This window comes from Vreelandella sp. L-25 (genome assembly GCF_056857535.1).
This window is the reverse complement of the sequence record NZ_JBSXNH010000079.1, coordinates 1-57,671: the sequence shown is the minus strand read 5'-3', so window position 1 is coordinate 57,671 and position 57,671 is coordinate 1. Positions and strand designations below refer to the sequence as shown.

The 57,671-nt window shown below is 58.0% G+C and carries 50 protein-coding genes (1 of these 50 running past the window's edge); 20 read left to right on the top strand and 30 right to left on the bottom strand.

The features are described 5' to 3' along the window. On the bottom strand, window positions 1-1,862 hold the 5' portion of the coding sequence (locus AC13CN_RS13295) for an exoribonuclease II (RefSeq protein ID WP_137093241.1). 79 nt of this gene lie to the left of the window's left edge; the window shows 1,862 of its 1,941 coding nt (coding positions 1-1,862); its start codon is at window positions 1,860-1,862; its stop codon lies beyond the left edge, outside the window. 180 nt (window positions 1,863-2,042) lie between these two features. Between AC13CN_RS13295 and AC13CN_RS13290 the strand changes: the two genes are divergently transcribed. Beyond that, a complete protein-coding gene (locus tag AC13CN_RS13290) occupies window positions 2,043-2,840 on the top strand; it encodes a Cof-type HAD-IIB family hydrolase (RefSeq protein ID WP_474188438.1) in 798 nt (265 codons plus the stop codon). 240 nt (window positions 2,841-3,080) lie between these two features. Here AC13CN_RS13290 and AC13CN_RS13285 read toward each other — a convergent pair whose 3' ends face one another. From AC13CN_RS13285 to AC13CN_RS13270, 4 genes are read right to left on the bottom strand one after another with little or no spacing between them, the layout of a single operon-like run. Continuing rightward, on the bottom strand, window positions 3,081-4,118 hold the full coding sequence (locus AC13CN_RS13285; RefSeq protein ID WP_273682238.1) for a YcjF family protein: 1,038 nt from the start codon (window positions 4,116-4,118) through the stop codon (window positions 3,081-3,083). After that, the gene (locus tag AC13CN_RS13280; protein WP_044627822.1) at window positions 4,115-5,503 is read right to left on the bottom strand and encodes a YcjX family GTP-binding protein; all 1,389 of its coding nucleotides are present in this window, start codon (window positions 5,501-5,503) and stop codon (window positions 4,115-4,117) included. Before AC13CN_RS13280 ends, AC13CN_RS13285 begins: the two co-directional genes overlap by 4 nt. 49 nt (window positions 5,504-5,552) lie before the next feature. Continuing rightward, window positions 5,553-5,744, bottom strand: coding sequence for a hypothetical protein (locus AC13CN_RS13275; protein WP_044627821.1), 192 nt, complete (start codon window positions 5,742-5,744; stop codon window positions 5,553-5,555). Window positions 5,745-5,804: 60 nt separating this feature from the next. Next, window positions 5,805-6,674 (bottom strand): D-hexose-6-phosphate mutarotase, encoded by an 870-nt coding sequence (locus AC13CN_RS13270; protein ID WP_058576923.1) that lies wholly within the window; start codon window positions 6,672-6,674, stop codon window positions 5,805-5,807. Between the two features lie 117 nt (window positions 6,675-6,791). On the opposite strand from AC13CN_RS13270, the gene AC13CN_RS13265 reads away from it, so the two are divergent. The 4 genes from AC13CN_RS13265 to AC13CN_RS13250 all read left to right on the top strand — a co-directional run bounded on the left by AC13CN_RS13265 (window position 6,792) and on the right by AC13CN_RS13250 (window position 11,654). Continuing rightward, on the top strand, window positions 6,792-7,034 hold the full coding sequence (locus AC13CN_RS13265) for a GlsB/YeaQ/YmgE family stress response membrane protein (protein WP_044627819.1): 243 nt from the start codon (window positions 6,792-6,794) through the stop codon (window positions 7,032-7,034). Between the two features lie 181 nt (window positions 7,035-7,215). Next, on the top strand, window positions 7,216-9,681 hold the full coding sequence (locus AC13CN_RS13260; protein WP_253561289.1) for a DUF1266 domain-containing protein: 2,466 nt from the start codon (window positions 7,216-7,218) through the stop codon (window positions 9,679-9,681). Window positions 9,682-9,891: 210 nt separating this feature from the next. Further along, window positions 9,892-10,422 (top strand): C40 family peptidase, encoded by a 531-nt coding sequence (locus AC13CN_RS13255; RefSeq protein ID WP_058576953.1) that lies wholly within the window; start codon window positions 9,892-9,894, stop codon window positions 10,420-10,422. A 41-nt stretch (window positions 10,423-10,463) separates the two neighbouring features. Beyond that, window positions 10,464-11,654, top strand: a complete 1,191-nt coding sequence (locus AC13CN_RS13250) for an MFS transporter (protein WP_074210887.1) — start codon at window positions 10,464-10,466, stop codon at window positions 11,652-11,654. On the opposite strand, the gene AC13CN_RS13245 is transcribed toward AC13CN_RS13250, so the two are convergent. The 5 genes from AC13CN_RS13245 to AC13CN_RS13225 are packed head-to-tail and all read right to left on the bottom strand — an operon-like array spanning window position 11,619 to window position 16,448. After that, entirely contained in the window at window positions 11,619-12,254 is a 636-nt protein-coding gene (locus tag AC13CN_RS13245; RefSeq protein WP_044627816.1) for an ABC transporter ATP-binding protein, read from the bottom strand. The two genes, AC13CN_RS13250 and AC13CN_RS13245, sit on opposite strands and share 36 nt — an antisense overlap. Then, the gene (locus AC13CN_RS13240) at window positions 12,247-13,068 is read right to left on the bottom strand and encodes an ATP-binding cassette domain-containing protein (protein ID WP_089675192.1); all 822 of its coding nucleotides are present in this window, start codon (window positions 13,066-13,068) and stop codon (window positions 12,247-12,249) included. Before AC13CN_RS13240 ends, AC13CN_RS13245 begins: the two co-directional genes overlap by 8 nt. Before the next feature lie 29 nt (window positions 13,069-13,097). Then, window positions 13,098-13,895, bottom strand: coding sequence for an ABC transporter permease (locus AC13CN_RS13235; RefSeq protein ID WP_058576920.1), 798 nt, complete (start codon window positions 13,893-13,895; stop codon window positions 13,098-13,100). Beyond that, a complete protein-coding gene (locus AC13CN_RS13230) occupies window positions 13,888-14,874 on the bottom strand; it encodes an ABC transporter permease (protein ID WP_058576919.1) in 987 nt (328 codons plus the stop codon). The genes AC13CN_RS13235 and AC13CN_RS13230 overlap by 8 nt, the downstream gene beginning before the upstream one ends. Beyond that, window positions 14,865-16,448 carry an ABC transporter substrate-binding protein gene (locus tag AC13CN_RS13225; RefSeq protein ID WP_058576918.1) on the bottom strand — a complete coding sequence of 528 codons (1,584 nt, stop codon included), beginning with the start codon at window positions 16,446-16,448 and terminating at the stop codon, window positions 14,865-14,867. Before AC13CN_RS13225 ends, AC13CN_RS13230 begins: the two co-directional genes overlap by 10 nt. A gap of 106 nt (window positions 16,449-16,554) precedes the next feature. Here AC13CN_RS13225 and nikR point away from each other — a divergent pair, with 106 nt between their 5' ends. After that, window positions 16,555-16,977: a nickel-responsive transcriptional regulator NikR gene (gene nikR / locus AC13CN_RS13220; protein WP_044627811.1), complete on the top strand. Its 423-nt coding sequence runs from the start codon at window positions 16,555-16,557 to the stop codon at window positions 16,975-16,977. A 46-nt stretch (window positions 16,978-17,023) separates the two neighbouring features. Here nikR and AC13CN_RS13215 read toward each other — a convergent pair whose 3' ends face one another. Further along, complete coding sequence (locus tag AC13CN_RS13215) at window positions 17,024-17,506, bottom strand: FKBP-type peptidyl-prolyl cis-trans isomerase (protein ID WP_044627810.1); 483 nt, start codon at window positions 17,504-17,506, stop codon at window positions 17,024-17,026. 177 nt (window positions 17,507-17,683) lie between these two features. Between AC13CN_RS13215 and AC13CN_RS13210 the strand changes: the two genes are divergently transcribed. Beyond that, window positions 17,684-17,962, top strand: a complete 279-nt coding sequence (locus tag AC13CN_RS13210) for a hypothetical protein (RefSeq protein WP_172515599.1) — start codon at window positions 17,684-17,686, stop codon at window positions 17,960-17,962. A gap of 164 nt (window positions 17,963-18,126) precedes the next feature. Here the strand turns inward: AC13CN_RS13210 and AC13CN_RS13205 are convergent, their stop codons facing one another. From AC13CN_RS13205 to AC13CN_RS13165, 9 genes are all read right to left on the bottom strand, one after another. Then, window positions 18,127-18,594 (bottom strand): outer membrane lipoprotein, encoded by a 468-nt coding sequence (locus AC13CN_RS13205; protein ID WP_062373622.1) that lies wholly within the window; start codon window positions 18,592-18,594, stop codon window positions 18,127-18,129. A gap of 273 nt (window positions 18,595-18,867) precedes the next feature. Next, entirely contained in the window at window positions 18,868-20,466 is a 1,599-nt protein-coding gene (locus tag AC13CN_RS13200; RefSeq protein WP_044627807.1) for an isocitrate lyase, read from the bottom strand. Window positions 20,467-20,847: 381 nt separating this feature from the next. Further along, on the bottom strand, window positions 20,848-21,270 hold the full coding sequence (locus AC13CN_RS13195; RefSeq protein ID WP_172515600.1) for a GNAT family N-acetyltransferase: 423 nt from the start codon (window positions 21,268-21,270) through the stop codon (window positions 20,848-20,850). 3 nt (window positions 21,271-21,273) lie between these two features. Continuing rightward, complete coding sequence (locus AC13CN_RS13190) at window positions 21,274-22,455, bottom strand: cupin domain-containing protein (protein WP_172515601.1); 1,182 nt, start codon at window positions 22,453-22,455, stop codon at window positions 21,274-21,276. 50 nt (window positions 22,456-22,505) lie between these two features. Continuing rightward, window positions 22,506-23,891 carry an adenylosuccinate lyase gene (gene purB, locus AC13CN_RS13185; protein ID WP_172515602.1) on the bottom strand — a complete coding sequence of 462 codons (1,386 nt, stop codon included), beginning with the start codon at window positions 23,889-23,891 and terminating at the stop codon, window positions 22,506-22,508. Between the two features lie 55 nt (window positions 23,892-23,946). Beyond that, window positions 23,947-24,585: a high frequency lysogenization protein HflD gene (hflD, locus tag AC13CN_RS13180; RefSeq protein ID WP_074210880.1), complete on the bottom strand. Its 639-nt coding sequence runs from the start codon at window positions 24,583-24,585 to the stop codon at window positions 23,947-23,949. Beyond that, complete coding sequence (gene mnmA / locus AC13CN_RS13175; RefSeq protein ID WP_074210879.1) at window positions 24,582-25,739, bottom strand: tRNA 2-thiouridine(34) synthase MnmA; 1,158 nt, start codon at window positions 25,737-25,739, stop codon at window positions 24,582-24,584. The genes hflD and mnmA overlap by 4 nt, the downstream gene beginning before the upstream one ends. Before the next feature lie 73 nt (window positions 25,740-25,812). Continuing rightward, window positions 25,813-26,277, bottom strand: coding sequence for an NUDIX hydrolase (locus tag AC13CN_RS13170; RefSeq protein ID WP_062373636.1), 465 nt, complete (start codon window positions 26,275-26,277; stop codon window positions 25,813-25,815). Beyond that, window positions 26,274-26,981 (bottom strand): pseudouridine synthase, encoded by a 708-nt coding sequence (locus tag AC13CN_RS13165; RefSeq protein ID WP_253556975.1) that lies wholly within the window; start codon window positions 26,979-26,981, stop codon window positions 26,274-26,276. Before AC13CN_RS13165 ends, AC13CN_RS13170 begins: the two co-directional genes overlap by 4 nt. 314 nt (window positions 26,982-27,295) lie before the next feature. Here AC13CN_RS13165 and AC13CN_RS13160 point away from each other — a divergent pair, with 314 nt between their 5' ends. From AC13CN_RS13160 to clpA, 3 genes are all read left to right on the top strand, one after another. Next, window positions 27,296-29,530: an NADP-dependent isocitrate dehydrogenase gene (locus tag AC13CN_RS13160; RefSeq protein WP_253556974.1), complete on the top strand. Its 2,235-nt coding sequence runs from the start codon at window positions 27,296-27,298 to the stop codon at window positions 29,528-29,530. Between the two features lie 323 nt (window positions 29,531-29,853). After that, a complete protein-coding gene (clpS, locus tag AC13CN_RS13155) occupies window positions 29,854-30,162 on the top strand; it encodes an ATP-dependent Clp protease adapter ClpS (protein WP_062359348.1) in 309 nt (102 codons plus the stop codon). A 154-nt stretch (window positions 30,163-30,316) separates the two neighbouring features. Continuing rightward, entirely contained in the window at window positions 30,317-32,593 is a 2,277-nt protein-coding gene (gene clpA / locus AC13CN_RS13150; RefSeq protein ID WP_253556972.1) for an ATP-dependent Clp protease ATP-binding subunit ClpA, read from the top strand. A gap of 198 nt (window positions 32,594-32,791) precedes the next feature. Here the strand turns inward: clpA and infA are convergent, their stop codons facing one another. The 3 genes from infA to aat all read right to left on the bottom strand — a co-directional run bounded on the left by infA (window position 32,792) and on the right by aat (window position 34,660). Next, window positions 32,792-33,010 carry a translation initiation factor IF-1 gene (gene infA / locus AC13CN_RS13145; RefSeq protein ID WP_007111068.1) on the bottom strand — a complete coding sequence of 73 codons (219 nt, stop codon included), beginning with the start codon at window positions 33,008-33,010 and terminating at the stop codon, window positions 32,792-32,794. Window positions 33,011-33,148: 138 nt separating this feature from the next. Further along, window positions 33,149-33,883: an arginyltransferase gene (locus AC13CN_RS13140; protein ID WP_062359288.1), complete on the bottom strand. Its 735-nt coding sequence runs from the start codon at window positions 33,881-33,883 to the stop codon at window positions 33,149-33,151. 30 nt (window positions 33,884-33,913) lie between these two features. After that, window positions 33,914-34,660, bottom strand: a complete 747-nt coding sequence (gene aat / locus AC13CN_RS13135) for a leucyl/phenylalanyl-tRNA--protein transferase (protein WP_044627797.1) — start codon at window positions 34,658-34,660, stop codon at window positions 33,914-33,916. 117 nt (window positions 34,661-34,777) lie between these two features. Between aat and AC13CN_RS13130 the strand changes: the two genes are divergently transcribed. Then, entirely contained in the window at window positions 34,778-38,005 is a 3,228-nt protein-coding gene (locus AC13CN_RS13130) for a DNA translocase FtsK (RefSeq protein WP_253556971.1), read from the top strand. A 148-nt stretch (window positions 38,006-38,153) separates the two neighbouring features. Beyond that, the gene (gene lolA / locus AC13CN_RS13125) at window positions 38,154-38,810 is read left to right on the top strand and encodes an outer membrane lipoprotein periplasmic chaperone LolA (RefSeq protein ID WP_044627795.1); all 657 of its coding nucleotides are present in this window, start codon (window positions 38,154-38,156) and stop codon (window positions 38,808-38,810) included. A 47-nt stretch (window positions 38,811-38,857) separates the two neighbouring features. Here lolA and AC13CN_RS13120 read toward each other — a convergent pair whose 3' ends face one another. Further along, a complete protein-coding gene (locus AC13CN_RS13120; RefSeq protein WP_062359285.1) occupies window positions 38,858-40,183 on the bottom strand; it encodes a replication-associated recombination protein A in 1,326 nt (441 codons plus the stop codon). 238 nt (window positions 40,184-40,421) lie between these two features. On the opposite strand from AC13CN_RS13120, the gene AC13CN_RS13115 reads away from it, so the two are divergent. The 5 genes from AC13CN_RS13115 (at window position 40,422) to AC13CN_RS13095 (ending at window position 49,287) form a co-directional block, all read left to right on the top strand. Continuing rightward, window positions 40,422-40,967 carry a hemerythrin domain-containing protein gene (locus tag AC13CN_RS13115; protein ID WP_172515608.1) on the top strand — a complete coding sequence of 182 codons (546 nt, stop codon included), beginning with the start codon at window positions 40,422-40,424 and terminating at the stop codon, window positions 40,965-40,967. A gap of 165 nt (window positions 40,968-41,132) precedes the next feature. Next, window positions 41,133-41,930: a glutamate racemase gene (gene murI / locus AC13CN_RS13110; protein ID WP_172515609.1), complete on the top strand. Its 798-nt coding sequence runs from the start codon at window positions 41,133-41,135 to the stop codon at window positions 41,928-41,930. Between the two features lie 57 nt (window positions 41,931-41,987). After that, window positions 41,988-43,115, top strand: a complete 1,128-nt coding sequence (gene trmA, locus AC13CN_RS13105; RefSeq protein WP_172515610.1) for a tRNA (uridine(54)-C5)-methyltransferase TrmA — start codon at window positions 41,988-41,990, stop codon at window positions 43,113-43,115. A gap of 177 nt (window positions 43,116-43,292) precedes the next feature. Continuing rightward, window positions 43,293-48,116 (top strand): NAD-glutamate dehydrogenase, encoded by a 4,824-nt coding sequence (locus tag AC13CN_RS13100; protein ID WP_172515611.1) that lies wholly within the window; start codon window positions 43,293-43,295, stop codon window positions 48,114-48,116. 154 nt (window positions 48,117-48,270) lie between these two features. Then, window positions 48,271-49,287: a quinone-dependent dihydroorotate dehydrogenase gene (locus AC13CN_RS13095; protein WP_074210870.1), complete on the top strand. Its 1,017-nt coding sequence runs from the start codon at window positions 48,271-48,273 to the stop codon at window positions 49,285-49,287. Between the two features lie 80 nt (window positions 49,288-49,367). Here AC13CN_RS13095 and rmf read toward each other — a convergent pair whose 3' ends face one another. Beyond that, window positions 49,368-49,577, bottom strand: coding sequence for a ribosome modulation factor (rmf, locus tag AC13CN_RS13090; RefSeq protein ID WP_009722578.1), 210 nt, complete (start codon window positions 49,575-49,577; stop codon window positions 49,368-49,370). Between the two features lie 388 nt (window positions 49,578-49,965). On the opposite strand from rmf, the gene rlmKL reads away from it, so the two are divergent. Both rlmKL and AC13CN_RS13080 read left to right on the top strand, forming a co-directional pair. After that, window positions 49,966-52,176 (top strand): bifunctional 23S rRNA (guanine(2069)-N(7))-methyltransferase RlmK/23S rRNA (guanine(2445)-N(2))-methyltransferase RlmL, encoded by a 2,211-nt coding sequence (gene rlmKL / locus AC13CN_RS13085; RefSeq protein ID WP_172515612.1) that lies wholly within the window; start codon window positions 49,966-49,968, stop codon window positions 52,174-52,176. 34 nt (window positions 52,177-52,210) lie between these two features. Beyond that, window positions 52,211-52,546: a glutaredoxin family protein gene (locus AC13CN_RS13080; RefSeq protein WP_044627787.1), complete on the top strand. Its 336-nt coding sequence runs from the start codon at window positions 52,211-52,213 to the stop codon at window positions 52,544-52,546. Window positions 52,547-52,579: 33 nt separating this feature from the next. On the opposite strand, the gene AC13CN_RS13075 is transcribed toward AC13CN_RS13080, so the two are convergent. Beyond that, window positions 52,580-52,861, bottom strand: a complete 282-nt coding sequence (locus tag AC13CN_RS13075) for a WGR domain-containing protein (protein ID WP_058576952.1) — start codon at window positions 52,859-52,861, stop codon at window positions 52,580-52,582. 84 nt (window positions 52,862-52,945) lie between these two features. Between AC13CN_RS13075 and pdxB the strand changes: the two genes are divergently transcribed. Beyond that, window positions 52,946-54,091, top strand: a complete 1,146-nt coding sequence (gene pdxB / locus AC13CN_RS13070) for a 4-phosphoerythronate dehydrogenase PdxB (protein ID WP_074210868.1) — start codon at window positions 52,946-52,948, stop codon at window positions 54,089-54,091. 76 nt (window positions 54,092-54,167) lie between these two features. On the opposite strand, the gene htpX is transcribed toward pdxB, so the two are convergent. The 4 genes from htpX to AC13CN_RS13050 form a co-directional block, all read right to left on the bottom strand. Further along, a complete protein-coding gene (gene htpX / locus AC13CN_RS13065) occupies window positions 54,168-55,073 on the bottom strand; it encodes a protease HtpX (protein WP_172515613.1) in 906 nt (301 codons plus the stop codon). A 114-nt stretch (window positions 55,074-55,187) separates the two neighbouring features. After that, a complete protein-coding gene (locus AC13CN_RS13060) occupies window positions 55,188-56,435 on the bottom strand; it encodes a pyridoxal phosphate-dependent aminotransferase (protein WP_074210866.1) in 1,248 nt (415 codons plus the stop codon). 55 nt (window positions 56,436-56,490) lie between these two features. Then, window positions 56,491-57,444 (bottom strand): ribosome biogenesis GTPase YlqF, encoded by a 954-nt coding sequence (gene ylqF / locus AC13CN_RS13055; RefSeq protein WP_054641419.1) that lies wholly within the window; start codon window positions 57,442-57,444, stop codon window positions 56,491-56,493. Window positions 57,445-57,453: 9 nt separating this feature from the next. Next, window positions 57,454-57,671: hypothetical protein (locus tag AC13CN_RS13050; RefSeq protein ID WP_483053202.1), on the bottom strand; the 218-nt coding region annotated here is incomplete at its 5' end.

Genomic DNA, 57,671 nt, shown 5'->3' with positions numbered 1-57,671 from the left:
TTGAAGCGCTCTTCGCCTTCGATCTGAATGCGGCCCTCTTTGTCATCGATGACCACTTTATCGCGGTCACTGTGCATCAAGGGGGCAGGCACGAACGCCGTCGCGCCGTTTTCTATCAGGCGAACCCGCATACCGCCACGGTTGATCGCCATGATTTCGGCGTCGAAGGTGTCCTGATTCTGCGCCGCCGGGGTCAGGTAGCGCACGTAAAGCCAATCTTTCACGTCGCGCTCGGCCATACGGTTCAGACGGCGGCGCTCGGTGAGCTGCTCGGTGAGCTGCTGGCTGGCTTCTGCCGGAGCCTGCTCACCCTTCAGCACGCGCTTGATCAAGCGGTGGTTGACCATATCGCCATACTTACGAATCGGCGAGGTCCAGGTGGCGTAGGCGGGCAGCCCCAGGCCGAAGTGCGGGCCAGGCTGAGCCGACATGCTGGTGAAGCCCTGGAAACGGCGCAGGCGCGCATCCAGCCAAGCGTCGTCGCGGCTTTCAAGCGCACGCTTCAGCTCCTTATAGTGGGCAAGCTCGGTAAGTGCTTCCTGGGCCACTTCGATGTCTTGAGTCGCCAGGAACTCTTGTGCCGCTTCAGCTTTTTCCGGCTCGAAAGCGCGGTGTACGTTGAAGATTCCGTGGCCGATATGGCTAGCCAGGAAATCCGCGCAGCAGGCGTTGGCAGCAATCATCGACTCTTCGATCATACGGTTGGCAATGCGGCGGTCTTCGGTGTGAATCCCCAGCACGTTGCCCGCTTCATCCAGATCAAACACGTAATCAGGACGATCTTTAAATACCAGCGCGTGCTCGTTGCGCCACGCGGTACGCGCTTCGGTCAGCTCACGCAGGGCGTGTAGCTGCTCGGCAATATTATCTGCCGGTGCCCAGTCGCCTTGACCTTCAATCCAATCAGAGACGCGCTCGTACACTAGCTTAGCGTGGGACTTCACGTTGGCCGCGAAGAAGCGGTAGTCGCCCAGGCTGCCGTCGGCGTTAATGTTCAGCGTGCAGGCCAGGGCAGGGCGCTCTTGGCCTTCCCGCAGCGAGCAAAGATCATCCGCCAACTGCTCGGGCAACATGGTCACGTTCTGGCCCGGCAGGTACACGGTAAATGCACGGACGCGGGCTTCCAGGTCAGCAGCGTGGCCCTCTTCCACATAAGCGGTGGGGTCGGCAATCGCCACGCTCAGCTGCCAGCCGCCTTCGGGACGGGCCACCACATGTAGGGCATCGTCCATGTCTCGCGTCTTTTCGCCGTCGATGGTAAAGAAGGGCTGTGCGGTGAGGTCTTCCCGCGTCAGTCCCTCGTCGCGTAGCGGCCAATCGCTGCCGGCATCCGGGCACTCTTGCTCCAGCGCGTGGCGAGCAAGCGTCACGCGCCACGGCACGGCGGGGTCGTCGGCTTTGGCCACCAACTCATCGATCTGGGAGAAGAAGCCGCGGTCGTTCTCTTTTAGCGGGTGACGCACCAAACGCGCCACGACCCAATCGCCGTCGGCAATGGAGTCTTCATCCAGGCTATTTTTGATGCGTGCTTTTAGAACGTTGCGAATCGAGGGGTGATCCGGCACCACCGCGAGGCGGCCTTCGCGCTTTTGCACGCGAGCAACGAAGCGGTCTAAACCGGCTTCAATAAGCTTTTCAGGCTCAACCGATTTTTTATCGCCGTTCTCGTGAATCACGGCTTCCACACGGTCGCCGTGCAGCACCTGTTTCATGGCGGGGGGCGGCACGAAATAGGATTCGCCGCTATCAGTTTCAAGAAAACCAAAGCCTTTTTCTGTGGCTTTGATCACCCCTTCAGCGCGCGGGGTGGTTTCACGGATCTGTTGCTTGAGCTGGGCAAGCAGGGAGTTGTTTTGAAGCATGTGTTCAATCAGTTGGCGAGAGTAGGTTGCCACTATACGGATTCCCACTGGCTGCGCCAATCGTTGCCCCTGGGGAAGTGGCGACGGCGACGGCAAGTCAATGACTTACTTACGGTTGGCTGAATCGGTTAAGCTGAGCGAACTGCAACGTTACTCTGCTAACGCACAAGGAGCGCTTTGATGACCCCTCGCCTGATCGTTTCCGACCTTGACGGTACCCTGTTAGGCAGCGACCACCGGTTACATGACAGCACCATTGAGGTGCTCCAAGAGTTGGTTCGGCAGGGGCACCACCTGGCGCTGGCCTCGGGCCGCCACTACCACGATATGCGCGTCTTCCGCGATGAGCTGGGCGTGCCTGCTCACCTGATTAGCACCAACGGGGCTTACACCCACGACCCAGACGATGGCTTGGTTAGCGCGTCGCACCTTAACCCGGATCACGCTCACGCGCTGATTCATTTACCCCGGCCGCCACAGGTGCGCCTCAACCTTTACCGCGAAGCGGGCTGGCATGTGGACGCCGAAGCGCCACACCTGCTTTCACTGCACGCCTCGACGGGCTTTCGCTATGAGGTCGTGCCACCGGAGCAGATGGACGCCAACGGCGTAGGTAAAGTGCTCTATTTGGGCAACCCGGATGCGCTGGCAGAGCTGGAGGCTCAGGCCCAAGCGGCGCATGGCGATGGGCTGCACATTACCTACTCCACGGTGGACTCGCTAGAGATCATGGCGGGCGGAGTGAATAAAGGCGTGGCGCTCGCGGCGTTGCTGGAGTCGCTTGGGCTCACTGCCGCCGATTGCCTAGCCTTTGGCGATAACCTCAACGACACCGAAATGCTCACCCTGGCAGGCGAGGCCCAGGTGATGGCCAACGCTCATCCGGCGCTGTTCGATCGCGTGCCAGAAGCCCGGCGGATCGGCCACCACGGCGAAGCAGCGGTGGCGTTATTCCTGAAGCAGCGCTTTGGGCTTTAGCATTTGTCGCTGTCATTTTCGCTCTGCCACCTTAGTCGAGAGCCGCTTGTGGTAGGCGATACGCTCCACCATCATCTAGCCCCTAAAACGATAATAACCTTCAGGAGTGGGGCGAGCTTGGCCTGCTAGGTGACTTAAATGAAGTGGCGGATGCCGAAGGCTGGAACGACCTGTTACAGCCGGTGGTTCTGGGTCTACGGCCCGAGCACTTCAGCGAAGAGGATGTGCGGCTGAACGGTATTAATCGCTGTTGCGTGCGGCGGGGGCGGGCTCTTTATCAAGCCGCTTGATCTGCCTCCAGAGGTCTTGGCGAAGGTCGGCTAATTTGGGCTGCTCTTCTGGGGTAAACGCCACCGGGCGGCACAGTCGCTGAGCGCGCATACCCAGGCGGGCGCTCAGCAACCCGGTCGCCAAGCCCTGGCCTGCTCGCGCCGAAAGGCGGCCTGCCAAGTCCAGCGAGAGCATGTCCATGCTGGCATCGGTGGCTAGTTCGCTGGCGCCTGCAAACGCCATGTTGTGCAACACATGGCGAAATAGCCGCAGGCGGCTGGCGTAGCCAAGCTCCAGCCCGTACAGACGGCTCAGCCGATCCACCATGGCTAGGCTGCGCCACGCCACCAGCGCCATATCCACCAGGGTTAGCGGGGAAACCGCTACCATGATGGCGGTTTCCCCCGACATCCGGGTAATCAACCGCTGGGCTTCCCGGTCACGGGGGGCGAGCAGGTGGTAGCGCAGCAGGGTTTGAATCTCTTCCCCGCTATGGTGCGGCTGGCACGCCCGCTGAAAGGCCAGCCAGTGCGGGTCGTCGTTGCTCAGTGCCAGCTGCTGTTTTAACTGAACGGCCATCGCCTGGGCCTGCTGGCTGGAGCGCTGGGGAAGCTCGGCTAGGTTGGCCCGTAGCTGATCGTGCCGCTTTAAGCGCCGCAAACGGCCCAGCTCCTTGAGGAGCGATACGCCGCCCAAGCCAATCAGGCTAATCCCAAATAGCTGCCACGCCATCGCCATCCACTGGGACTGGAACAGCGCGTCAGGAATGCCGGTTGCAAGCTCTACCGTGCCGAGTGTGGCACCGCCTGCCAAGGCGAACATCAGCCCCCAGCGGCGCTTGCGAGGCGCGCCAAGGGTCTCTTCCGGCAGCGCTTTGAGTTCGGCTTGGGTCGCCAGCGGCTGGTGCGACTCAGTCGCTGCAAAGCGTTCGTGCTGGCGCAGGGTTTCCTGGGTAGGTTCGGGCGGCGCTTCGGTTTGGAAGTCGCGGCGGGGCTGAGGGTTGCTCATGTCAGTTTGTCTCCAATCAGCCAGTCAATCGCGGCGTCCATACGGATGTGGGGCAGTGCCTCGCTATCGGCGGGCAGCGGGCGGAAGCTGGGGAAATCAAATCCTTGCTGCTGCCAAAAATCGGCTTTGGGCAGGCGGCTGGGCACATCGCCGGGGTACACCAGCACGTCTTCACCTTCTAACGTGGTGCCTTTCAGCGCTGGCGTTCGCTTGCCATCATGCAGCACTTCGCGGGCCTCGGTGGCGCGAATGGCCGCCAGCGACAGCGCTTTCACCGGGATATCGGCAAAGCGTAAGTCTTTCAATGGCTCCGCCAGCAGCGCTTCTAACAGTTGCACCACGTGGGTGTGTTGGTCGGGTGTCACGTGGTCCGCCTTGGTGGCGGCAATGGCGAGGCGGTCAATTTTAGGAGCGAACAGGCGGGTCAGCAGGCTGCGCTTGCCGTAATCAAAGCTCTTCATCAGCTGTTGCAGCGCGCGGGAAAGATCCTCGAAACGCTCCGGCCCGGCGTTAAGCGCGCCCAGCACGTCCACCAATACAATCTGGCGGTCAAAGCGGCGAAAGTGGTCGCGGTAGAAGGGGCGCACCACCTGCTGCTGGTAGTAGCGAAAACGCGCCGCCAGGGTGGCGTAGAGGCTCGACTCGGGCAGCGCGTCGAGGGTTTCTTTGGGAGTATCTAATCCGGGCAGCGGGAAGAACTGCAGCACCGGTGCGCCATCCAGCTCGCCGGGCAGCAAAAAACGCCCTGGCTGCAGGTCAGAGAAGCCCGCCTGCTTGGCACGACGCAGGCCGAGTGCATAGGCATCGGCCAGCGTGGCGAGCTGTGCTTCATCGGCTTCTGCCGTAGGGTCTAGCTGCTCTGACTCGGCCAGCCATTCGCTAAACAGTGCCCGGCGATGAGGGCCTTCGTGCTGGGCTTGGCTCTGGCTCCAGCTGTAGAAGTCGTGCTGCAGCAGCGGCAAATCCAGCAGCCATTCGCCGGGGTAGTCGAACAGATCCAGCGTCAGGTGAGCGATATCCGGCGTAAACCAACCCTGTTGGGCAGGGCGGTAGCGCAGCTGCAAGCGAAGCTCGCTAATGCCACGAGTGGGCTCGGGCCAGCGCGGCGGTGTATCTCTCAGCGATGCCATGCCGGGGTCATAAGGGAAGCGTGGCACGCCTAAGTCCGGCTGATTTAAACGCTGCGCGCCTAGCAGTCGACCTTCACGGGCAACCGGTAGCAGGTCTAACTGTGCTTCTACGCCTGCATGGCGTAGTTGGTTCACCAGCGAGGTTAAAAACGCCGTTTTACCCGCTTGCGAAAGGCCTGTCACCGCCAGCCGCAGCTGCCGGTCTCGGCTTCGCTCTAACAAATTGCTCAATTCGCGGCTTAACGGCTGGCGCATCCTGTCGCTTCCTTCATCGGGTGGGGCATCTTGGCGAGGTGGTGGAACGTTAGCGCTGCCACATAAAGACAAGTTGAGAGAGCATGGGCAGGGTCGCAATGATAAAACCGACGACCGCGAGGCTATAGCCGGGCCAGCGGCGCTGCATTTTTTGTGCAAGCGTTAAGCCAACCAAGCACACCACCATACCGATCAGGTTAAAGGCAAGCGTGGCTGCTTCCAGCCATTGTTGTGGATCCATCGTCGCTCCTTGGGGGTGTATCAATGGCTTGATCATAGCAAAGCCTTGATGAACCGATCATTAACCGCGGCTTATTGTCGTCCCTAGCAGGTGCTGTGCCCCTGGTACTAACCAAACGGGGTCAAGGCGAGTATTGGCGGCTTCAACGCATAAAAAGTGTTTGGCGGCGTCGGCGGGTGTGTCGCTGGGCAGGTCGCTATCCGGGTGCCAGACCACCGTGGAGTCGCTGGACTGCTTACCGATGCGCAGCGTGCGCTGGCCGTCGTTGAGCAGCACCGCTTCATTGGTGTGATAAATACGGTCGACCGGGCCACGAATCGCCAGCGTGCCCTGTTGCTCAGATTCCGCAAAGTCACGCAGCTTATCCAAATAGCGCGCGCCTGCTAGGCCTTCTAAGCGGCATTGATGCACCTCATTAACGGCCAGGTAGGTATGCAGTGCGCCGCTGGTTTTGATCGGAGCATCGCCAATGTTTTCGCTGATGATCTCAACGTTTAGCCGCTGGGCGTTGGCTTGAATGACCACGCGGGCGGTGAGCTGGCTATGCAGACACTCTTCCGGCGAGAGATGGACCTCGATGCCTTCGGCGTGGTCGTCAACGGCGTCCAGACGCCACATGGCGTGGCGGGCAAGCCCATGGAAGGGGCCGTTACGCTCGGGGCTTTCGTCAGCGTAGCGCTCGTCGGCAAACCAGGGCCAGCAAAGCGGAATGCCGCCACGAATCGCGCCCGGCAGCGCCTGCGGCGTTGGCGTTACCCATAGCCAGCCAGTGTCGTTTGTTGGCTGAAAGTGCAGCACCTGTGCGCCTTGCAGGCTAATGACCATTTCCCCCCAGGCCATGTTGAAGAGTGCGACGTCACGGCCCTCCCAGGTGGCGCGTTGATGACCATCAACATGGCTAAGTAGCTGTTTAAGGGAGTCGGGAATCATAAGAGGATCCTTGTGGGAAAAGGCAACAAATGGGCAGAACAGTAGCGCCGTGTGCTATGGTAGGACAAGCATAGATGGAAGGTAAAACCCCAAGCTGAGTGAAACCAAGGAGGTAGTATGGGCTTTATTGCGTGGTTAATCATTGGTGGTTTAGCTGGCTGGATTGCTGGCAACATCATGCGTGGCGGTGGTTTTGGTATTTTAGGCAACATCGGCGTGGGTGTGGTTGGCGCGCTCGTCGGGGGCTTCTTATTTAGTTTGCTGGGTTTACAGGCGGGTGGCTTTATCGGCTCGCTGGTCACGGCAACCGTGGGGGCGGTGGTCTTGCTATGGGTCATTAGTAAAGTCAAAAGCGCTTAGCGCACGCTGCTCTTTGCGGTAATCGCTGCCCGGCCTTTGTGCCGGGCAGCGCTGTTTTGTGCGGCTGCTATCGGTCTTGGCAGCAGATTCCGTTACACTATGCCGCTTTTGGCGGCCTCGTTGGTCTGCTCTGGTTGGTTATGGCTTTTATTGATCGCTTTCTGTTTCTTCGAGGTGTCTTTTGTTCGACGCACTAAATGCCTGGTGGGCTCAACAGCTGGTGCTGTGTGATTGGGCTTTTACACCGCACCCACTGGCGGTGGATGCGGTCGCGGCGGAGCAACGCCTGCTAGAACTGGGTATTACAGATCGTGGCGCGTTGGCAGACCAGCTGTTTTTTGCACTCGGCGCACCGTCAGGCAGCGCCGATCAGCTGTTGGGCGCGCTGGAGTGGGCAGCACTCGCCGGGGCGGCGGGTTGGCTAAGCCAGGCTCAGGCGACGAACTGGGCACACCACTTAACACGGCGCATCACTTCTGACTACAGCGATCAGCGAGCGTGGCTGTCGGATCTACGTCGTGCGCTGGGGGGCAAAGGTTGGGAAACTGGCGCAGATGACCGTTTTATCGACGCCTGCCAAGCATTGGCAGATCTAGAGAGTGAAGGTGAAGGTATCACATGGCAAACCCTGGATACTGAGCTAGCGCAACGCCCTGCACCGGCTTCGTTATGGCCGCAAGCCCCAGAAGCTCAGCCTTGGCGGTTGGGCGCGCTGTTTCGCCCAGTGGTGAGCTACCCGGCTAGCGCCGCCGACTGGCCCGATGCCAGCGAGTGGTTAGGGCACATCTGGCAAGTGTATGACCGCGAGCAACTATTAGAAGTGATGCTATGGCTAAGCGCCCAGGGTGAGCGCCAGCGCTGGGATATTGAAGCCCGCGAGCTGCTGACCATGGATCGCGCCCAGCGCCAAGAGTGGCAGCGGGGTGCGGTGAAGGATGCTCCCTACGCGCCCGTGCTCACTGCGTTCGTCAATCAGGGCGAGCCGTTGGAGTGGGCCGCCTGGGATTGGCTGCGGTTAGTAGAGCTCGCCTGGGCTGGTGCTTGCTGCGGCTGGCTAAGCCAGGCGGAAGCGGACGACCTAGCGGCCCATGCGGCTGACCTCGTCGGGCGCCGTTACCACGACTGGCACGCAGTACTGAAAGCCTACATGCGCGGGCAAAGCCTGTTCGAGGGCGTTGATCGCCGGGGGATGACACCCAGCGCCCGCCATAAGCTGTTAATGCACGCTGCCCATAGCCCCTGGAAGCACTCGCTGGGTGCGTTACTGGACGAGCCGACTCGCCAAGCCTCGCGTACGCGTATCAAAGCGTGGCGCAACACGCCGCACCATTGGCTGCTTGCCCTGGCTGGCGTACGCGAGCCGGATGTCATGCTGCGCCAGCTCAATCCCTCGGCCCCGATTGCCGAGCAGCGCCGCGCTGATGCCGCCGTCTACCTACAGGATTCACTTGGCCTGCATGCGGATGAAGGCCATCAAGTGCTGGCGCGCTATTGGCTACCCGCCCAGGCGCACCATCTCAACCAGCTAGCGGCGGATGCCGCCCATGGCGTATTGCCACCGTCGCAGACGCGCTTTGGTCAGCCGACCCCCGATGAGCTCAAACAGCGCAACGCGGTAAAAGGCGTGAGCCGCCACGCCGCGACAATTCACATGGCCGAGAAGTTTGCCTTCTACCTGCACATGGCCCTCGATAGCGGCCTATTCGAGCGTGAACCACTGATGCAGCACGCCAGCGCCCTACGGAGCTGCCTATGCCGTTTTTATGCCACGCCCAAGCGCCTGCTAGAAGCCTGGTTTGCCTGGGAGAGCTGCCTGCCGGAGCCAGAGCACGACTCGCTCATTAATGAAATTGCTTGGCACCTGGAAGACCACGGCAGCCTGTTCCACTGGCTAGATTGGCGGCCAGGTGCGTGGTGCGAGCCTGGTGAGAGACCTACATTGACCCACTTCACGGCGATGTCGCTGGTGGGGCCGCTGAACAGTGCGGTGTGGAGCGAGCCACAGTTGGAAAGTCCTCGTGAGTGCGCCGACATTCGCGAATGGGTAGAGAGCCACTATCACCTCTCTAGCGCCGACGACATGCAGGAGTTTTTGACCTTCATGTTGGAGGCGGGAGATCGGCAGGAGTACCAGATCAACTACGCGCCCTACACGCTGAACCCGGAGCGGTTGGCGGCTGAGATCGCCATATTGGAGTCCGGCGACTGCGGTGAAGAGGAGCGTCACCACTTGTTGCGCCTGCGCCGTGTGAGTACCAATGAAGATGGTTGTAATGACGTGGACATGGCCGCTTGGGACATTGCCCAGCTCGTGGATCTTGCCATTGCGGCACGTCAGCTGGGTTGGCTCGACAAGTCAGCATTCGCGAACGTGCTCGACCGCGCCTATCAGTTGGCGGCGGATCATTACTCGGGTTGGCAGGAGTATGCGGCGGGCATGTACGCAGGGTTTTCGTTTTTCATGGGCGACACCCCGGAACGAGAGAGCTTCTTGGCCGGTTTTCGTCAAGCGCTGGTGGCTTGGTTATGCGGCGCGCCAGTGCTGGCCGGCCCCTGGGCAAGTCTGGATTTTCCGGGTAATAAACCACGTCATTTCGCGCCGCTGCATATCGACACGTTGCCGGGTGATCAACGAATCTTACATTAGACTCGCCAAGCATAGGATAACTAGCTTATAGTCCAGGGGTTGTAAAAAATGAGTTTTCTCATGCTTGGGTTTTTTCAATTTCCATTTTGTTACGAGGTTAATCGCATGGTTGCGTCGCCACACCCCGCTGTGACCGCTGTCCGTGTTGTAAGTGTTTGTGTCGTCGTTGCTTTGTTAGCTGGCTGTGCAGGCTCTGCCTCACGCCAGGACATGGAAGCCCCCGAGGATTATTTCTCGATGTCGCTTCCCGGCATGGAGGGAGTCACTCCCCAAATGTCGCCCGTTGATCCTATCAGTGCTCACCTGCGTAACCTGCAGACGCCCCCGCCAACGGTCGTTCGCCAAGCGCTGTTAGAGCAGCATCAGCGGTGGGCAGGAACGCCTTATCGGATTGGGGGGACGACGGATCGAGGGATCGACTGCTCTGCCTTGGTAAGAAACGTTTTCCGCGATACCTTTGACGTTGAGTTACCCCGTTCTACCCAAGATCAAGTGCATGAGGGACGCCCGATCGACCGCCAAGAGCTGCAGGCGGGCGATCTGGTCTTCTTCCGCCCACCCGGACGCTACAACCACGTGGGCATTTACGTCGGCAATGGCTATTTTCTCCATGCGTCCACGTCGAAAGGCGTGATTATTTCCAGCCTGGATAATAGCTACTGGCAGCGCTACTACTGGCAGTCGCGTCGTGCCCTAGAGCCGACCAATCTGGCCCAGCTCAGCAGTCGTTATACGCCGTAAGTGTCGGCCGTGCGCGTCGGTCAACATTGGAAAGGCCATCAATGATTGAAGCAAAAACGCGCGCCTGGTGGCGCGCGACGGCGGCCCTATGTTTAGGGTCGTTTTTGGTGTTTATTAACCTGTATGTGCCGCAACCGCTGCTGCCGGGCCTGAAAGAGGCTTACGGGGTTTCCACCTTAGGCGTCAGCCTGCTGATGTCGGTATCTACGCTCTCTTTGGCCTTGGCGCTTTTGGTGTTTGGGCCGCTCTCCGATGCCATTGGCCGCGAAGGGATTATGCGTATCACGCTGCTCCTGGCGGGTGGTTTGTCGCTCGCTTTAGCTTTTGCGCCTACCTTCGAGAGTTTATTGTTTCTGCGCTTGCTGCAAGGCTTCGTGCTCGGCGGCTTGCCCGCCGTGGCGATTGCCTGGATGGGCGACGAGTTCGATAAAACCGCCTTGCTGAGTGCCGTGGGGCTTTATATTGGGGCCAATTCGTTAGGCGGTATTAGCGGGCGTATTGTTGGGGGCGGGGCGGCAGCCATCGGTGGGCCTAGCGCTGCGTTTCTCGCGGTGGGTGCCATGACCGTGGTGGGCTGTATCATTTTTTGGCGGCTACTGCCCAATAGCCAAGCCTTTACGCCTCAGCGCTTTCAATTACGCCAAGCGGTGGGGGACCTGCTCGGCCATTTACGCTCGCCGGTGCTGCTCGCTGCCTACTTCCTTGGCGGTATTAACTTTCTGATTTTTATTAATCAGTACAGCTATATTACTTTCCGTTTGGCGGATGCGCCATATCAACTGGCGGCCAGTGGCCTAGGGCTGATCTTTCTCACCTACCTAGGTGGCACCTTTGGCTCGACAGTGTCGGGCAAGTTGGCGGGGCGCTTTTCCCCCGCCCGCTGCATAAGTGCGGGCATTGTGATTCTCATGTTAGGCACCGCCATCACCCTGGCGGACTCGCTGGCGCTCATCATCCTCGGCTTAACCATTAACGCCTTCGGCTTCTTTATGGCGCACTCATTGGCGTCTAGCTGGGTGGGGCGCTACGCCCAAGGGGCACGGGGCAGCGCCTCGGCGCTCTACCTAGTGTTTTACTACCTCGGTGCCAGCATTGGCGGATTTTGGCTAGAGCCTTTTTGGCGCTGGACACAGTGGCAGGGTGTGGCGATAGGCTCGTGGCTGTTGCTGTGCGTGACGTTGGCCATTGGTGTTGGCTTATGGCGCTTTGAGCGCCGTGCTGCTAATACGTAAGCTGCCACCTGCCAGATGCCACTGTTGATGGCACAGCCGGTTGAGTAGTGCTGTGTCGTGACTAATCACGATGACGCCAAGCTGATGGTGTTCAGCGTGCGCTTTAAGCGCCTGCCACAGCGACAGCTGAGTGATGGGGTCCAGCATGGTGGAGATCTCATCGGCCACCACATAGCGGACGCCGGGGGCGAGGGCGCGCAGCACGCACACCCGTTGTAGCTCGCCGCCGGAGAGTGCGCTGGGAAAGCGCTTTAGCCATTCATCTTCAATGCCAAACGCCGCCATCAGCGTATCTGGCGGTGTCCACGCTTCCCTTAATATCTTTCCTACCCGCCAGCGCGGATTCACCGCCAATTCAGGCGACTGGGGCAGCCACTGCACTGGCCGCAGCCCGCGTGTGGGCAGCGGCGAACCATCTACCTGAACACTGCCTTGGGAAGGCGTTAGCTGGCCTGACAATAGCTTGCCAAGCGTTGATTTCCCCGATCCAGAGTCACCGCTGATTCCTAACCACTCACCGGGCGCAAGGCGTAGGGAGATATCCGCCAACAGCGGCGTGCCTGCCGCAAAGTGGAACGATAGCTGGTGGGTTTCAAGCAAGCGCTGGCTCCTGATGCGTCGGATGGAAGGGGTGTGTGCTGAACGCGTTATCCGGTAGCGCCTGCCACAAGTCTCGCGCATAGCAACTCATAAGCTGCTCGCCCTGGCCTTGGAAAGCCTGGGCCGGTGCGGTTTCCAGCGCTTGGCCCTGGCGAATCACGGAAACCCTGTCGGCAATGGTAAGAGCATGGCGCAGATCGTGGGTAATCAGCATCACCGCTTTGCCCTCTAGGGCGATAGCTTTTAGTGCTGCCAGCACACGGTCGCGCTGGTTGGGGTCAAGGCCTACGCTGGGCTCATCGGCAATCACCAGACGTGCGTTGCTCACCTGGGCCATAGCGATGAGCACCCGCCGCGCCATGCCGCCTGACAGCTCGTGAGGGTAGTGGGTAGACGCGTGGCTAAGCTGATAGCGGCTCAATAGCTCATCGGCGCGCTGATGGGCGGCTGAGCGACCAAATCCTGCCCGTTGGGCCGCCCAGCGTACCTGATGCTGGCTGCGGGCGAGCGGGTCAAGAGCATTCAACGATTGAGGAATGAGCGCCAACTGATGCCCCCTCAGCTGCCGCTGGCGCGCTGGTGTTAAGTCCTCCCCCTGGAAGCGCAGCTCTCCTGCGACCCGCGCCGCTTGGGGCAGTAGCCCCATAATGGCGTAGGCCAGCAGGCTTTTACCTGCGCCTGACGCACCCACCACAGCATGCACTTCGCCCGGCGGAAGGTGCAGCGAGAGCGACTCGATACAGGTGGTCCACTCCCGTCGCCACCAGCGGGGGTAGTAGGGGAGTTGCAGGGTTAGCCGGTCAATGGTCAGCATGGCAAGCTCCTTGTTAAACATCGCGATCTTTACAGCGCTTTGCGCAGCATCGAGGCGAAGCGTTCAATCGCCAGTACCATCAGCAGTAAACCCAGCCCAGGAAACACCCCTAGCCACCAGTAGCCGCCGGTAAGGTAGCGCATGGCGTCGGCCAGTAATACGCCGATGGCGGGCTGGGTAGGGTCTAAGCCAACGCCTAAAAAGGTCAGGGCCGCTTCATGCAAAATGGCGTGGGGAAACAGCAGCAGTGCGCCGACCAAGCAGTGAGGCAGCACATGGGGCAGCAAGTGGTACCAAACAATAAATCCTTGGCGTTTGCCAAACCCTTTCGAAATCGCCACATAAGGGGAGTTTCGCAAGCTGAGTAGTTCGGCTCTGAGCAAGCGGGCAAGGCTTGGCCAGTGGGTCAGCGCAACAGCGATAATGACAGCCTGGGTGCCGCCGCCCAGGGCAAAGGCGATCAGCAATAGTAAAATCAGGTGTGGCACGCTCAGCAGCGTATCAATCAGTAAGCTCACCAGCGCATCCAGTATGGGCGAGAGCATGGCGAGACTCGCCAAGCTTAAAGCAATCAGCGTGCCCAACAGTGCCGCGCTCAGCCCTACCCCAAAACTCAAGGCAAGCCCCGCCAGCGTGCGGGCCCAAAGCTCACGCCCTAGGGCATCGGTGCCCAGCCAGTGCTCGGCGCTGGGAGGCATGAGGCGGGCCTCGAACTGCATGTGCAGTGGGCTATCTCCCAGCCATAGAGAACTGCTGAGCAACAGTAATACCAGCAGGCCAAACACACCTGCATAGCCTGCTGCGACCAGGCGCGGCTGGCTATTCATTAGTGCGGTCCCGTGCGATACGTGGGTCGGCCCACTGGTAAAGGCCATCGGCGATGAGGTTGCCAACACTCACAAATAGCGCGGTAAATAGCGCTATGGCGAGCAGTAGCGGCACATCGCTTCGCAAGCCAGCGGCGACGGTCGCCTGCCCAAGTCCTGGGTAAGCAAAGACTTGCTCAACCAGAAGGGAGCCGCCAAATAGCTCGCCGAGAGAGGCAAACGCCAAAGTGACCGCTGGCAGGCTGGCGTGGCGCAGACCGTGGCGCCAGGCGATATCGAAACGGCTGGCGCCTTGGGCAAAGGCGTGCAACGCGGTATCCGAGCGCATAAACGCCGCCATCTTGGCCCGGGTATGTAGCGTGATGGTGGCAACGCCTAACAGGGCGAGGGTGAGAGTAGGTAAAAGAAGATGGTGCAGCTGCGTGAGCAGCGTTACTTCTTGGCTCAGCACGCCCGTGGGCCCTGCGCAGCAGGTGGGGGTCCAGCCCAAGGTGACGGAGAAAAGTAGCAACGCCAGCATGGCGAGCCAAAACGTGGGCGTCGAAGCAGTGATATAAGCATAGCCGCTGATCAAGCGGTCCAGCAGGGAGCCCTCTTTGCTTCCTGCGGCGATGCCGAGTACTACGCCAAGTATCAGCGAGAGCAGCCAAGCGCTCAACAGCAGAAAAAACGAGCGCTGGAAGCGCTGGTTAATGACGTCGCTCACCGGCTGGTTGTAGATATGGCTCCAGCCAAGCTCTCCGCTAAGCAACTGTTGCAGCCAGTGGTGAAACTGCACACTGGCCGGGGCGTTAAACCCCCAGCGTTCGGCAATCAGCGTGCGCTGCTCAGGGCTGACCTGGGCCATTTGCGGGCCAAGGTAGGCATCCACCGGGTCGATGGGAGATAGCATCATTAGCCCAAAAGAGACCGCTGCGACACTTAGCAGTACCAGCAACAGCCGAAGTAGGCGGCTCGCTAGCCAAGCCGTTAATCGCACGTCCAGCGCCACTCAAGCAAGTTGGCGGTGACCGGCCAGCCGTGGCCGTGAGGGGCAACGCCCAGTTCGCCCAGGTCGAGGCAGCGGTTGGTGGCATACACGTGGGCAAGGTTGACCATCCAGGCCCAGCTGGTGTCTCCCTGTACCCCATAGCCGGTATCGCCGTCCCATTGGGCGGCTTGCCAATGCTGATTGGCTTCTTCGGTGTTAGCCGCCGCTTGGGCGGCATCCAGGTGTTGGTCGACCGCCTCGTTGGCGTAGTAACCACTGTTGTAAAAACCGAACCCAGCATGCTCGCTATGAAAGAGGTAGAACACTTCCTGCGGGCTATGGCTACCAAAACCAAACACAATGGCATCTTGATGGAGGGCTTCCCGCTGAATCTCGTCCCAGTGGCGGCCAGTGGGCTGCATCTCAATGCCGAGCGGCCGCACCATCTCGGCACTCACTTGGGCTAGCTGTTGGCGCGTGGCGTCGCTGGAGGGGTACGTGAGACGAAAGCGTGCGGGCTGGTCGCCTTTATAGCGCAGTCCGTCCTCCTCTTGGCGCTCCCAGCCTGCCTCCTTTAGAAGCGTATTCGCACGGGCTAAATTCGGCGCTGCCACTTTCTCGCCTTCTTGGCTCCACGGAAGGCCGTCCGCTGGCCCAAAGGCCGGGCGTCCAAAGCCGTTGAGTGCTACGTCCACCAACGTTTCTCGGTCTAAGGCTAGATTCACCGCTTGGCGAATAGCGAGATCAGCCGTGACGTTATTCCCGATGGGCGCGCCGTTGGCCGCTTGCTCGCCTTCATCAGGCTGCATGGGAAACAGAATGCCGCGGTTGTCCACACTGTTCATAATGACCCGCTGCATCTGCTCAGGGATGTTCTCTGCCAGCGCTGGTGGCACCGCAGCGAGATCCACCTGGCCTGCGTGAGCTGCACTTAGAGTGGCGGCTTCATCGGTAAACAGAAACACCAGACGCTCGAAGACCGGCGCGGGGCCGTAAAAGTAGGGGTTCCGCTCAACAATCAGCTGCTCACCCTCTTGCCACTCCACTAACCGGTAAGGGCCTGACCCCAGCGGCTGCCTGCCATACTCGTCGCCATAGCCGTTTTCTCGCTCGGCGTTGGGCACGATACCCAGTGTCATCAACTGGTCGATAAAAGTGATGCGCGGTGTTTTGAGCGTCAGCTCAACCGTATTACCATCGATAGCACGGGCGCTTTCCAGTGCGCTGAGATCGGCACGGCCACCTGCCTCAGCAGCAGCATTAAAGGTGAAGGCCACATCCTCAGCGGTAAGCGGAGTATTGTCAGAAAAGCGTACGTCCGTACGTAAAGTCAGCGTCCAGGTCAGGCGATCTTCAGAAAGGGACCATTCTGTGGCTAGGCCTGGTTGTGGGGTTAAGTCCTGGCCACGGGTAAGCAGCGTAGACTGAAATAGAGGGCTGCCGTACTGACCCCAGCCCAACAGCGGATCAAACCCTTGCTCCGGCTCACCACCAATGGCAAGCACTAGCTGGTCTTTGGCCAACGCTGGCGCGCTTAGCGCTACGCATGTGGCTGCGAGAGCCAGTATGATAGGGCGACGCATGGGACACCTTTTTCAGGCTATTGGTATGATGTTTTTACAATAACATCATACTAATAGCACTGGAAGTTGCGGCAACGCACAACATCAGACCAGTGAAGGAGAGGGTATGCAGCGGGTAACGGTAACGCTGGATGAGGAGCTGTTAAGCGAGGTCGATGCGCTGATGGCGCTGCGCGGCTATCAAAATCGCTCAGAGGCCATTCGTGACTTGACCCGCAACGGGTTAAAGCAGGTGAAAGAGGAGGTTGCGCCCAATGCGCCGTGTATGGGAGCGCTGGTGTATGTGTATGACCACGCGGCGCGAGATCTCTCTAAGCGCCTGACTCGTCACTCTCATGACCATCACGATTTAACGCTCTCAACGCTGCATGTGCATATCAATCACGATAGCTGCTTGGAAGTCGCACTCTTAAAGGGGCAGGGGAGTGCACTGAAGCAGTTTGCCGATGAGGTAACATCATCGCGTAGCGTGCGTTATGGCCAACTTGTGTTGATTCCAGAAGAGTCAGCATCACATAGCGGCCATTAAAATAAAAAGGGCGGCCCATTGGCCGCCCTTTGTGGCATGCAAGAGCTTAGTGCTCTACGCCGCCTTCGCCGTGCACGTGGCCGTGCTCGGCTTCTTCCTGGCTTGCTTCGCGTACGGTCGCAATTTCAACGTCAAAGTTGAGGTGCTGACCCGCCAGCGGGTGGTTGCCATCAACCACAACGGTGTCGCCTTCAACTTTCTTGACGGTAACCATGAGCGGGCCGCCTTGGGTTTGCGCTTGGAACTGCATACCTGGCTCAATGCTTTCAACACCTTGGAAGGCATCACGCGGTACTTCTTGCAGCAGCTGCTCTTGAACTTCGCCGTAACCCTCTTCAGGGGAAACTTTAACGTTCAGTTTGTCCCCAGCAACACGACCTTCAAGCTCTTTTTCCAGGCCTGGGATGATGTTGCCAGCGCCGTGGAGATACGTCAGCGGCTCGCGGCCTTCAGAACTGTCTAGCACCTCACCTGCATCGTTGGTCAGGGTGTAGTGGAACGCGACAACCGAGTTTTGCGCAATTTGCATTGAATAACCTTTCGGTGAGTGCATGTCCCAACATGGTAACGCGTGTGGGCCAGCTTGTCAGGGGGTAAGCGGGCTTTTTCCACCTCCACGCCTTTAGCGCTATTGCGCCGGGGGGTGTGCAGGGATACCCTACAGCAATTAATTTTTCTCTTGAAATAACACTCACCGGAGCCTGTTATGACTATCTTCTTAATTTGGGTTATCGCCTTTGTACTGATTGCTTATTTTGCTAATAAGCGTTGGGAAAGCGGCGTTAGCCAGGGGCTAGACAAAATGCTGCCCGAGGTATTGAAAAGCCACGGTGATAACCGTTACCTGTGGGTCGCTGCATTGGCCGTGCTGGGTGCGACGACGCTGATTCGCCCGGTGGACGTGCTGCTGGTAGCGATTTTGCTGGCCGTGATTGGCTTTATCATCGTAAAACTCGCCAACTGGGCAAGCAGCATGGCGCACTGATTGGTCATGCCCTAGACGTTCTTTGCTTAGACGTACGTTGGTTGATACCTAACGACAGCAGCCCGGCCAAGTTGGCCGGGCTGCTGTCGTTTGACGAGCCACCGCTTTAAGTGCTTGCGTATGGTATGCCAGGGCACGCTGCTGGGTAGGCGCGCCTGATCCGATTAGTAGGGGGCTACGCTTAGGTTGGCACCGCTGCCAATCAAGCGAACCCGCTGACCTGCCTGGAACTGGCGGTCGGCACTCTGCACGACGACGACATCCGTGCCGTCGTCACGACGGATTTCCATCTCCAGCGCGTTAACGCGGTTAGCGCGGTCTTCTGCAGCAGTACCAGCAACTGCGCCGCCCAGCGCACCCGCCACGGTCGCGAGCTGGCGACCAGAGCCACCGCCGATTTGGCTACCCAGCAAACCGCCGATGACGGCGCCACCGCCACCGCCCAGCAGGTTGCCAGTACGGCTATCGGCTTGAATTTGGACGGGGCGGACGGCCACGATGGTGCCATAGCTGACGCTTTGCCCCGTTTGCGCTTGGTTACCACGGTAGACATCGCCTGAGTAGGGGGCAGTGTTGGCGCAGCCAGCCAGTGTGAGAATGCTTAACGCGGCAACAGGTAGTAAACGTTTCATTAAAACCTCCAGTAAGAATCAGCCCATATGGCTGTGAACGCCCGCAGATCAATGCGTGCGTATCATTATAGAACGGCGTTCGCTAAAAGATAACCAAAGCGTACGCTTTTGACCAGCCATTTGGAAAAAAAAGGTCACAAGGTAGAGTGTAGGCAGGCATTAAGAAAGCAGTGTGCAAAAATTTTGCACGCGTTTGGGTTAATTGCAAAGTATTAAACGGAAGGCAAAAAACAGGAGGCCGAAGCCTCCTGGAGGTATTGCGAGTAAGGTTGATTAACCGAACTGATTCATGGTGTTGTCTTTGCCGCCCGCTTTCAGCGCTGCGTCGCCATGGAAGAACTCTTTATGGTCGTCACCGATGTTAGAACCTGCCATGTCCTGGTGCTTAACAGTGGCGATACCTTGGCGGATCTCTTGACGCTGCACACCTTCCACATAGGCCAGCATACCTTCGTCGCCAAAGTAGCCCTTAGCCAGGTTGTCGGTAGAGAGCGCTGCGGTGTGGTACGTGGGCAGTGTAATCAGGTGGTGGAAGATACCTGCTTCGCGAGAGCTATCGCGCTGGAAGTTACGCGTCCACTCGTCAGCCAATTGACCAAGTTCGGTGTTGTCATACTCCACGCTCATCAGCTTGTCGCGCTGGTAAGCCGACACGTCCTTGCCTTCTTTCTCCCAGGCATCGAAGACCTGCTGGCGGAAGTTCAGCGTCCAGTTGAAGGAAGGCGAGTTGTTGTACACCAGCTTGGCATCCGGCACCACTTCGCGGATACGGTTCACCATGCTAGCAATTTGGCCAACGTGGGGCTTTTCGGTCTCGATCCACAGCAGGTCGGCACCGTTTTGCAGGCTGGTGATGCAGTCCAGCACCACGCGATCTTCCCCCGTGCCCGGCTTGAACTGGTAGAGACCCGAGGCTAAACGCTTGGGCTTGACCAGCTTGCCGTTTTGCTTGATGACGACGTCACCGTTGTTGATGTCTGCCGCGTTCTCGATGACGTCCCCATCCAAGAAGCTGTTGTACTGGTCGCCCAGGTCGCCCGGCTCGTTGGTGACGGCGATCTTCTGGGTCAGGCCAGCGCCCAGAGAGTCGGTGCGGGCTACAATCACGCCATCTTCTACGCCCAGCTCCAAGAAGGCATAGCGCACGGCGTTGATCTTCGCCAGGAAGTCTTCGTGGGGAACGGTGACCTTGCCATCCTGGTGGCCGCACTGCTTCTCGTCGGAGACCTGGTTTTCGAGCTGGATACAGCAAGCGCCCGCTTGAATGAATTTTTTGGCCAGTAGGTAGGTGGCTTCGGCGTTACCGAAACCGGCGTCGATATCGGCAATAATCGGCACGATATGCGTTTCGTAGTTGTCGATCTTGCTGATCAGCTCTTGCTCTTTAGCGCTATCGCCTGCCGCCTTGGCGTCGTCCAGGGCGCGGAACAGGTGGTTGAGTTCCCAGGCATCCGCTTGCTTCAAGAAGGTATAGAGCTCTTCGATCAGGTGCGAGACCGAGGTTTTCTCGTGCATGGATTGGTCGGGAAGCGGGCCGAACTCGGAGCGCAGCGCGGCCACCATCCATCCAGAGAGGTAGAGGTAGCGGCGTTTGGTGGTGCCGAAGTGTTTCTTGATGGAAATCAGCTTCTGCTGGCCGATGAAGCCGTGCCAGCAACCCAGCGATTGGGTGTACTGAGAAGTGTCGGCATCGTAGGCGGCCATGTCGTCGCGCATGATCTTGGCCGTGTAGCGAGCGATGTCCAAACCGGTATGGAAACGGTTTTGAGCGCGCATACGGGCAGCATATTCAGGTTTGATGGCTGACCACTTGCCGCCTTGGGCTTCGCGAAGGTGGGCCATGGCTTTGATATCGTCGAGCAGTCCTGTCATGAGCTGATTCCTCCAGAGTTGTCGTCGTTCGCACGTTAGCTTGTTCTTATGCTGCACCTGCGAGATAGATTCCAGCATTATTCAAATTCGCGGCGCTGTCTCTACACCCATCGTCTCTTAATAAAACGTCGCGGTGTGGCGCTTTGCGTTTCACAGTGTCGGTGTCTCCGAAGAGGAGAGTCCTTAACGCTGCAGTGCAATAACTATCGACTAGGCAAGGAGATCCAACAATTGTCACTTGGGGGCATGCGGCGTTGTAGTCCGACGACAGCGACTACGCCAAACGCCCTGTTTGTGTAGTCGTTTTTCGTCATGGCTTTGACTACGAACACAAAAAAAGCGCCATACGGGGTGGCGCTTGGCGACATTGGCGCTGAATCACTACAAAAACAGCGTCATCTCACGATGGGGAATGCCTGCATCCATAAACACGTCGCCGTGGGCAACAAACCCCAGGCGTTCATAGAAAGCGAGGGCATGTAACTGGGCGCTAAGCGCTGCATGAGGGTGACCGGCCTCGCGGGCGGCTTTAATGGCCGCCTCCATTAGCTGGTAGCCAATGCCCGTGCCTCGGGCGCTGCTAAGTACCGCAACGCGGCCAATGTGGCCATCGGGCAGCAGTCGCGCGGTGCCTACCGGCTCGCCATTGAGAGTGGCTAAAAAGTGCAGGCACTCCGTATCGCGGCCATCCCACTCCTCTTCTTGAGGAACTTGCTGCTCGTCGATAAAGACGATTCGGCGAATCAGCGAGGCTGGCTCACCCAGTAATGCCCAACTACCACTTTTTACCGTTACCGCTTCCACGCCTTACTCCTCGTCGTCTCCTTCGCCCATAAAACCAAGGCTGCCGCTGTTGATGAGCTGTGTAATCAGCGCTTTAGCGCCGTCAATTTCCAGCACCTCTTCGTACATCGGCGTTGGGTCAGCGAGGCGTTTTGCCAGAGTCTCTGAGCAGCTATGCCCGTCGCCATCGACAAATAGAGTGGTGCCTGACGCATCGCTACGCCATGCAAAGCGAGAACCCGGCATATGGAACAGTGGCTCACCGTCTTGTAGTTGAGCAACAAGGTCGGCTTCGCTCATCGGCTCTTCGAGGGGAACGACTTGATCGATATATTTGGGCTGGGTCATCACGCGGCCAAACCACTGAGCAACCTGTTCAGGATTATCCAGGGTGGAGAGAATAAACTGGCGCATGCGTTCGACGGCGGCATCGTCGAGCTCACCTACCTCCTCGGCAGGGGCCATGCCCGCATCGCTATAACGCTGGGAGTCCGACATTTGTTCGCCGACATAATCGGCATACGAGGTGATGGCTTCGTCGGCCGAGGGCGCCCGGAAACCCACCGAAATCGTCATGCAGTCGTCGGTTTGGCTGACGCCGTGGTGTGCCCAGCCGGGGGGCAAATACAACATGTCGCCGGGTGCCAGGGTCCAGTCGGAATCTGCTTCAATCTCGAAAGACTCCAGAATGCGCAAGTCAATGCCCTGAATGATGGGAGCATTATCTGGCTGCTTGCCGCCAAGCTGCCAACGACGGTGGCCGCTGGCCTGCAGTAAAAACACATCATACTGGTCGATATGCGGGCCAACACTGCCGCCGGGCGGTGCATAGCTCACCATGATGTCGTCCAGCCGCCAGCGGGGTAGGAAATCAAACTCATCCATCAGCGCAGCGATAGAGGGCACATAGTGGTCGACCGCTTGTACCAGCAGGCTCCAGTGACCTTCCGACAGCCGCTCGAAAGTGGCGTCGTCGAACGGCCCGTGTGAGACCTGCCAGGGGCCGTCGGGGCCGTTCTCTTCGACCAGCCGCGCTTCGACGCCCGGTTCGCAGGCAAGACCTGCCAGCTCGTCGGGGTCGATGGGGCTGACGAAATCAGGGATAGCGCCACGAATCAGCAGTGGCTTCTGTTGCCAGTAGTTGGCCAAGAAGTCTGCGGGCGTTAAATCGCCCAGCAGGGTGAGTGGCTTATCGTGATGACTCATGGCGTTATCCTAGTTCAAGTGAGCGCTACGTCAGTGTCGTAGAACGTCGTTTAGAGTGCAGCAAGCCGCTGGTTGAGTGCTTCGGCCTGGGCCTTCGCATTACCAATATAGCTGGCAGGCGAGAGCGCCTTCAGCTCATTTTTGACTGTTTCGGGCAGCTCAAGGGTATCAATAAAGGCGGCAAAGCCCGCTTGGTCGATGCGCTTGCCGCGGGTCAGTTCTTTGAGCTTCTCGTAGGGCTTTTCAATGCCGTAGCGACGCATCACGGTTTGGATCGGCTCGGCCAGCACTTCCCAGCTGTTATCCAGGTCTTCTGCCAGGCGCGACGGATTAGCTTCTAATTTGCTGATGCCTTTGAGGCTGGCATGGTAGCCAATCAGACCATAGGCCAAGCCAACGCCTAGATTACGCAGTACGGTGGAGTCGGTCAGGTCGCGCTGCCAGCGGGAAATCGGCAGCTTTTGCGCTAAGTGGCTCATCATCGCGTTGGCGAGGCCCAGGTTGCCTTCTGAGTTTTCAAAGTCAATCGGGTTGACCTTGTGCGGCATGGTGGAAGAGCCAATTTCGCCCTCTACGGTGCGCTGCTTGAAGTAGCCCAGGGAAATATAGCCCCATACGTCGCGGTCAAAGTCGATCAGGATCGTGTTGTAACGGCAGATCGCATCGAACAGCTCGGCAATGTAGTCGTGGGGTTCGATTTGCGTGGTATAGGGGTTAAAGCTTAAGCCCAAGCCTTCAACAAAGGTGCGCGCGTTGGCTTCCCAGTCGATATCTGGGTAGGTGGTTAGGTGGGCGTTGTAGTTGCCGACCGCACCGTTGATTTTGCCCAGAATCTCCACGCTTTCGATCTGCTTGAGCTGGCGCTTGAGGCGATACGCCACGTTAGCCATCTCTTTACCTAGCGTGGTGGGGCTAGCCGTTTGGCCATGGGTGCGTGACAGCATCGGCTGGCCTGCATGGGCAATCGCCAGCTTGGCAATCTCATCGGCGACTTCGTGCATCGTCGGCAGCATGGCTTTCAGGCCGTCTGCCAGCATCACGCCGTAGGAGAGGTTGTTGATGTCTTCACTGGTGCAGGCGAAGTGGATAAATTCGGTAACGGCGTTTAGCTCGGCTTGGCCTGCAATCTTCTCTTTCAAGAAGTACTCCACCGCTTTGACGTCGTGGTTGGTGGTGCGCTCAATCTCTTTGATACGCTCCGCGTCATCGACTGAGAAGTCACGAATAAGCTGCTCTAGAAACGCGGTGGCTTCTGCGGAAAGCGGCGGGACTTCGACAATCTGGCCGTGCTCAGCAAGGCGCTGCAGCCAGCGCACTTCCACAATCACGCGTGCACGGATCAGGCCGAATTCGCTGAAGTGTTCACGTAGCGCGGCGGCTTTGGCGCCGTAGCGGCCGTCAACGGGAGAAAGGGCGGTCAGAGCAGAGAGTTGCATGGCTTGGTTTCCAGAGTGGTCAAAGTCGGAGGTCGAAAGTAAGGTATCTTGGCGGCTAGCTGAAGTTATCCAGCGCTCGGCGTAGCGCCTTGCGTTGAAACACCAGCTTCCAGCGGCGCCCGCCCTGCTGATGCCACAGCAGCGCAAAGCGAATGCCGGCCATTAAGCAGGCGCGTACCCGTTCGGGCATCATGCGGGTTTGCAGTAGCGAGGGGTCGCCCTGCACCACAATGCGCGTTTTAAACGTTGAGATGGTTTCTTGGTAGGTTTCACCGAGGCTGGCAATGACGTTTTCGTGGGTGGTGCCAAAGTGTTCTGCTTGACCTTGTACATGGGTCAGCTTTTGACCTAACACGTCCATCATCTGGCGGTCGGTGCGCAGCTTATTCATTAGCAGCAGCAGCGAAAATCCGTAGCGCAATACCACCGGGTTGGCCTGCTTGCGGCCGACGAGCGCTTCCAGCGTGTCCAGCCCGCGGCGTAGGTTGTTCGGGTGGCCGCCGTAGATGGCTTCAAAACTTTCCGGGTTGGTGTCTACCGTCGCGTTGATCAGCGTTTCCCAGGCACGGGTATCAACTTGTCCCGTACGGGCGAGCTCGTCGACGAGGCTTGCTGCTTGAAAGACCCCCGCCAGGGCGAGGGCTTGGCGGGCGGCGGGGGTGTCGGGCACGCGGTGAATAGGGGTTGCGCTCATGCAGCGGTCTCCGAGGCATTCCAGGTGGCGCGAATAACGCCGCCGCCTAAGCAGATGTCGTTATCGTAAAGCACCAGCGACTGGCCGGGCGTGACCGCCCACTGCGGGTCGTCAAAAATGACCTCAACGCTGCCATCGGCCTGGGCGACAATTTCGCAGGGGCAGTCGCTTTGGCGGTAGCGGGTTTTGGCGGTAAAGCGGCCTTGCTGAACCGGCGGCTTTCCAGCGACCCAGTCCATCGCCTCGGTGGCGAGTGCATTGGTGTAAAGCAGCGGATGATGCTTGCCTTGCACCACGATCAGCACGTTGCGCTCGAGATCTTTTGCCGCCACGTACCAGGGGTCTTCGGAGTAGTTGGCCAAACCGCCAATACCTAACCCTTGACGCTGCCCCAGGGTGTAGTACATCAAGCCCATATGCTGGCCAATTTCATCGCCTTCAGGGGTCTCGATGGTGCCCGGCTGGGCGGGCAGGTACTGCTGCAGGAAGTCGCGGAAACGACGCTCACCGATAAAGCAGATACCAGTGGAGTCCTTTTTCTTCGCGGTGACGAGGTCGTGCTGCTCCGCCAGCGCGCGCACTTCGGGTTTTTCAAGCTCACCGACCGGGAACAGCGTGCGGGCAATCGCCGCTTCTGGCACCGCGTGTAGGAAGTAGCTTTGGTCTTTATTGCCATCCAGGCCTTTCAGCAGGCGCGGGTGACCGTCGCGGATGCCTTGGCGCACGTAGTGACCGGTGGCGATTTTATCGGCACCCAGCATCTCGGCATACTCCAAGAAGACCTTGAACTTGATCTCCCGGTTACAAAGGATGTCAGGATTAGGCGTACGGCCTGCTTTGTACTCTGCCAAGAAGTGCTCGAATACGTTGTCCCAATACTCGGCAGCGAAGTTAGCCGTGTGCAGCTTGATGCCCAGTTTGGCGCACACGGCTTCCGCATCGGCCAGATCCTCCTTCGCCGTGCAGTATTCGGTGCCGTCGTCTTCATCCCAGTTTTTCATAAACAGGCCCTCGACCTCGTACCCCTGTTGGAGCAGAAGGAGAGCAGAAACGGAGGAGTCGACGCCGCCAGACATGCCGACAATCACTTTGCCGGTGGCAGCGGTGTGGGTGTCTGACGCGTCCTGGGTGGCTGTGCCATCGGTGGATGTCATTGGCATCCTCAGTTGAAGTGGTGTGCAATTGGGCGGCGATTATACACGATGGGGGCTCGATGCTTCGAGTGCTTCACTCTTGGATCACCGAAAGCGGGAAGTGACGGTGGTTCAGGGCATCGTCAATGCGTTTCAGCACCAGCGGGCTTCTTAACCGCTGCGCGGCCGCGAGTGCGACGATCTCATCACGTGTTAACCAATGGGTAGCCACAATGGCTGGGTCAATCGCCGTGGTGAGCGGCTGTTCAGGGACGCCGGTAAATCCATGACTATGAAACGTTTCTCCCTCTGGGGTGTGAAAAACGTACAACCCTAAATAGCCGGTGAGCGATACCTGCCACGCCGTTTCCTCTTGCACCTCGCGCTGTATGGCGGCTACCGGCCCTTCGCCAAGTTCCACATGCCCGGCGGGCTGATTAAAGAGCGTGTGGGCACCGCCTTTATCCTCTTCCACCATTAAAAAATGCTCGCCCTGCTGAATCACACAGGCCACCGTGCTGCGAATGGTTGGCCGAACAGTAGGAGAAGACGTCTTCATTTTTTAGGGCCTCTGGATTTGGTGCTTCGTTTGGGGGCTGCTTTTGCGGCACGCGCTTTATTGGTACTTGAGCCTTTTGGTGAGGCGCTTTTCGGCTTGGCGTTTTTTGGCTTAGCCTTTTTTGGCATGGCGCGAGGCTGCTTGGCATTGTCTGGGCGCGGGGCGTGCAGCGTCTCTTTGCGCCATTCGCCGGGGGCTAGTTGGCCAAGCTGCCAGGGGCCAATGGCCGCACGAATCAGGCGTAGCGTGGGAAAGCCTACGTGGGCAGTCATGCGGCGCACCTGGCGGTTGCGGCCTTCGCTAATGGTGAGTTCCAGCCAACTGGTAAGAGGGTGGCGCTTAGGGTCGATCGGCGGGTCACGTTCAGCAATAGCAGGCGGCGCTATACGGCGCGCTTTGGCGGGTAGGGTTGGGCCATCTTTTAACGTAATGCCTACTTTGAGCGCACGGATGGCCTCATCGGTAATGTGGCCTTCAAGCTGCACCCAATAGGTTTTTGGCTGCTTGTGTTTGGGGTGGGCAATGCGGTGAATAAGGCCCCCGTCATCACTCAGTAGCAGCAGGCCTTCAGAATCAAAATCAAGGCGGCCAGCGGCGTACACCTCTGGGGCGCGAATCACTTCTGCCAAGGTGGCTCTGCCCTGGCTATCGGTAAACTGGGAGAGCATACGGTAGGGTTTGTGCAGTAAATATAAGGTGCTCATCGTCTCACAAGCTGTCTCAAGAACTAGAGGTGGAGGATTTGTCGACAATCGCTCATGCGGTTAAAGTGCAGCGCTGGTATAATCTGGCGCAGCTGTTTGAGATGAACCCGTTGGCAGTGTAATGACCGCCGTTTTCATCTGTCGTCATCGTTACCGCAATAACCACCGAGTGACCAGTAGTACCACCGACTGACCAAAGGGGCAGCGCATACAGGATGCTCCACCCGCTTCGCGGCATGGCTAATCGTTGAATGAGCCGCGTAGCTCAGGATTTTTTATAATCACAGCGACCGAAAAAAGAGGTTAACGCAAAAATGTCTAAAACGCCGAAGATCATTTATACGCTCACCGATGAAGCTCCTGCGCTCGCTACCTACTCTTTGTTACCCATCATTGATGCCTTTACCGACTCTGCCGGTGTCGAAGTAGAGACCCGCGATATTTCTCTTGCTGCCCGCGTATTGGCACAATTCCCGGATATTCTGAGCGACGAGCAGCGCGTGAGCGATGACTTGGCGGAGCTTGGTCAGCTGGCGAAGACGCCTGAAGCCAATATTATCAAACTACCTAATATCAGCGCCTCTGGCCCGCAGCTAAAAGCAACCATCAAAGAGCTGCAAAGCCAAGGTTACCCGCTGCCTGACTACCCGGAAGAGCCGAAAAACGACGAAGAAGCCTCCGTTAAAGCGCGTTACGACAAAGTCAAGGGCAGTGCGGTAAACCCGGTGCTGCGCGAAGGTAACTCCGACCGCCGCGCGCCGAAGTCGGTCAAGAACTACGCTCGCAAATACCCGCACCGCATGGGTGAGTGGAGCGCTGACTCTAAGTCCCATGTGGCTCATATGAGCGAAGGCGACTTCTACGGCAGCGAACAGTCGGCGGTGATGGAAAAAGCCGGCACGCTGAAGATTGAGCTGCAGCAAAAAGATGGCACCAACGTGGTGCTAAAAGAGGGCCTTGCGGTACAAGCAGGCGAAGTCATTGACGCCGCCAGCATGAGTAGCCGCCGTCTGCGCAGCTTTATTGACAGCCAAATCAGCGATGCCAAAGAGAGCGGCGTGCTGTTCTCGCTGCACTTGAAAGCTACCATGATGAAGGTCTCCGACCCGATCATGTTCGGTATCGTGGTGGAAGAGTTCTATAAAGAGGTGCTGGAGAAGCACGCTGACGTGCTGAAAAGCGCTGGCTTCAACCCGAACAGCGGTATCGGCGACCTGTACAGCGCTATTGAGAAGTTGCCCAGCGACCAGCAAGAGGCGATCAAAGGCGATGTAGAGGCCCTTTATCAAACTCGCCCGGCCATGGCGATGGTGAACTCCCATAAAGGCATCACCAACCTGCATGTGCCCAGCGACGTGATCATCGATGCCTCTATGCCGGCGATGATTCGTGATTCCGGCAAGATGTGGAACGCGAATGACGAGCTGCAGGATGCGAAGGCTGTTATCCCTGACCGCTGCTACGCCACCATTTACCAGGCGGTGATCGAAGATTGCAAGCAGCACGGCGCGTTCGATCCGACCACCATGGGCAGCGTACCTAACGTGGGCCTGATGGCGCAGAAAGCCGAAGAGTACGGCTCTCACGATAAAACCTTCCAAATGCCTGCCGACGGGACTGTCGTGGTCACCGACGATTCAGGCCAAACTGTGTTTAGCCATACGGTAGAAGCAGGCGATATCTGGCGTATGTGCCAGACCAAAGACGCGCCGATTCAAGATTGGGTGAAGCTGGCCGTGACTCGCGCTCGCGATAGCGGTGCCCCGGCGCTGTTCTGGCTGGACGCTAATCGCGCCCACGATGCACAGCTGATCAAAAAAGTCGAGACGTACCTGAAAGATCACGACACCGCTGGCCTGGATATCCGAATTCTCGCGCCGGTCGATGCGATGAAGGTTTCTTTGGAGCGTATCCGTAAAGGCGAAGACACCATCTCCGTCACTGGTAACGTACTGCGCGACTACTTAACCGACCTGTTCCCGATCATGGAGCTGGGCACCAGTGCCAAGATGCTCTCCATCGTACCGCTGATGAACGGTGGTGGCCTGTTTGAAACGGGTGCCGGTGGCTCTGCACCGAAGCACGTTCAACAGTTCTTGGAAGAGAACCACCTGCGCTGGGATTCGCTGGGCGAGTTCCTGGCTCTGGCGGCGTCGCTTGAGCACCTGGGCAGCACCTTCGGTAATGCCCGTGCAACGCTGCTAGCCAAGGCGTTGGATGAGGCTAACGGCAAGTTCCTCGACAGCAACAAGTCACCGTCGCGTAAAGTGGGCGAGCTGGACAACCGCGGCAGCCATTTCTACCTGGCACTCTACTGGGCCGAAGCGCTGGCCGCCCAGGATCAGGATGTCGAAATGAAGACGCTGTTTGCTCGTCTGGCTGAAACTCTGAAAGCCAACGAAGCGGCTATCGTGGACGAACTCAACAGCGTTCAGGGGCAGCCGGTGGATATACAAGGCTACTTCCATCCGAACGGTGAGCTGGCCAGCCAGGCCATGCGCCCGAGCAAAACGCTGAACGACGCGCTGGCGATGGTTGCCAAAGGCTAATTGCCCCGCTCAATCGTAAATTGAGTGCTGCTACACCCCCTGCCTGCTTTGCGGGCAGGGGTTTTTTGTTTGGCCCAGTGTGATAATTTTGAGTTTTTCATGAACCCTTGTTGATGGCGCGCGTCTTATACAGCAGATTATGTGTGTACAACTGAGTGCCCTTCCCAAAAGCAAGCGGTCACGTTTGCTCATGATGGGAACTTAGTTGAAGTGCGTGTAAACAATGCCCGTCAGCCGAGAGAAGATAATCCTTGCTGCTTATGCTTAATACCGAAAGCCCATATTTGGCGGCCACATTACATGCAGGTATGACACGCCCTGGCATGCCTGAGCATGATGATGACCTAACGGTGCAGTCGGCTGAGCCCGCGCTGGCGCAGCCCCCCCTGTACAAAGTGGTGCTGCACAATGATGACTACACCCCCATGGAGTTTGTCGTCGAAGTGTTGCAAGGCTTTTTTAATATGGATAGCGAAAAAGCCGTGCAGGTGATGTTGGCGGTACACACCCAGGGGAAAGCAACCTGCGGCATTTTTACCCGGGATATAGCTGAAACCAAGAGCTATCAAGTCAATGAGTATGCCCGTGAATGCGAGCACCCGCTAATGAGTGATATCGAAGCTGCTGATTAAGCGTATTGAAAATGAGCAGCGTTGAAAAAAAGTAGCGCAGGGGCTTGCAACCACGCCATTTGTACCCGATGTTGAAAGTGCCGGTCGATTAAACTGATCCGACGCAAGCCCTAGGTGGCGATAAGCCCTAGGTAGTAGCGAAAAGGGGACTGCCATGCTGAGCAAAGAACTTGAACTGACCCTGAACACGGCCTTCACCGTGGCTCGCTCAAAGCGCCACGAGTTCATGACCGTAGAGCACCTGCTGCTAGCGCTGCTGGATAACGCTTCTGCGGTTGATGTGCTGAAGGCGTGTGGGGCAAACCTCGACAAGCTGCGGTCCGATCTGCAGGATTTTATTAACTCGACCACGCCGCTGATCCCAGAGGGTCAGGGTGACCGTGAAACGCAGCCAACGCTGGGCTTCCAGCGCGTGCTGCAACGTGCTGTATTCCATGTTCAATCTTCCGGTAAAAGCGAAGTGACTGGCGCTAATGTGCTGGTCGCTATCTTCTCTGAGCAGGAGAGCCAGGCGGTTTACTTCCTTAAACAGCAGAGTGTGGCGCGGGTTGATGCGGTTAATTACATCGCCCACGGAATTTCTAAAGTCTCTGGTCATGGCCCGTCGCCATCACCTTCCTCTCAAGAGAGTGACGACGCAGAAGAGGGGAGCGCTGAAGGCGCTGCTCATCCGCTGACCGGCTACGCCACCAACCTCAATGAGCAGGCACGTCAGGGTAAAATCGACCCTCTGATTGGCCGCGACCATGAGCTTGAGCGCGTTGTGCAAATTCTGGCCCGCCGTCGTAAAAATAACCCACTCCTGGTGGGTGAAGCGGGTGTGGGTAAAACCGCTATTGCCGAGGGCCTGGCCAAACGCATCGTCGAAGAAGACGTGCCCGAAGTGATCGCCGATGCGGTGGTCTACTCATTGGACATGGGCGCGCTATTGGCAGGCACCAAATACCGTGGCGATTTCGAAAAGCGCCTCAAGAGCTTGTTAGGCGAGCTGCGAAAACAGCCTAATGCCGTCTTATTTATCGACGAGATCCACACCGTAATTGGTGCAGGGGCTGCATCAGGTGGCGTAATGGATGCGTCTAACCTGTTGAAACCGCTGCTCTCCTCAGGCGAGCTGCGCTGCATTGGCTCGACTACGTTCCAAGAGTTTCGCGGTATCTTCGAAAAAGACCGTGCCCTGGCGCGTCGTTTCCAAAAAGTCGATGTACTGGCACCGTCTGTTGAAGACACCATTAAGATCCTCAAAGGGCTGCGTTCGCGCTTTGAAGAACACCACGAGCTTAAGTACACCGATGGTGCCTTAGAGAGTGCTGCTCGCTTGGCGGATCGCTACATCAATGACCGTTTCCTTCCCGATAAGGCGATTGATGTGATTGATGAGGCCGGGGCGCATCAGCGTATGCTGCCGCCAGAGGTGCGTGCTAACACGATCGATGTTGAGCAAGTCGAAGCAGTGGTTGCTTCCATCGCGCGTATTCCGCCGAAGAGTGTCTCTAGCTCGGATCGCAAACAGCTTGAGAAGTTAGATCGTGACCTGAAAATGCTGGTCTTTGGGCAGGATGAAGCCATTGATTCACTGTCAGCTGCTATCAAGCTCTCTCGTGCGGGCCTGAAATCGCCTGACAAGCCGGTAGGTAGCTTCCTGTTTGCAGGCCCAACGGGCGTAGGTAAAACGGAAGTCGCTAAACAACTGGCACATATCATGGGCATTGAGCTTGTCCGCTTTGATATGTCCGAGTACATGGAGCGCCATACCGTATCGCGCTTAATTGGTGCGCCTCCTGGCTATGTAGGGTACGACCAAGGCGGTTTGTTAACAGAGGCGGTGACCAAGCAGCCGCACTGTGTGCTTCTGCTCGATGAAATCGAGAAGGCTCACCCGGAAGTCTTTAACCTGCTGCTACAGGTCATGGATCACGGTCGTTTGACGGATAACAACGGCCGCGAGGCAGACTTCCGCCATGTGATTTTGATCATGACCTCGAACGCTGGGGCGGAGCAGGCATCGCGTCGCTCTATCGGTTTCCAGAGCCAGGATCACTCGACGGATGCGATGGAAGTGATTCGTCGGACCTTCTCGCCGGAATTCCGTAACCGCCTGGACGGCATCATTCAATTCCATGCGCTGCCCACGACGGTGGTGCGCAACGTGGTCGACAAGTTCTTGATCGAGCTTCAGGCGCAACTAGACGAGAAGCGTGTACAGCTTGATGTAGACGATACGGCGCGGGATTGGCTAGCAGAGAAAGGCTACGACCCGGATATGGGTGCAAGGCCGATGGCTCGCTTGATCCAAGAGAAGCTCAAGAAGCCGCTTGCCGAGATGATTCTGTTTGGCGAGCTGTCAGAGCGCGGTGGGATTGTGCATGTCAGCCTGGAAGACGGAGAGCTACATCTATCAACAGAGTCGGAGATGGCAGATGCGCCCTGAAAAGGGCGCTAAGATGACCGACAAGCATTAATTGAAGTACCCGCTTAACGAGCTAACGCACAGCGCCCTGTCTTCGACGGGGCGTTGTCGTTTCCAGGGAGCGGCGCCGTAATTACGCGATACTAAAAGCAGCCATTAGGCGTTTCTGCACTCGCAGGATCGCTTGCGCAGAACATTGCTTGAGGGCGATATCAAGGCTTAGCGCGAGCGGTAAACAATACGGCCTTTTGAAAGATCGTAAGGTGTCAGCTCTACTTTTACCTTATCGCCGGTCAGAATGCGGATGTAGTTTTTACGCATTTTGCCAGAGATATGAGCAGTCACAACGTGGCCGTTTTCCAGCTCAACCCGGAACATGGTGTTGGGAAGGGTGTCAACGATAACGCCTTCCATTTCAATATGATCTTCGCGTGCCATATAGGCAGATCCTCACTTATTTTACATCGTGGATAGTCGAATGATTGCCTCAATAAGCGCTGGCACAAACCTGCACGCCTAAGAAACAGCGCTATATTGTGCCGTAAGCCTGCCGTCAAGGCAAAAAAGCTGACCAGATTAGCGAATTAAAGGTCGCCAATGCCGCCCGTCCAGCAGCTCGATGGGTGAAAAAGACTGCTTGTAGCGCATCTTACGACACTCTTCAATCCAGTAGCCAAGATAAAGATGAGGCAGCTGTTTTTCTTGGCAGAGCGCAATCAACTTTAAAATGGCAAAGGTGCCGAGTGAGCGCTTATCCAGCGCTTCATCGACTTTAAAAAACGTGTAAATAGCTGACAGACCGTGCTCTAGCTGGTCAAACGCTGCCACGGCCACCAGCTCACCTTCTAGGTACATCTCCATGAGGTGCGCATAGGGTTCTTCAAGCGTCAGAAAGGTACGGTACTGCTCGCGGCTGGGTGGATACATGTCGCCGTCTGCATGGCGTTGGCGAATGTAGTCAGCATATAGAGCGTAGTGGTTGGCATCGAAGCGCGCGGCGATGACGCGGGTCTCAATATCGTGATTGCGTTGCCAAACTTTTCGCTGAGTACGGTTGGCGCTAAATTCGTCCACCGGGATGCGGACTGAGCGGCAGGCATTGCAACCTTCGCAGTGAGGGCGGTATAAGTGGCGTCCGCTGCGTCGAAAGCCAAGCAGAGACAGCGAGTCGTACACCCCAGGCACCGGCGACTCCTGAGGATCCAGAAACAGTGTTGTTGCCTCTTTGCCAGGAAGATAGCTGCAGGCATGAGGAACGGTTAGGAAGAAGCGCAAATCCCGCACAGGGCGGCGAGGAGCGTTACTACTCACGGCTTGCCTCCTTGGTGAAAAACGGCGCGGTCACTCTGCTTCAGCGCCTGAGGGTATCGCCGCCAGCCATGGTGAGGCAGGCACGGATGGCGTCTGATGGGCAGGTGGTAAGCGAAAAGCCTTTTCTGGCAACCATTGTTCAAGGTAGTTGATGAACGTGCTACGGGCGACTGTTGTCGCACCCAGGCTGGCTAAATGCGGCGTGTGCATTTGGCAGTCGATGAGTTCACCACCATGGCGTTGCATGGCGCCTGCCAAGTAGGCCAGCGCAATTTTGGAAGCGTCGGGTTGACGTGAAAACATCGACTCACCAAAGAACACTGGCCCCATGGCCAGCCCATACAGCCCGCCGACCAGCTCGCCGTCACGGTGTACCTCAATGCTGTGGGCGATGCCAAGTTCGTGAAGGCGCTGATAGGCACGACGCATATCCGGGTTAATCCAAGTGCCCGGTTCATTTTTACGGGGAGCAGCACATGCCTCAACGACCTGGATGAACTGTTGATCTAGTGTCACGCTAAAGCCACCATGTCGCAGCCGTTTAGCTAGACTGCGGCGTCGTTTAAACTGAGCAGGCAGCAGTATCATGCGCGGGTCAGGGCTCCACCATAAAATGGGGTCCTTGTCGCTATACCAAGGAAATATCCCTTTCCGGTAAGCGTCTACCAGCCAGGCTGGTGTAAGCTCTCCACCGGCGGCTAGGAGGCCGTTGGGAGACTCTAATGCCTGTTCGGTAGATGGAAATGAAGGGTGTGGCGATGAGAGCCAAGGTAGCATCGCTTGCTCCTGTTGCTGATAGCTTCTATAGAAGCGCTGTGACGGCGGAAGGATGCTCGGTATGATGCAAACTCGCAAGTGGATTAAAGACACCGTGTGGTGTAAAGGGAGAATCGCTTGAAAGTAAATAAGGCGGTAGACAAGCGAACGCAGCGACAGTCGCGTCAGTCACCATCTAGTTCTAATTCATCGACGCGGGTGAATGCCGCAAAGGATAAGGCGCGCCGGTTTGGCTTGCGCCTGCAAGGATCCGCCCGTGAAGGGGTGGTGGTTGTGATGCTGGCGCTCTGCGTCTTTTTGCTATTGGCGCTGTTTAGCTACCATCCAGCCGACCCCGGCTGGTCGTACCAAGGGCCTGAAACCGATGTGCGTAACTGGATGGGCCCGGTTGGTGCATGGCTGGCCGACGTGCTCTATTCACTGCTCGGGGCCAGTGCCCTGTGGTGGCCGGGAATGTTTGGTTACGCCGCTTGGTGGCTGATGCGCTCACGCCAGGTGCGTTTCGAGCTGGATCCGGTGGCCATTGCCGTGCGCGCAGGCGGTTTGGTGTTGCTAATGTTCGGTACGACCATGCTGGGCGCACTGCACTTTTATCATCCAGATAGCATTCTGCCCTATGCCTCAGGCGGTATTTTAGGCGAAGGGCTCGTCGGTACGCTGAAACCGTTGGTGAGTAGCGGCGGTGTGGGCTTGATTGCCGCCGCGCTAATTCTGATTGGCTTCCCGTTATTCAGCGGCATGTCATGGTTACAGGTGGCCGATGAAGTTGGACGCAAGCTGTGCCGTATCGGCGGATGGTTTAGCGCTCGCCGTGCTAAAGGTCGCGAAAAGCGTGCTGAGCGCGCTGCCGTGCGTGCGGCTGCTAAAGCGGCGTCTAAAAAAGTGAAGCAGCGCTCCTGGGCAGAGCCTAGCGATACCAGTACGGACGCTGTAGATGAGAAAGAAGAGACGCCAGCCGTCAATGCTGCACCTCGCGCCAGTGAATCGCCTGCGCCGCAGGAGCGCCCTGCCGTTAGTGAGCGTTCACCATCAAGTCGTCGCGAGCGGCGTGAGCCAAGCTTCTCAGCACCTGTAGAAGAGACGCAAGAAGAGACATCTACTACGGATACCTCCATTCCTTGGGAGGCAGCCACTGTACTGAGCGAACGCCATGGAGCGAAGCCGCAAAGCACCTCAGAGCCTCGGACGGCCGCGCCAGAAGCGACTCCGCCAGCGCCTGCCAAGACGCAGGAGCCAGAAGCGCCCAGTGAACCACTAATGTCGTTATCCGCTAAAGAACCGGAGCCAACGCAACAGCCTGAGTCTGCAGTTGAAAAAGTTCCAGCGCCTAAGCCTGAAACACCTGCGCCAACTGAAACACCCGAGCCGGTACCTACCCATGAATTGGGTAGCAATAAACCGCTGCGGGTTGAAGATGAGCAGGAGCGTGAGCTCTATGCAGCTTCTGTACCGCTGCGTGCAACGCGCGATGAGTGGGAACCGGAAGCTACTGAGCCATCAGCATCCACCGCGTTTACGAGCCGCCCAGAGCCGGAGTCAGAGCACCCCGAACCAGTCACGCTGCGCAGTGAAGACAGCCAGCCAGCCTACCAAGCCCCCTCCATAGCGGCTGAACCGCGCCGGGAGCGAGTGCCGGAAGTAGTGCCAGAGCCAGTGTGGGATGACGAAGATGACGATGAGTTATCCGTCAGGCCTGTCGCATCTACTACTGCCAGCTCGCGCCATGAGCCAACCTTCTCTACCGAGCAAGTTGAGGAGGAAGCGGATAACGGCCCCACGCTGTGGACGGTGGAGCATCTGCAGAGCCAGCGCCCAGCGTTTGAAACGCTTCCAGAGCCCGAGGGCGAGGTGCCCAGCCTACAGCTGCTCACACCGCCGGAGCCGCATCAGCCGAACTACACGGATGAGCAGCTGGCCGATATGGCGGAACTCCTAGAAGTCAGGTTACGTGAATACGGTGTAAAAGCTGAAGTGGTCGATACGTGGCCGGGGCCGGTCATTACACGTTTCGAGATCAAGCCTGCTGCCGGGGTGAAGGTTTCCAAAATCAGCAATTTGGCGAAAGACCTTGCTCGTTCGCTGATGGTGAAAAGCGTTCGCGTAGTAGAGGTCATTCCCGGTCGGCCAACGGTGGGGATCGAAATTCCTAACCCGCACCGCGCGATGATTCGCCTGCGTGAAGTGATCGACTCTGACCGCTATCAGCAGGAGAGCTCACCGCTAACGATGGCGCTGGGCCAAGATATTGGCGGTGGGCCGGTGGTCGCGAACCTAGGCAAAATGCCCCACCTGCTGGTGGCCGGTACGACCGGTTCGGGTAAATCGGTGGGGGTCAACGCGATGCTGATCTCCATGCTGCTCAAGGCTAAACCCGATGAGCTCAAGCTGATCATGGTCGACCCCAAGATGCTGGAGCTATCGGTGTATGACGGTATTCCGCACCTGCTGGCGCCGGTGGTCACCGATATGAAAGAGGCGGCCAACAGCCTGCGCTGGTGCGTGGCGGAAATGGAGCGTCGCTATAAGCTGATGGCGGCGATGGGCGTACGTAATATTGCCGGCTTTAACGCCCGCCTAGACGAAGCCGAGCGTGCCGGCGCCCAGGTGGCCGACCCATTATGGGAGCCGCAGCCCTGGGAGATGCACCAAACGCCGCCGGTGCTGGAGAAGCTGCCCTACATCGTGGTGGTCATCGATGAGTTTGCCGATATGTTTATGATCGTCGGCAAAAAGGTTGAAGAGCTAATCGCACGTCTGGCACAAAAAGCGCGGGCTGCCGGTATTCACCTGATTCTTGCCACCCAGCGTCCATCGGTGGATGTGGTGACTGGTTTGATCAAGGCGAACATTCCTTCGCGAATGGCCTTCCAGGTCTCCTCGCGAATCGATTCGCGTACCATTCTGGATCAAGGTGGGGCAGAGAGCCTGCTGGGACATGGGGATATGCTCTACCTGCCCGCCGGTTCCGGGCCGCCTAATCGGGTTCACGGTGCCTTCGTGGACGACGATGAAGTCCATCGGGTGGTCGATGATTGGAAGCGTCGCGGCGAGCCTGAGTACATTGAGGAGATTCTTTCCGGCGGTGTTTCTGCGGATGCACTAACTGGGCTTGAAGCGGAAGGGATTGATGGCGACGATGCCGAGCAGGATGCGCTTTACGATGAAGCGGTGCAGTTTGTGACCGAGACCCGTAAGGCCTCGATTTCTGCCGTGCAGCGGCGATTTAAAATTGGCTATAACCGAGCGGCACGCTTAGTTGAAGCCATGGAGGGCGCAGGCGTTGTCTCCTCTATGAGCACCAACGGTGCTCGCGAAGTGCTGGCACCGCCGCCGGTTGGTCACTAAGCGTGGTCTCACCAATCATGCAATAAGCGTGAAAGTCGCGCCGCAGGCGAAACCCTGCGGCGCTTTTTACGTCTGAGAGGCATACGGAACGTCTTATCGCTCCTTGCCTCGTCCGCTATTCGGCAATGAATGCCTAGGGAGAAAGAACATGCGCGAACCCTCTAACCGTCGCTCACCTGCTTTGGTACTTGCCGCCAGTGCGCTCGGGTTAACCTTTGCTGCACCGATGACAGCGTGGGCCAATGAGGCCGCAGAGCGGCTTACCGAGCGCTTGGATCCTCTGGAAAACTACCACGCGACTTTTGAACAGCAGATTCTGGATGGTGGCGGTGAGCGTCTTCAGAGTGCCCGTGGGGAAATGTGGTTATCGCGCCCGGGTATGCTGCGTTGGGAAGTTGAAGCTCCGTACTCGCAAACCGTGGTCTCTGATGGTGAAGATGTCTACCTTTACGATCCAGATCTTGAGCAAGTGACCGTGCAAGCGATGGATGACCGTGTTACCCACACGCCCGCGCTATTGCTGTCAGGTAGCGCCGATGAGCTAACCGCCAGCTACGATGTGTTTTACGAGCAGCAGGACGGCGATGACGTGTTTACGCTGATTCCTACGCTGGCAGACACGCTATTTGAAGAGCTGAGCATGGTCTTTGAAGGTCAGATCCTGACCGAGCTGTGGATGATGGACAGCACTGGCCAGCGCACCGCCATCACCTTCAGCGACATTACTCGCAATGGCAGCATTGATCGTGGTCTATTTGATTTCCAGATTCCTGAAGGCACCGACGTTATCCGCGAAGAGCTTTAAATCTCTGGCGGTTACTTCACCGTGTTAACGCAGTTTATCAGGCACTTTTAGGGTGCCTGATCTGCTTCCTGATCCCGCTGCTCCCGCCACGCCATGATTTCCCCAAACCGCTTCTCCTGGCCAAACGGACTCGGCTCGTAAAAGCGTGTTTTCGGCACGCCTTCCGGCCAACAGTCGTGAGCGCTGCCCGCTGGATAGCCATCCGCTTCGTTATGAGCATATCGGTAGCCCTCGCCATGGCCTAGCTGCTCCATCAGTTTGGTAGGTGCGTTGCGTAGGTAGGTGGGTACTTCCACCTGGGGCTGCTGCTGGACAAACTGCTGGGCGCTTTTCCAGGCCCGGTCAATGCGGTTACTTTTAGGTGCCACTGCCAGATGAATCGCTGCATGGGCAATCGCCCGTTGGCCCTCATAATCGCCCAGGCGCAAATAGGCATCCCAGGCGGCGATGACGAGCGGCAGGGCGCGCGGGTCGGCATTGCCTACGTCTTCCGAGGCAATGGCGGTTAAGCGCCGCACGATATCCAATGGGTCGCCGCCGCCCTGGATAAAGCGCGCCATGTACAAAAGTGCGGCATCAGGGCGCGACGATCGAATCGATTTATGGATGGCGGATAGCAGGTCATAGTAAGCATCGCCTTGCTTATCAAACGCGCTGGACTGATGGCCGACTACATCCGCCAGTACCGCTTTGCGTAGCACCTCGCGACCATCTTGCTGTTCGGTAAAATCACAAGCCGTTTCCAGTAGCCCTAAGGCTCTCCGGGCATCCCCCGCGCTAGCGTGGGCGAGGGCTTCCAGTACGCCAGGCTCTATATCAATTGGTCGCTTGCCCAGGCCGCGCTGGTCATGCGCCAATGCTTGCTGCATCACCTGAATGAGCTCTTGCTGGGTTAGTGGCTTTAGCACATAAACACGCGCGCGTGAGAGCAGCGCTGAGTTCACCTCGAAGGAGGGATTTTCAGTGGTGGCGCCAATCAGCGTTAACAGGCCGGACTCCACATGAGGCAGCAGTGCATCCTGCTGGCTCTTGTTCAAACGGTGAATCTCATCTAAAAAGAGAAGCGTGGGAGAAGTGCGCTGTCGGGCGCGCTCCACTACCGAACGGATCTCTTTTACGCCAGCCATCACTGCGCTTAGCTGCTCAAGATGGGTCTCCGATGCGCGAGCCAGTAGCTCTGCCAAGGTGGTTTTGCCTACCCCTGGCGGCCCCCACAAAATCATTGAGCGCACCACGCCCGACTCCGCCATGCGGCGCAGTGGCTTATCCGGTCCTACCAGTGCCTGTTGGCCAATATACTCATCCAGCGTTAACGGGCGCATACGAAAGGCCAGTGGGGCGTCTTCACCTGGAGTGGCTTCAAAAAGATCCATATAAACTTCCGTTGTAAATCGGGGCGTTGGACAACTAACGCTTAATAAGTGTCTGTGGTAAATAGGGTAACGTCAGACTACCTTGTGGCATAACGATAAGAAGCGCCCACCAGCGTTAGTCATCATAGAGGCGCAAGGCAAGGATTAACGCTAGTGTAGTAGAACCCAGCTCATGATTGTGTGCCTAATGCTCTGTAGGGAGAGCGGCAGGCATGACACTTACGAAGGAGACGGCACGATGTTAAACCAACTGCGTCTAGATCATGCCAACATGGCGCGAATGCTCCATGTGCTGCAGCTAAAGCATAAAACCTTGGCTAACGGCGAGCGGCCCGACTTTCAACTGATGCGTGAGGTGGTCGATTACATTTTGTCCTACATGGATGGTTTTGCTACGCCCCTTGAGCGCATCTGCGTTGAACGGCTCAAAACCCAGGCGCCGGAGCATCTTCCGCTGATGGAGCAAATGGCGAGCGACTATCGTGAGCTAAAGCCGCGCTTAATGCGCCTGTCCCAGGATATCGACATGATCCTGATGGATAACATCCTGCCCATGGATCGTTTCGCGGATGATTTAAAAGCATACCTGGAAGCCCACCGAGGCTATCTGCGCCACGAGCGGGAGGGGCTTTTCCCGCTGATCGACCAGCATTTCAACGAAGAGGATATGGAGGAGCTGCGCCAAGCGCTGCCCGAAGGCGCTGAAAAAGAGCTGGAGCGTCTGCAACTCGCCTACCCAGAGCTTTACGCTGAACTATGCGGTGCGGAAGTTCCAGCACTGTAACTCCTGTCAAATGTGAATCCTTCAGAGCCGAACGGGGCGTGTTAAACTGGCGCCCCGTTTTTATTGGGCGGCTGAAAAGCTGAGTCATTGCGTGGTGGCCGTTGCCAGTAGCGCCACTATTAATGGGGTGGGTTTCAACATAGCGGACTGTGCAGGTGAAGGGTGATGTCAGGGCCTATACTGATTTTTGATTCCGGCGTGGGCGGGCTTTCCGTTGCCCGTGCGCTGCGCCAGCACTATCCATCGGCTGCCCTGTGCTACGCCTGCGACAACGCTTGGCTACCTTACGGCCTGCGCGACGATGCGACCCTCGCTAAGCGGATTGTGATGGTTTGCCAGGCGGCAGTCCAAGCGTGCCAAGCCAGCGTGCTGGTGGTTGCCTGTAATACTGCCAGCACCCTTGCCCTAGAAGGGCTGCGCCAAACGCTCTCAATTCCTGTCATTGGTACCGTGCCCGCGATTAAACCGGCAGCGCTGATGAGCACATCGCGCCATATTGGCCTGTTGGCCACGACGGCTACGGTGAATCGCCCCTATACCCAGGGGCTAATCGACAGCTTTGCCAGCGACTGCGTGGTGACCAAAATAGCGGCAGATGCCCTGGTTACCGAAGCTGAAGCGTGGCTAGCCGGAACGCCGCTCAACGCACCGCGCATTCAGCAAGCGCTAGCGCCGCTATGGCAAGCCACCCAAGAGAGCCCCGCGCTAGATACTGTCGTGCTTGGCTGCACCCACTTTCCGTTGCTGCAACCACTATTAGTCACGCTGGCACCAGCGCCTATCACATGGGTAGACTCCGGTGATGCCATTGCCCGCCGGGTGGGGCAGGTGGCCACTACCCTGGTGAGCAGTGCACACGATGGCCGTTGCTTCACCACGGCGCCTGCTCAGGCGCTTACCGATGGCTTCGCCCGCTACGGCTTTCATGAACCACGGCCGCTCGTACTGCCCGGCGCCCGCTAGGCGGCGGTGAATAAACGTCTTTTTTCCTATTTTAATATTTAGTGATGAGGAGCCACCTTGGCGATCCCTACAGTAGATCCAGCACGCTACGACGAACAGCTGGCTGAGAAGCAAGCCTATGTGGAAAGCACGTTTGCTGCGTTTGATACGCCTGCGCTCGAGGTGTACCCCTCGCCACCCAGCCATTATCGCCAGCGTTGCGAGTTTCGCATTTGGCATGAAGAGGACGACCTCTTTTACGCTATGTTCGAGGTCGACCCGGAAAACCCCAAAAACAAACGAGTGGTTCGGTTAGATCAGTTCCCTGTGGCCAGCGCTCAGATCAACGAGCTGATGCCCAAGCTGCGGGAGGCCTTTCTCGCCAGCGACGAGTTGCGCCGCCGCCTGTTCCAGGTGGAGTTTTTAACCACGCTCTCCGGGGAAGCGCTGGTCACGCTGATTTATCACCGCCCGTTGGGCGATGCCTGGGAAGCCGAAGCCCGTGCTTTGGAAAGTGCCCTGGGCATCATGATTATTGGCCGCTCCCGCAAGCAGCGCCTGGTGCTTACCCGCGATCACGTGTGGGAGCGTTTAACGGTGGATGGCCGCACGCTGCACTACCAGCAGGTAGAAAACAGCTTTACCCAACCCAACGCCCACATTTGCCAAACCATGCTGGGATGGGCCAAAGAGGCCACACAAGGCCGCCAGGCAGAGGATCTCGTAGAGCTGTACTGCGGTAACGGCAACTTTACCATTGCGCTGGCTGAGAACTTCCGTCGCGTGCTGGCCACCGAGATTTCACGTACCTCCGTCGCTAGCGCCAACGTCAACCTTGAAGCCAATGGCGTGACCAATGCCCACGTGGCCCGCATGTCGGCGGAAGAGTTTGCACTGGCACTGAAAGGGGAAAAAGAGGGCCGCCGCGTGGCCGAGATGGCGCTGGACGAGTATGACTTTTCAACCGTGTTAGTCGACCCGCCCAGGGCCGGGCTAGATGAGCAAAGCTGCCAACAAATCAGCGAATACGCTCAAATCGTCTATATTTCATGCAACCCGGCCACGCTTGCCGAAAACTTAACGCTACTGACTAAGACCCACGATATTGAGCGTTTTGCGCTATTTGACCAGTTCCCGTTTACCCACCACTGTGAGTGTGGTGTGTTGCTGACCCGTCGGCAGCCACAAGTGGCCTCACAAAGCTGATACGCTGAACTTGTCAATAGTGCTTATGATGCACAAGCGGCATACTCCATGAATAACCTGTCAGTTGGTTAGGGTGGCGGTCCTGGGTAGCGTAAGCTAACAGGTAGAGTGGCCTAAAGGCCTATTGTCCTTCGTTTTTTTGGCCTATGTAGTGGCCCCAGGCAGTCGAGGTGATGGATGCATTACGTTGCGATTGAAGAGAGTCGGCGGGATCTTTTAAAGCAGCTACAAGAGCGATTGGAAGCGCGACTGGAGCCAGCACGGGCGGCCGCCATCGAAGCCTTTGCGCGCCACTTTTACGCCACGGTGCCAGTGGAAGACCTGGTAGACCGTCGGTTGGATGACCTTTACGGCGCGACGCTCTCCATCTGGCAGTTTTTACAGCACCATGACCCGCAAAGCCCCAAAGTGCGTATTTTTAACCCGGACTTTGAAGAGCATGGCTGGCAGTCGACCCACACCTTTGTGGCGGTGCTCCATGAAGATATGCCGTTTTTGGTCGACTCCGTACGCATTGAACTCAACCGTCGCGGCCTAACGGTACACGCCATTCAAAATGCTGTGTTCGCCGTGGCGCGTGATAGCCAGCATCAATTGAAGGCGCTGACCTCTCCCAAAGATGAGAATGCACCGGACGCCCGTGAATCGCTGATTGTGATCGAAGTCGATCGCCACACCGACGCCGAGTCCCTGGCGAAAATTGAGCGCAATCTGCATGAAGTGCTGCGCGATGTACGCACCGCCGTGAGCGATTTCGATGCCATGTGCGGTCAGATTACTTCCGCCATTCAAGAGCTGGAAAAGAACTGCCCACCGCAAATTGACCCGGATGACCACGAAGAAGCCATTGCCTTTCTAGAGTGGCTGTTGAAGGATAACTTCACCTTCCTAGGCTACGACGAGTACCTGCTGGACGGTAACGAGCTGCAGCGCGATCCTAACAGCGTGCTGGGCGTATTCCGCCTAGATCAGCCGCGCTACCGTGAGCGTATCCGCACCGAAGAGGGCATCGACGAGCACGACGACTACGTGCTGGTGCCGCAACTGCTCTCGTTCGCCAAAAGCGCGCACCACTCCCGCGTGCATCGCCCCACTTATCCAGACTACATCACCGTCGACCGCTACGACGATGACGGCAATGTAATCGGCGAGCGTCGTTTCTTTGGCTTGTTCACCGCCACGGTATACAACGAGTCGCCGCGCAATATTCCGCTGCTGCGCCGCAAGCTCAAGGCCGTGATGGATATCGCTGGCTTCAATCCCCAGGGCCACAACGGCAAGCAGCTGCTGCAGGTATTGGAAGTCTACCCCCGCGATGACCTGTTCCAGATCAGCACGGAATCCCTGGCCAGCACCGCGTTGGGTATTCTCAATATTCGTGAACGCCGCCAAGTGCGCCTGTTTATCCGCGCCGATGTCAGCGGTAAGTTCTACTCCTGCCTGGTGTTTGTACCACGGGACGTGTTCTCTACCGACCTGCGCCAGCGTATTCAGGGCATGCTGTGTGATGAGTTGGATGCCCACTTTGGCGACTTCAATACCTACTTATCCGAGTCGGTGCTGGCGCGTATCCAGCTCATTCTACGTTTTAACGGCGACGCCCCCAGCCAGTACGACCTGAAGCGTTTGGAGAGCAAAGTCGCCCGCTTGGCGCGCAGCTGGCGCGACGAGCTGCAGGCAGCCATGGTCGAAGGTTTTGGTGAAGAGCGCGCCAACCACCTCATCGACCAGTTCCACGATGCGTTCTCCGCTAGTTACCGGGAAGACTTCAATGCCCGCACGGCGGTATTTGACGTTCACCACCTGTTAACCTTGGATAGTGGCAATGACCTGTCGCTATCGCTCTACCGCCCGCTGGAAGAGCAGGCAGGCGGCATGAACCTGAAACTGTTCCACCGCGAATCGCAAATTCCGCTCTCTGATGTGTTGCCGATGATGGAAAATCTCGGCCTGCGCGTGATTGGCGAGCGCCCCTACGATATCAATGCGCCGCAGCAGCGCTATTGGATTCACGACTTTGAGCTGGAACATAGCCGCGAAGGCGTCAACCTGAGCGAAATGCGCGACACCTTCAGCGAAGCGTTCAAGCGCATTTGGGCAGGCGAGGCCGATAATGACGCCTTTAACCGTCTGATTATCAGTGCTGGCCTGGACTGGCGTGAAGTGGCTATGCTGCGCGGCTATGCCCGCTATTTGAAACAGATCCGCTTCGGCATGTCCCAGGACTACATCGCTGCAACGCTGGCCAACTATCCGGCCATCACCCAAACCCTGGTTGAGCTGTTCCGCTTACGTTTCGACCCGGCCCAACAGCCCAGTAACCTAGACGACTGCTTAGCACACCTTAACGAGCACCTGGAAGGCGTTGCCAGCCTCAATGACGACCAGCTGCTGCGCCGCTTTATGGAGCTGATCCAGGCCACGCTGCGCACCAACTATTACCAGAAAACTGACGATGGCCGCTTTAAGGATTACATTGCCTACAAGCTGGAACCGTCAAAAGTGACCGGTATGCCCAAGCCACGTCCGGCCTACGAGATTTTCGTCTGCTCGCCGCGTGTCGAAGGCGTTCACCTGCGCGGTGGCAAAGTGGCGCGTGGCGGCCTGCGTTGGTCGGACCGTCTTGAAGATTTCCGTACCGAAGTGCTGGGCCTCGTTAAAGCGCAGCAGGTGAAAAACGCGGTAATCGTGCCCGTTGGTGCGAAAGGCGGCTTTGTGTGCAAACGCATGCCGGAAAACGCCGACCGCGAAACCCAGCAGAAAGAAGGCATCGCGTGCTACCAAACCTTCATTCGCGCGCTGCTGGATGTCACCGATAATCTCGTGGGTGGCGAGGTGGTACCGCCGCAAAACGTGGTGCGTCACGATGAAGATGACACCTACTTAGTGGTTGCCGCAGATAAAGGCACCGCTACTTTCTCGGACATCGCCAACGCAATTTCCATCGAGTATGGCCACTGGTTGGGTGACGCATTTGCTTCCGGCGGTGCCAACGGCTACGACCATAAGAAGATGGCGATTACGGCCCGCGGCGCATGGGAATCCGTAAAGCGTCACTTCAAGAACCTGGGCGTCAATACCCAGGAAGACCTGTTTACCGTGGTGGGTATCGGTGACATGGCGGGGGACGTGTTCGGTAACGGTATGCTCCTTTCCGATAAGATCCAATTGGTGGGCGCCTTCAACCACCTGCACATCTTCGTCGACCCGAACCCGGATGCCGCAGCGGCCTTTGCCGAGCGCAAGCGCCTGTTCAATCTGCCGCGCTCCAGCTGGGAAGATTACAGCAGCGAACTGATCTCCCAGGGGGGTGGGGTGTTCAGCCGCAGCACCAAGTCGATCACCATCACGCCGGAAATGCAGCAGGTGTTTGGTATCGAAGAAACGCGCTTGTCTCCTAACGATCTGATTCGCGCCATGCTCAAGGCGAAGGTGGATCTGATTTGGAACGGCGGTATTGGCACCTATGTGAAAAGCTCAGAAGAGACCGATGCGGACGTGGGTGATAAAGCCAACGACGCGCTGCGCATCAACGGTAAAGAGCTGAACTGCCGTGTGGTCGGCGAGGGCGGTAACCTGGGCCTGACCCAGCGTGGCCGGATGGAAGCCGCCGCCAACGGCGTGCGGGTTTACACCGACTTCATCGACAATGCCGGGGGCGTCAACTGCTCCGACCATGAGGTCAATATCAAGATATTGATCGACGAAGTGGTCAAGCGTGGCGATATGACCAACAAGCAGCGTAACCAGCTGCTGGCTGACATGACCGAAGAGGTCGCCGACCTAGTGATTCTGGATAACTACCGCCAGACCCAGGCACTGGACCTGTCGGAGATCTTGTCTCACCAGGGCATGGGGCCGTACCGTCGCTTCATTAGCGAGCTGGAGTCCGCCGGTCAAATAGACCGCGAGCTTGAATTCCTGCCTGCCGATGACGTTCTGAAAGAGCGTGCCAGCAACAACCAGGGCATGCGCCTGCCGGAGCTGTCGGTACTAATCTCCTACGCCAAGAGCACCCTGAAGGGCGACTTGATCAACTCTGACGTGCCGGACGATCTCTATATTCACCGTCATCTGGAGCGCTTGTTCCCCGCCGTGCTCACCGAACGCTATCAAGCCGAGATGTACGACCACCGCCTGAAGCGGGAAATCGTGGCAACGCAGGTGGCTAACGACCTCGTTGATCACATGGGCATTGTGTTCGTACGCCGCTTGATGGATTCGACCGGTGCTGGCCGAGCCGACATTGCCCGCGCCTACGTCGTCGCCCGGGATGCCTTCAACCTGACCGATTTGTGGGCGCAGATTGAAGCACTGGATAACCAAGTGCCCAGCTGTGTGCAGTACTCCATGATGCTGGACCTGATGCGCATGATTCGCCGTGCAACACGCTGGTTCCTGCGTCAGCACCTGGGGCTTTCGACCCAGGACACCATTGAGTACTTCGGTCCGCGCTTAGCGCAGCTGCAGGAGAGCATTGGCGAGTTGCTGAGCGGTGAAGAGCAGGCCGCATGGCGCAAGCGCTGCGACGAGCTGCAAGCCGCTGGTGTGCCAGAAGCATTGGCTGCTACCGTGGCAGCGGCACCGAGCCTCTACGCTGGCCTGGGCATTATTCAAGCGGCCCGCATCACCAACGAGAAACCCCAGCGGGTAGCCGAGGTGTTCTATGAAATCGGCAGCCGCCTGGAGCTACCCTGGATGATTCAGCAGGTCACGCACCTTGAGGTGCGCGACTCCTGGCAGGCTCAGGCGCGGGAAACCTTCCGCGATGATATCGACCGCCAGCAGCTAGCGCTGACGACAAGCGTCTTGAAGCTGGAGGCGGGCAGCCGCGACACCCAGGAGCGGGTGGCCCAGTGGTTGGAGCAGCACGCCGAGCTACACCGCCGCTGGTGCCGCTTGATCGACGAAGTGCGTGGCGGAAGCGAAGGCGGATTCGCGCTGTTTGCCGTCGCGGTTCGTGAGTTGGTGGATTTAGCCGAGAGCGATAGCAAAGCATAAGCCCTTACGGGTTCTATGAGAAAAGCTACGTTCTAACGAAAAGCCGCGCCCTGGGAGACCAGGACGCGGCTTTTTTCATTCTGCGAAGAGGGGGCGATGTGCGTTATACTGCGCCCGCCCCGCACTTCGCCCACCGCTCAGGAGAGTCTTGCTGATGTACCCAATTGCCCGCTCGCTGCTATTCCGCCTGGACCCCGAAACTACCCATAGCATGGCGCTGAACGCGCTTGACGCGCTGCATAAGGTGGGCGGCATTAAGCGTGTGTATGGCGAGCCGGTGAGTGATCCTGTCGAACTCATGGGGCTGCGCTTTCCTAACCGGGTCGGGCTTGCCGCCGGGCTGGACAAAAACGCCGACCACCTTGATGCGCTGGGCGAGCTGGGGTTTGGCTTTGTAGAAGTGGGCACCGTGACCCCTAAAGCACAGCCGGGTAACCCCAAACCGCGCCTGTTTCGGCTAGTTGGGCATGAGGCGATCATCAACCGCTTTGGGTTCAACAACAAAGGGGTGGAGCATCTTGTTGCCCAGGTTAAAAAGCGTCACTACAACGGCATTGTGGGTATCAATATCGGTAAGAACTTAACCACCTCGGTTGAGCATGCGCTGGATGATTATCTGGCCTGCCTCAACGCGGTGCACGGCTCGGCGGACTACATTGCGGTGAATATCTCATCACCCAATACGCCGGGGCTGCGTACGCTGCAGTTTGGTGAACAGTTAGATGCTCTTTTGGGACCCATTCGCGCTAAAAGCCGCGAGCTGGATGCCCAAGCAGGCCGCAACGTACCGTTGCTGGTGAAAATTGCCCCGGACATGAGCGAAGAGGAAGTGGCATTAGTGGCAGGCAGCATTGCCCGTAACGAGCTAGATGGCGTGATTGCCACCAATACCACCGTTTCCCGGGACGCGGTCAGTGATGACCCACAGGCTCAAGAGGCGGGTGGGCTTTCCGGTAAGCCGGTGTTTGAGGCGTCCAACACGGTGATTCGTCTGCTGCGCGCCCATCTCCCCACGCTGCCAATTATTGGGGTGGGCGGTATTGATAGCGGTGAAGCGGCAAAGGCGAAAATAGCCGCTGGTGCGGACTTAGTACAGCTCTATTCAGGCTTGATTTACCAAGGCCCAGCGCTGGTACAGCAGTGTGCGAAAGCGCTCAAGCAGGGTGAATGAAGCGGCTACCGCTGGGGCACTAAAAAGCCCGCTTGGCAGCGGGCTCCGTTCTCCAAATGTATGTATAAAAGGTAAATAAACTAGGTCATAACCATGGGGTTTTTATGAATACCGGAAACGCCGGTCATTCCATCCCACTGGTCGCCGCGACCTTCACGCCAACCACTCATCCAATACTCGCGTAAATTGACATCTTGACTGGGACAATCATCACGGGAGCGACCCGTAATACCCGCTTTATAGCCGTGAACATAAGCCCGCTGGAAGCGATCACGTTTTTGTCGTTTCATTGGCTAACCTCTTTGCATGAAAGCCTTTGATAAGAAGTAGGTCACAAGGCAACGTAGTAACAGCAGGCCCATAGGCGTGCTTTACCCAGATTGCCAGCACCACTTCGAGAAGTGACTTCAAGTTCAAGAGTGAGCTGCTGCCTCAGTGCGAATGCCTAGCACTCACGTGCTGAACGGAAGAAGCGGCAAACTCAAACAAGCCATGGGTCGTTACTGGTGTTATGAAACATGCACAATAATGACCCTGACAAGCAACACATGCGTTTTTAGTAGCTACCCTCTTATTGTTAGACCATGATGGGGTCACTTGTCGACCATCAAATTGTCATAAGACATACATTCATTTGCCATATACAGGAATATCGCGCGGTTACGCGCGGCGATCACCATGACCGAGCTGAGCCAAACTGCCCCTCTAAACCTCCTAGCGACCTGCCCTAAAGGCATTGAAGGCCTGCTGGCGGACGAACTCACGGCCCTGGGCGCTGAACCGGGTAAAACCACCGTGGCAGGGGTCTATTTTTCTGCCGACCAAGCCACCGCCTATCGGGTATGTTTGTGGTCTCGCTTAGCAAACCGCGTGATTTTGCTACTGGCGCGTGAAGCGATGATAGAGACCGCAGAGCAGGTACGCGATGTGGTTGCACGCATCGCCTGGAGTCAGCATCTTGCCCCCGGCAAGACCTTGGCGGTGGATTTTCATGGCCGCAGCGACCATATTCGCCACACGCGCTTCGGCGCACAGACGGTGAAAGATGGCGTGGTGGACGCGCTGCAGTTAGGCGGTCGAGAGCGGCCCAATGTGGACACCAAAGCGCCTGACCTACGCATTTACGCCCACCTGCACCGAGCCAACCTGAGCCTGGGAATTGATCTCTCTGGCGAGAGCCTGCATCGTCGTGGCTACCGCCGCGATGTGGGTCACGCGCCGCTTAAAGAGAACCTAGCGGCAGCACTGCTGGTGCGCGCAGGCTGGCCGGAGCGGGCCAAAGCCGGCGAGCCACTGATCGACCCGCTGTGCGGTGCCGGTACGCTGCTGATTGAAGCCGCGCTGATGGCGGCTGACCAAGCCCCTAACCTGAACCGCGAGCGGTTTGGCTTTCACGGCTGGGCAGGCCATCAAGACGTGGTGTGGAGTGAATTAAAACGCGAAGCTGAAGCACGCGCCTCGATTGGCCGCAAACGCTGCAAAACGGAACTGATGGGCTTTGATCAAAGCCCGGCAGCGCTGACCGCCGCGAAATCTAACGCCATGCGGGCGGGCATTCCTGCGCTGATAACGCTCCACGGCCAGAGCCTTGCTCAACTAACCCGGCCAGAGACCCTGACCGCCGAGCAGGGGCTATTGATCACCAACCCGCCCTACGGCGAGCGCTTGGGCGAGCTGCCTGAGCTGGTGCAGCTTTACGCCCAGCTCGGTGAAAAAGCTAAGGCGCTGTTCCCCGGTTGGACGCTAGCGATGTTTACTGGCAACCCGGATCTTGGCCACCGCTTAGGCCTGCGTGCCCATAAACAGTACGCGCTAAAAAACGGCGCGCTGGATGCCAAACTGCTGTTAATGGAGATTGGCAGTGTTCGTCCTGCGCCTCAGCAAAGCGGTGAGCCGTCAGAAGCGGGCGTAGCACCTCAGGCAAGCAGTACTGCAAAACCGGCGGTGTCGGAAAATGCGCAGATGTTTGCCAATCGTCTAGCGAAAAACCAGAAACGCCTGAAAAAGTGGCTGAAGCAGAGCGGTGAGACCTGCTACCGCATTTACGATGCCGATATGCCTGAATACGCGCTGGCAGTGGACCGTTACGGCGACCGCGTGCATGTGCAGGAGTACGCCGCGCCCAGCTCTATTAACCCGGTGCAGGCGCAAAAACGGCTGTTTGATGCCCTGGAAGTGCTGCCCGAGGCGTTGGGTGTCGACCCTAGTAAGATTTATGTCAAACGCCGCGAGCGGCAAACCGGTGCGGCCCAGTACCAAAAGCGCGAAGCCAGCGGCGAGCGTTTTGAAGTGCAGGAGGGCAGCGCTCGGCTATGGGTCAACCTGCGCGATTATCTGGATACTGGCCTGTTTCTGGACCACCGTCCGGTACGTCGGATGCTCGGCGAGATGGCCAGCGGCAAGCGCTTTCTCAACCTGTTCTGCTATACCGCGACGGCCACTGTGCAAGCCGCGCTGGGCGGGGCCAGCGACAGCGTTAGCGTGGATATGTCCAACACCTACCTGGAGTGGGCGCGGGACAACTTTGCGCTCAACAAGCTCGACCCAAGGCTGCACCGCGTGGTGCGTGATGACTGCTTCCGCTGGCTGGAAACCGCCAACGCGCAGTTTGATCTGATCTTTATGGACCCGCCGACCTTCTCAAACTCGAAGAAGATGCGCGACACGCTGGATGTGCAGCGCGACCACCCGCGCTTAGTGGAACTGGCCATGGCACGCCTAGCCCCTGGCGGTACGCTGGTGTTCTCCAACAACCAGCGGCGCTTTAAGCTGGATGAAGCGCTGAGCGAGCGCTACGCGGTAGAGGAGATCACCACGCGCACCTTCGATCCAGATTTCCAGCGGCGCACCAATCTGCATCACGTGTTTTTGCTGCGCCACTCGTCATGATCCACTCCTCCTGAGCCGATAAAGAGCAAGGGCGATGATTGAACTATCGATTTACACGACGCTGGGGTGCCATTTGTGCGCCCAGCTAGAGGCGCTGGTGGCCACACTGGCCAACCAAGAGGTGAGGTTGCACCACATCGAGATCAGCGACGACGACGCGCTGGTGGAGCAATACGGCACACGAATTCCGGTGTTGGTGGATGCCAACGGCGTTGAGCTGGATCGCGGCTTCGATGTGGCGCGTTTAAGCCACTGGTTGAACGAGCGGGGCTGGTTGGATGAGGCGGCACTTGCCGCGCTCACCACGCCGCCGGAACAAGCGCCCCCCGTGGGGGTGCATCAGCGCAATGGGCGGCGCTTCTTAGGTTAACGAAACGGGCGAATCTGGCTAACAGGTGATGCGTCAGAGTGCGTCTAATAGCGACAGCTGGCGCATCGCTTCCTGGCCTGCCGGTGTGTGGTCGGCGGCTTCCAGCACCTTGCGGAATCCGCGGGAGGATTGAATCGTTGCTTCATCCTCCAGCCACATCTGTGCTTGCTCCAGGCTATCCGCTAACTGGTGCTTCAATCCGCCAAACTGGGTGCCGATTTGTCCCCAGGCGCGGCTGAAAATCCAGTCGCCGAACATATCCTGGTGAATATGCACCAACACATAGTCATGGTCGGTTTCCCAGCGTACGATCACACCCATCTCCTTAACGACTTCTTGATCATGCCTGCACAGCAAGCCATTGCGGACGTATTGTAAAGCCCGGATACTAAAACGCCTATGAAACTTGTTATCGACGCTAATATCCCCGCCGCCGACGCCTGTTTTGGGGGCGTGGGTACGTTGCACCGCTTGCCGGGCCGCGAGATCCGAGCGGCTGACCTGCAAAATGCCGATGCGCTGATCGTGCGCTCCATCACTCAAGTGAATCGCGCGTTACTTACCGATAGCCCGGTGCGCTTTGTGGGCACCTGCACCATTGGCACCGACCACATTGATCTCGATTATCTCAAAGAGCGCAATATTGGCTTTGCCAGCGCGCCGGGGTGCAATGCGGAGGCGGTGGTCGATTATGTGCTCAGCAGCCTGCTGACGGTGAGCGAGCGAGAAGGCTGGCCGCTGCTGGAGCGAACCGTGGGGATTGTTGGGGCAGGCAATGTGGGTAGCCGCTTGCAGCGCCGCCTACAGGCGCTCGGCGTTGCGGTACGGGTGTGTGACCCTCCCAGGGCGGAACAAGAGGGCGCAAGCGGCTTTGTGTCACTCGATAAACTGATTGGTGAGAGCGACGTGATTTGCCTGCACACCCCGCTGGTGAAGGCTGGCCCTCACGCCACTTATCAACTGCTGAACGCCCAACGCATCAACGAGCTGGCCCCTGGTACGCTGCTGCTAAACGCTGGGCGTGGCGACTGCATTGATGGCCTGGCGCTGCGCAGCCGTTTGGCAGGGAAGGGTGATATCACCGCCGTGTTAGACGTTTGGGAAGACGAGCCGGACATTGATGCAGGGCTGCGTGATTTGGTCGCTTTAGCAACGCCACATATTGCCGGACATAGTCTGGATGGCAAGCTGCGCGGCACCTGGATGATTCAGAAAGCGTTGGCAGCGCAGTTAAACCAGCCCAGCGGTATGCCGTTTAGCGAGCTCTGCCCGCCGCCAGCCCTGGCCACGCTAACGTTGCAGAGCGCACTGCCGGTGGAAGAGGCACTTCGGCTGTGTGTTCGGGCCGTGTATGACGTGCGCCGTGACCACGATGCCTTGCAGCGTCAGGTGACGCACCAGGGGATTGCCAAGGGCTTTGATAGCTGCCGCGCCAACTACCCGCTGCGCCGCGAGTTCGCCACGCTCACCGTCTTTCTGGAAAACGACGCTGTGTCATTGCAGCCGTCGCTTCAGGCGGCAGGCTTTCAGGTGCGCTGCGGCTAACACGCATCATTGGTTTACCTAAACGCACAAGGCCCGCATTGGCGGGCCTTGGCGTATCTTATTGAGCGTTCACAGCTTACTGACGGTAAGCGGCTTCTTTTAGGGCGCGAATACGGTCATCCAGCGGCGGGTGGCTGGCGAACAGCTGCTCGACCAGCGAGCGGGTCTGGCCTTTGGTGATGGCCATCGCACGCAGGGTGTCCGGCATTTGGTCGGGCATCTCGGTTTCGGCCTTCAAACGTGCCAGGGCGTTGACCATCGCACCGGTGCCTGCCAAGCGGGCACCCGCTTCATCAGCCCGGTACTCGCGGTAGCGAGAGAACCAAGCCACAATCGCGGAAGCGACGATGCCAAAGACGATTTCTGCCACCATCACCACTGCAAAATAGCCCATGAAGCCCAGGCCACCTTCGCCGTCGCTGCGGCTTTTCAGGAAGCTATCGACCAAGTGGGCGACAATGCGGGCGAAGAACATAACGAAGGTGTTCACTACGCCCTGAATCAGCGCCAGCGTCACCATGTCGCCGTTAGCCACGTGGCCAATCTCATGGGCCAGTACCGCGCGGACTTCTTCAGGACGCATGCGGTTGAGCAAGCCCGCCGATACCGCTACCAGGGCATCGTTCTTATTCCAGCCGGTGGCGAAAGCGTTGGACTGCTGGGCGGGGAAGATGCCTACTTCCGGAGTTTTAATGCCCGCTTCCCGAGACAGTTCGGCCACGGTATCCACCAGCCACTGCTCTGTGGAGTTCGACGGGTTTTCGATAATCACCGTGCCGGTTGAGCGCTTCGCCATCCATTTAGAGATAAACAGCGATACCAGCGAACCCGCCATGCCAAACACAAAGCTGAAGATCAGCAGGCTGGTGAAGTTAATACCCTGGCTGTTGAGATAGCTCTCAACGCCAAACAGCCGCAGCGTAATGCTGGCGACCAGCAACACCGCTAAGTTAGTGGCTAAAAACAGCACGATTCGCATCATGGATGAAGATCTCCCTCAAGGTCATAACAAGTGTTAATGGAATGATGGCTTAGATACGTGCATTTCATGTCAGTTTCAAGTCGCTGGTTGAGTGTCGATAGCTGCTGCCGATAACTACTGGCGATAGCGAGACAAGAAATTGGCAAAGCGGTCCAGCGCGTCGCCGAGCTGGTCGGCCCAGGGCAGCGTGACAATGCGCACGTGATCGGGTTCTGGCCAGTTAAAGGCGGTGCCCTGTACCAGCAGAATTTTTTCCTGCAAGAGCAAGTCCAGCACCAACTGCTGGTCATCTTTAATATTGAACACTTTGGGGTCTAAACGCGGGAACGCGTAGAGCGCGCCTTTGGGCGTTACGCAGGAGACCCCAGGAATTGCGTTGAGTTTCTCAACGGTAATGTCGCGCTGGGCCAGCAAACGCCCGCCCGGCAGAATTAAATCGTTGATCGACTGATAACCGCCTAGCGCCGTTTGAATGGCGTGCTGGGCAGGAACGTTGGCGCATAGTCGCATCGAGGCCAGCATGGTCAGGCCCTGAATAAAGTCCTTCGCCCGCTGTTTCGCTAGCGTGCCGGAAATCGTCATCCAGCCAGAGCGAAAGCCCGCGCAGCGGTAGCTTTTAGACAGCCCGTTCATGGTGATCACCAATTGATCATCGTCGGCCAGCGCGCCGGTAGCGGTGTGTTTAACCCCGTCGTAGAGAATCTTGTCGTAGATCTCATCGGAGAACACCACTAGATTGTGCTCTTGGGCGATATCCAGCACTTCCCGCACCACTTCCGGCGGGTAGACCGCACCGGTGGGGTTATTGGGGTTGATGATCACAATGGCGCGGGTACGGCTGGTGACTTTGGCACGAATATCGGCCATATCCGGTGCCCAGTCGGCCTGCTCGTCGCACAGGTAGTGCACGCCGTGGCCGCCAGAAAGGTGGGCGGCTGCGGTCCAGAGCGGGTAATCCGGCGCGGGGATTAGCACTTCGTCGCCGTCGTTTAACAGCGCCTGCATGGCCATGACGATCAACTCGGAAACGCCATTACCAATATAGATATCTTCGATACCCACCCCAGGAATCTGCTTACGCTGGCACTCCTGCATAATCGCCTTGCGGGCGGAGTAGAGGCCTTTGGAATCACAGTAGCCCTGGGCGGTGGGCAGGTTGCGCATCACGTCCTGCAAAATCTCTTCCGGCGCTTCGAAGCCAAACGGTGCTGGGTTGCCAATGTTGAGCTTCAAGATTCGCTGGCCTTCCTCTTCCAGGCGCTTGGCGTGGTCGAGTACCGGGCCGCGAATGTCGTAGCAAACGTTGTGCAGTTTGTGTGATTTTTTCAGCGTGTGTGATTCTCTAGGCTGCGGGGTGTCCATGGGGTGCGTTATCCAAAAGTGTCCAGTGCCGTGGAAGTGTTTGACGTGTGGCTCATTATGCGTCGGATGAGGCCGGGCTGTCTTGGTCGTTTTGCGCTGGCGGCGGCGGAATATCTGCCGGGGTTTCCAGCGTGACGCGGCCAAGCCTGCCATCGCGTAACTCATGCAGCAGTACTTCCGCGCCGCGGTGCAGGTCTACTTCGCCGCCAGGGCGCAGGCCGCCGCGCTTTCCGGCGATTTCTTTGAGAATGGCGTGGCCGTCAAACCCGGCAATAGCAAGAAAATCAGGCTTTTTCGGGCCGTCGGCGTCGACTTCCTCCACCACGGGGGCTTCGTAGGTGGGCAGCGCTTTTAGCTTATAGCGGGCGGTTAGCTCGGCGGGGTAGCGTTTGGCAAGCTCCGCGCTGGCAACAATGGCCACATCGGTATACTCAATGGCGGTATCGCGAATCGCGCCGCTGGCCGCCAAGCGGTAGGCGCTGGCTTGGTCTTCGATTTTGGGCCAGAGCACCCCAGGGGTGTCGATGAGCGCTACTCGACCATCAATGCGTACTTTTTGCTGGCGCTTGGTGACCGCCGGCTCGTTGCCGGTTTTGGCAATTTTGCGCCCGGCTAGGCCGTTAATCAGCGTCGATTTGCCTACGTTAGGGATGCCCATCACCATCACGCGCACGTCGCGGTCGGCACGCACCGCTCCCGCCAGTTCGTGGCAGAGCTTGGGGATCTTCTTAAGCTCGCGGGTATTGGTGGTGGTAATCGCCAGGGCGCGAGTGTCTGCCTGGGCGTCAAAAAAGGCCACCCACTCGTCGGTACGAACGGGGTCGGCCAAGTCGGCGCGGGAAAGAATTTTCAGCACCGGCTTATGGCGGGTCAGCTCGGCCAGCATGGGATTTGCGCTGGAGTAGGGCAGGCGCGCATCGAGCACCTCGATGACCACATCGATTTCTGGCAGCGCGTCCTTGATCTGGCGGCGGGCCTTATTCATATGTCCGGGGAACCAGCCGAGCATGGGTTTCTCCTACAAGCACAAAAATACAAGCATAAAAAAGCGGGCGACCATTCTAGCAGATGGTGCCCGCCTTGCCGTGCTTCCTTTCACTAGGGTCTCCCCATTTTCCGGCGTGTCATCGGCATAGTCCTCCTGAGGAGGTGAACAAGTCTGGTATTCGTGCCTCGGCGTCTGGCGCTCTTCTCCAGAGGGGGTAGAAAACACTTCGGCCTTGAGCAAACAGCCGT

Excerpts from the sequence above, each read along its gene's own strand:
- AC13CN_RS13290 (WP_474188438.1), top strand. The coding sequence starts at position 2,043 with ATGACCCCTCGCCTGATCGTTTCCGACCTTGACGGTACCCTGTTAGGC.
- AC13CN_RS13285 (WP_273682238.1), bottom strand. The coding sequence starts at position 4,118 with ATGAGCAACCCTCAGCCCCGCCGCGACTTCCAAACCGAAGCGCCGCCC.
- AC13CN_RS13280 (WP_044627822.1), bottom strand. The coding sequence starts at position 5,503 with ATGCGCCAGCCGTTAAGCCGCGAATTGAGCAATTTGTTAGAGCGAAGC.
- AC13CN_RS13275 (WP_044627821.1), bottom strand. The coding sequence starts at position 5,744 with ATGGATCCACAACAATGGCTGGAAGCAGCCACGCTTGCCTTTAACCTG.
- AC13CN_RS13270 (WP_058576923.1), bottom strand. The coding sequence starts at position 6,674 with ATGATTCCCGACTCCCTTAAACAGCTACTTAGCCATGTTGATGGTCAT.
- AC13CN_RS13265 (WP_044627819.1), top strand. The coding sequence starts at position 6,792 with ATGGGCTTTATTGCGTGGTTAATCATTGGTGGTTTAGCTGGCTGGATT.
- AC13CN_RS13255 (WP_058576953.1), top strand. The coding sequence starts at position 9,892 with ATGGAAGCCCCCGAGGATTATTTCTCGATGTCGCTTCCCGGCATGGAG.
- AC13CN_RS13250 (WP_074210887.1), top strand. The coding sequence starts at position 10,464 with ATGATTGAAGCAAAAACGCGCGCCTGGTGGCGCGCGACGGCGGCCCTA.
- AC13CN_RS13240 (WP_089675192.1), bottom strand. The coding sequence starts at position 13,068 with ATGCTGACCATTGACCGGCTAACCCTGCAACTCCCCTACTACCCCCGC.
- AC13CN_RS13235 (WP_058576920.1), bottom strand. The coding sequence starts at position 13,895 with ATGAATAGCCAGCCGCGCCTGGTCGCAGCAGGCTATGCAGGTGTGTTT.
- AC13CN_RS13225 (WP_058576918.1), bottom strand. The coding sequence starts at position 16,448 with ATGCGTCGCCCTATCATACTGGCTCTCGCAGCCACATGCGTAGCGCTA.
- nikR (WP_044627811.1), top strand. The coding sequence starts at position 16,555 with ATGCAGCGGGTAACGGTAACGCTGGATGAGGAGCTGTTAAGCGAGGTC.
- AC13CN_RS13215 (WP_044627810.1), bottom strand. The coding sequence starts at position 17,506 with ATGCAAATTGCGCAAAACTCGGTTGTCGCGTTCCACTACACCCTGACC.
- AC13CN_RS13210 (WP_172515599.1), top strand. The coding sequence starts at position 17,684 with ATGACTATCTTCTTAATTTGGGTTATCGCCTTTGTACTGATTGCTTAT.
- AC13CN_RS13205 (WP_062373622.1), bottom strand. The coding sequence starts at position 18,594 with ATGAAACGTTTACTACCTGTTGCCGCGTTAAGCATTCTCACACTGGCT.
- AC13CN_RS13200 (WP_044627807.1), bottom strand. The coding sequence starts at position 20,466 with ATGACAGGACTGCTCGACGATATCAAAGCCATGGCCCACCTTCGCGAA.
- AC13CN_RS13190 (WP_172515601.1), bottom strand. The coding sequence starts at position 22,455 with ATGAGTCATCACGATAAGCCACTCACCCTGCTGGGCGATTTAACGCCC.
- purB (WP_172515602.1), bottom strand. The coding sequence starts at position 23,891 with ATGCAACTCTCTGCTCTGACCGCCCTTTCTCCCGTTGACGGCCGCTAC.
- hflD (WP_074210880.1), bottom strand. The coding sequence starts at position 24,585 with ATGAGCGCAACCCCTATTCACCGCGTGCCCGACACCCCCGCCGCCCGC.
- mnmA (WP_074210879.1), bottom strand. The coding sequence starts at position 25,739 with ATGACATCCACCGATGGCACAGCCACCCAGGACGCGTCAGACACCCAC.
- AC13CN_RS13170 (WP_062373636.1), bottom strand. The coding sequence starts at position 26,277 with ATGAAGACGTCTTCTCCTACTGTTCGGCCAACCATTCGCAGCACGGTG.
- AC13CN_RS13165 (WP_253556975.1), bottom strand. The coding sequence starts at position 26,981 with ATGAGCACCTTATATTTACTGCACAAACCCTACCGTATGCTCTCCCAG.
- AC13CN_RS13160 (WP_253556974.1), top strand. The coding sequence starts at position 27,296 with ATGTCTAAAACGCCGAAGATCATTTATACGCTCACCGATGAAGCTCCT.
- clpS (WP_062359348.1), top strand. The coding sequence starts at position 29,854 with ATGCCTGAGCATGATGATGACCTAACGGTGCAGTCGGCTGAGCCCGCG.
- clpA (WP_253556972.1), top strand. The coding sequence starts at position 30,317 with ATGCTGAGCAAAGAACTTGAACTGACCCTGAACACGGCCTTCACCGTG.
- infA (WP_007111068.1), bottom strand. The coding sequence starts at position 33,010 with ATGGCACGCGAAGATCATATTGAAATGGAAGGCGTTATCGTTGACACC.
- aat (WP_044627797.1), bottom strand. The coding sequence starts at position 34,660 with ATGCTACCTTGGCTCTCATCGCCACACCCTTCATTTCCATCTACCGAA.
- lolA (WP_044627795.1), top strand. The coding sequence starts at position 38,154 with ATGCGCGAACCCTCTAACCGTCGCTCACCTGCTTTGGTACTTGCCGCC.
- AC13CN_RS13120 (WP_062359285.1), bottom strand. The coding sequence starts at position 40,183 with ATGGATCTTTTTGAAGCCACTCCAGGTGAAGACGCCCCACTGGCCTTT.
- AC13CN_RS13115 (WP_172515608.1), top strand. The coding sequence starts at position 40,422 with ATGTTAAACCAACTGCGTCTAGATCATGCCAACATGGCGCGAATGCTC.
- murI (WP_172515609.1), top strand. The coding sequence starts at position 41,133 with ATGTCAGGGCCTATACTGATTTTTGATTCCGGCGTGGGCGGGCTTTCC.
- AC13CN_RS13100 (WP_172515611.1), top strand. The coding sequence starts at position 43,293 with ATGCATTACGTTGCGATTGAAGAGAGTCGGCGGGATCTTTTAAAGCAG.
- AC13CN_RS13095 (WP_074210870.1), top strand. The coding sequence starts at position 48,271 with ATGTACCCAATTGCCCGCTCGCTGCTATTCCGCCTGGACCCCGAAACT.
- rmf (WP_009722578.1), bottom strand. The coding sequence starts at position 49,577 with ATGAAACGACAAAAACGTGATCGCTTCCAGCGGGCTTATGTTCACGGC.
- rlmKL (WP_172515612.1), top strand. The coding sequence starts at position 49,966 with ATGACCGAGCTGAGCCAAACTGCCCCTCTAAACCTCCTAGCGACCTGC.
- AC13CN_RS13080 (WP_044627787.1), top strand. The coding sequence starts at position 52,211 with ATGATTGAACTATCGATTTACACGACGCTGGGGTGCCATTTGTGCGCC.
- pdxB (WP_074210868.1), top strand. The coding sequence starts at position 52,946 with ATGAAACTTGTTATCGACGCTAATATCCCCGCCGCCGACGCCTGTTTT.
- htpX (WP_172515613.1), bottom strand. The coding sequence starts at position 55,073 with ATGATGCGAATCGTGCTGTTTTTAGCCACTAACTTAGCGGTGTTGCTG.
- AC13CN_RS13060 (WP_074210866.1), bottom strand. The coding sequence starts at position 56,435 with ATGGACACCCCGCAGCCTAGAGAATCACACACGCTGAAAAAATCACAC.
- ylqF (WP_054641419.1), bottom strand. The coding sequence starts at position 57,444 with ATGCTCGGCTGGTTCCCCGGACATATGAATAAGGCCCGCCGCCAGATC.